General features: G+C 71.1%; 51 protein-coding genes and 1 riboswitch (1 of these 52 running past the window's edge). Of the genes, 27 read left to right on the top strand and 24 right to left on the bottom strand.

Annotated elements, in window-relative coordinates; all coding sequences use genetic code 11:
• On the top strand, nucleotides 1–223 hold the 3' portion of the coding sequence (locus IM767_RS10955) for a nuclear transport factor 2-like protein (RefSeq protein WP_109209853.1). It extends 137 nt beyond the left edge of the window; 223 of the gene's 360 nt are visible here — the last part of the coding sequence; the start codon falls outside the window, past its left edge; its stop codon occupies nucleotides 221–223.
• Between the two features lie 132 nt (nucleotides 224–355).
• Nucleotides 356–571, top strand: coding sequence for a hypothetical protein (locus tag IM767_RS10950; RefSeq protein ID WP_109209852.1), 216 nt, complete (start codon nucleotides 356–358; stop codon nucleotides 569–571).
• 172 nt (nucleotides 572–743) lie between these two features.
• Here the strand turns inward: IM767_RS10950 and IM767_RS10945 are convergent, their stop codons facing one another.
• The gene (locus tag IM767_RS10945) at nucleotides 744–2,213 is read right to left on the bottom strand and encodes an NAD-dependent succinate-semialdehyde dehydrogenase (protein ID WP_109210066.1); all 1,470 of its coding nucleotides are present in this window, start codon (nucleotides 2,211–2,213) and stop codon (nucleotides 744–746) included.
• Nucleotides 2,214–2,457: 244 nt separating this feature from the next.
• Nucleotides 2,458–4,389: an FAD-dependent monooxygenase gene (locus IM767_RS10940; RefSeq protein WP_109209851.1), complete on the bottom strand. Its 1,932-nt coding sequence runs from the start codon at nucleotides 4,387–4,389 to the stop codon at nucleotides 2,458–2,460.
• Nucleotides 4,390–4,551: 162 nt separating this feature from the next.
• Here IM767_RS10940 and IM767_RS10935 point away from each other — a divergent pair, with 162 nt between their 5' ends.
• The gene (locus IM767_RS10935) at nucleotides 4,552–5,262 is read left to right on the top strand and encodes an IclR family transcriptional regulator (protein ID WP_109209850.1); all 711 of its coding nucleotides are present in this window, start codon (nucleotides 4,552–4,554) and stop codon (nucleotides 5,260–5,262) included.
• A gap of 76 nt (nucleotides 5,263–5,338) precedes the next feature.
• Here the strand turns inward: IM767_RS10935 and IM767_RS10930 are convergent, their stop codons facing one another.
• Together IM767_RS10930 and IM767_RS10925 are read right to left on the bottom strand one after the other, a co-directional pair.
• Complete coding sequence (locus IM767_RS10930; RefSeq protein WP_109209849.1) at nucleotides 5,339–6,172, bottom strand: alpha/beta fold hydrolase; 834 nt, start codon at nucleotides 6,170–6,172, stop codon at nucleotides 5,339–5,341.
• A gap of 1 nt (nucleotide 6,173) precedes the next feature.
• A complete protein-coding gene (locus tag IM767_RS10925) occupies nucleotides 6,174–6,482 on the bottom strand; it encodes a hypothetical protein (RefSeq protein ID WP_109210065.1) in 309 nt (102 codons plus the stop codon).
• Between the two features lie 140 nt (nucleotides 6,483–6,622).
• On the opposite strand from IM767_RS10925, the gene IM767_RS10920 reads away from it, so the two are divergent.
• Entirely contained in the window at nucleotides 6,623–8,293 is a 1,671-nt protein-coding gene (locus tag IM767_RS10920; RefSeq protein ID WP_109209848.1) for a thiamine pyrophosphate-binding protein, read from the top strand.
• A gap of 85 nt (nucleotides 8,294–8,378) precedes the next feature.
• On the opposite strand, the gene IM767_RS10915 is transcribed toward IM767_RS10920, so the two are convergent.
• From IM767_RS10915 to IM767_RS10870, 10 genes are all read right to left on the bottom strand, one after another.
• On the bottom strand, nucleotides 8,379–9,140 hold the full coding sequence (locus IM767_RS10915; RefSeq protein ID WP_109209847.1) for an enoyl-CoA hydratase/isomerase family protein: 762 nt from the start codon (nucleotides 9,138–9,140) through the stop codon (nucleotides 8,379–8,381).
• Nucleotides 9,141–9,150: 10 nt separating this feature from the next.
• Nucleotides 9,151–10,371 carry a 1,2-phenylacetyl-CoA epoxidase subunit PaaE gene (gene paaE, locus IM767_RS10910; RefSeq protein WP_109209846.1) on the bottom strand — a complete coding sequence of 407 codons (1,221 nt, stop codon included), beginning with the start codon at nucleotides 10,369–10,371 and terminating at the stop codon, nucleotides 9,151–9,153.
• Nucleotides 10,371–10,811, bottom strand: a complete 441-nt coding sequence (gene paaD / locus IM767_RS10905; RefSeq protein ID WP_239453262.1) for a 1,2-phenylacetyl-CoA epoxidase subunit PaaD — start codon at nucleotides 10,809–10,811, stop codon at nucleotides 10,371–10,373. The genes paaE and paaD overlap by 1 nt, the downstream gene beginning before the upstream one ends.
• Before the next feature lie 221 nt (nucleotides 10,812–11,032).
• Nucleotides 11,033–11,890 (bottom strand): 1,2-phenylacetyl-CoA epoxidase subunit PaaC, encoded by an 858-nt coding sequence (paaC, locus tag IM767_RS10900; RefSeq protein ID WP_109209844.1) that lies wholly within the window; start codon nucleotides 11,888–11,890, stop codon nucleotides 11,033–11,035.
• Nucleotides 11,891–11,958: 68 nt separating this feature from the next.
• A complete protein-coding gene (gene paaB / locus IM767_RS10895; RefSeq protein ID WP_109209843.1) occupies nucleotides 11,959–12,264 on the bottom strand; it encodes a 1,2-phenylacetyl-CoA epoxidase subunit PaaB in 306 nt (101 codons plus the stop codon).
• Nucleotides 12,264–13,238, bottom strand: coding sequence for a 1,2-phenylacetyl-CoA epoxidase subunit PaaA (gene paaA, locus IM767_RS10890; protein ID WP_109209842.1), 975 nt, complete (start codon nucleotides 13,236–13,238; stop codon nucleotides 12,264–12,266). Before paaA ends, paaB begins: the two co-directional genes overlap by 1 nt.
• A 351-nt stretch (nucleotides 13,239–13,589) precedes the next feature.
• A complete protein-coding gene (gene paaI / locus IM767_RS10885) occupies nucleotides 13,590–13,982 on the bottom strand; it encodes a hydroxyphenylacetyl-CoA thioesterase PaaI (protein WP_109210064.1) in 393 nt (130 codons plus the stop codon).
• A 35-nt stretch (nucleotides 13,983–14,017) separates the two neighbouring features.
• Nucleotides 14,018–16,141, bottom strand: a complete 2,124-nt coding sequence (gene paaZ / locus IM767_RS10880; protein ID WP_109209841.1) for a phenylacetic acid degradation bifunctional protein PaaZ — start codon at nucleotides 16,139–16,141, stop codon at nucleotides 14,018–14,020.
• The gene (locus tag IM767_RS10875) at nucleotides 16,138–16,992 is read right to left on the bottom strand and encodes a 3-hydroxyacyl-CoA dehydrogenase family protein (RefSeq protein WP_109209840.1); all 855 of its coding nucleotides are present in this window, start codon (nucleotides 16,990–16,992) and stop codon (nucleotides 16,138–16,140) included. Before IM767_RS10875 ends, paaZ begins: the two co-directional genes overlap by 4 nt.
• Nucleotides 16,989–17,729 (bottom strand): enoyl-CoA hydratase/isomerase family protein, encoded by a 741-nt coding sequence (locus tag IM767_RS10870; protein WP_109210063.1) that lies wholly within the window; start codon nucleotides 17,727–17,729, stop codon nucleotides 16,989–16,991. Before IM767_RS10870 ends, IM767_RS10875 begins: the two co-directional genes overlap by 4 nt.
• 123 nt (nucleotides 17,730–17,852) lie before the next feature.
• Here IM767_RS10870 and IM767_RS10865 point away from each other — a divergent pair, with 123 nt between their 5' ends.
• Nucleotides 17,853–18,461 carry a TetR/AcrR family transcriptional regulator gene (locus tag IM767_RS10865; protein ID WP_109209839.1) on the top strand — a complete coding sequence of 203 codons (609 nt, stop codon included), beginning with the start codon at nucleotides 17,853–17,855 and terminating at the stop codon, nucleotides 18,459–18,461.
• A 109-nt stretch (nucleotides 18,462–18,570) separates the two neighbouring features.
• Here IM767_RS10865 and IM767_RS10860 read toward each other — a convergent pair whose 3' ends face one another.
• Nucleotides 18,571–19,953 (bottom strand): MFS transporter, encoded by a 1,383-nt coding sequence (locus IM767_RS10860; RefSeq protein WP_109209838.1) that lies wholly within the window; start codon nucleotides 19,951–19,953, stop codon nucleotides 18,571–18,573.
• Nucleotides 19,954–20,079: 126 nt separating this feature from the next.
• Here IM767_RS10860 and IM767_RS10855 point away from each other — a divergent pair, with 126 nt between their 5' ends.
• The 12 genes from IM767_RS10855 to IM767_RS10800 all read left to right on the top strand — a co-directional run bounded on the left by IM767_RS10855 (nucleotide 20,080) and on the right by IM767_RS10800 (nucleotide 31,394).
• The gene (locus IM767_RS10855; protein ID WP_422613775.1) at nucleotides 20,080–21,615 is read left to right on the top strand and encodes a fumarylacetoacetate hydrolase family protein; all 1,536 of its coding nucleotides are present in this window, start codon (nucleotides 20,080–20,082) and stop codon (nucleotides 21,613–21,615) included.
• Nucleotides 21,612–22,295 (top strand): GntR family transcriptional regulator, encoded by a 684-nt coding sequence (locus IM767_RS10850; RefSeq protein WP_109209837.1) that lies wholly within the window; start codon nucleotides 21,612–21,614, stop codon nucleotides 22,293–22,295. The genes IM767_RS10855 and IM767_RS10850 overlap by 4 nt, the downstream gene beginning before the upstream one ends.
• 58 nt (nucleotides 22,296–22,353) lie before the next feature.
• Complete coding sequence (gene hpaE, locus IM767_RS10845) at nucleotides 22,354–23,916, top strand: 5-carboxymethyl-2-hydroxymuconate semialdehyde dehydrogenase (protein WP_109209836.1); 1,563 nt, start codon at nucleotides 22,354–22,356, stop codon at nucleotides 23,914–23,916.
• A gap of 110 nt (nucleotides 23,917–24,026) precedes the next feature.
• Entirely contained in the window at nucleotides 24,027–25,193 is a 1,167-nt protein-coding gene (gene hpaD / locus IM767_RS10840) for a 3,4-dihydroxyphenylacetate 2,3-dioxygenase (RefSeq protein ID WP_109209835.1), read from the top strand.
• 114 nt (nucleotides 25,194–25,307) lie between these two features.
• Nucleotides 25,308–26,093 carry a 2-keto-4-pentenoate hydratase gene (locus IM767_RS10835; protein ID WP_109209834.1) on the top strand — a complete coding sequence of 262 codons (786 nt, stop codon included), beginning with the start codon at nucleotides 25,308–25,310 and terminating at the stop codon, nucleotides 26,091–26,093.
• Nucleotides 26,078–26,881, top strand: a complete 804-nt coding sequence (locus IM767_RS10830) for an aldolase/citrate lyase family protein (protein ID WP_109209833.1) — start codon at nucleotides 26,078–26,080, stop codon at nucleotides 26,879–26,881. The genes IM767_RS10835 and IM767_RS10830 overlap by 16 nt, the downstream gene beginning before the upstream one ends.
• Before the next feature lie 216 nt (nucleotides 26,882–27,097).
• Nucleotides 27,098–27,892, top strand: coding sequence for a transglutaminase-like domain-containing protein (locus IM767_RS10825; protein ID WP_109209832.1), 795 nt, complete (start codon nucleotides 27,098–27,100; stop codon nucleotides 27,890–27,892).
• 56 nt (nucleotides 27,893–27,948) lie between these two features.
• Nucleotides 27,949–28,545: a hypothetical protein gene (locus IM767_RS10820; protein WP_109209831.1), complete on the top strand. Its 597-nt coding sequence runs from the start codon at nucleotides 27,949–27,951 to the stop codon at nucleotides 28,543–28,545.
• A 74-nt stretch (nucleotides 28,546–28,619) separates the two neighbouring features.
• The gene (locus IM767_RS10815) at nucleotides 28,620–29,000 is read left to right on the top strand and encodes a YciI family protein (RefSeq protein WP_109209830.1); all 381 of its coding nucleotides are present in this window, start codon (nucleotides 28,620–28,622) and stop codon (nucleotides 28,998–29,000) included.
• On the top strand, nucleotides 29,000–30,187 hold the full coding sequence (locus tag IM767_RS10810) for an RNA polymerase sigma factor (protein ID WP_109209829.1): 1,188 nt from the start codon (nucleotides 29,000–29,002) through the stop codon (nucleotides 30,185–30,187). The genes IM767_RS10815 and IM767_RS10810 overlap by 1 nt, the downstream gene beginning before the upstream one ends.
• A gap of 89 nt (nucleotides 30,188–30,276) precedes the next feature.
• Nucleotides 30,277–30,750, top strand: coding sequence for a MarR family winged helix-turn-helix transcriptional regulator (locus IM767_RS10805; RefSeq protein ID WP_109209828.1), 474 nt, complete (start codon nucleotides 30,277–30,279; stop codon nucleotides 30,748–30,750).
• Nucleotides 30,747–31,394: an NAD(P)H-dependent oxidoreductase gene (locus tag IM767_RS10800; protein WP_109209827.1), complete on the top strand. Its 648-nt coding sequence runs from the start codon at nucleotides 30,747–30,749 to the stop codon at nucleotides 31,392–31,394. The genes IM767_RS10805 and IM767_RS10800 overlap by 4 nt, the downstream gene beginning before the upstream one ends.
• 7 nt (nucleotides 31,395–31,401) lie before the next feature.
• On the opposite strand, the gene IM767_RS10795 is transcribed toward IM767_RS10800, so the two are convergent.
• Together IM767_RS10795 and glyA are read right to left on the bottom strand one after the other, a co-directional pair.
• Nucleotides 31,402–32,283, bottom strand: a complete 882-nt coding sequence (locus tag IM767_RS10795) for a bifunctional methylenetetrahydrofolate dehydrogenase/methenyltetrahydrofolate cyclohydrolase (RefSeq protein WP_109209826.1) — start codon at nucleotides 32,281–32,283, stop codon at nucleotides 31,402–31,404.
• Between the two features lie 282 nt (nucleotides 32,284–32,565).
• Complete coding sequence (gene glyA, locus IM767_RS10790; RefSeq protein WP_109209825.1) at nucleotides 32,566–33,840, bottom strand: serine hydroxymethyltransferase; 1,275 nt, start codon at nucleotides 33,838–33,840, stop codon at nucleotides 32,566–32,568.
• A gap of 38 nt (nucleotides 33,841–33,878) precedes the next feature.
• A riboswitch (ZMP/ZTP riboswitch) is annotated at nucleotides 33,879–33,963 on the bottom strand.
• Nucleotides 33,964–34,098: 135 nt separating this feature from the next.
• Between glyA and IM767_RS10785 the strand changes: the two genes are divergently transcribed.
• The 6 genes from IM767_RS10785 (at nucleotide 34,099) to IM767_RS10760 (ending at nucleotide 42,291) form a co-directional block, all read left to right on the top strand.
• Nucleotides 34,099–35,223, top strand: coding sequence for a ScyD/ScyE family protein (locus IM767_RS10785; protein WP_162564248.1), 1,125 nt, complete (start codon nucleotides 34,099–34,101; stop codon nucleotides 35,221–35,223).
• A 190-nt stretch (nucleotides 35,224–35,413) separates the two neighbouring features.
• The gene (locus tag IM767_RS10780; protein ID WP_194398865.1) at nucleotides 35,414–36,946 is read left to right on the top strand and encodes a beta-N-acetylhexosaminidase; all 1,533 of its coding nucleotides are present in this window, start codon (nucleotides 35,414–35,416) and stop codon (nucleotides 36,944–36,946) included.
• 27 nt (nucleotides 36,947–36,973) lie between these two features.
• Nucleotides 36,974–38,110, top strand: coding sequence for an N-acetylglucosamine-6-phosphate deacetylase (gene nagA / locus IM767_RS10775; RefSeq protein ID WP_109209822.1), 1,137 nt, complete (start codon nucleotides 36,974–36,976; stop codon nucleotides 38,108–38,110).
• Between the two features lie 357 nt (nucleotides 38,111–38,467).
• On the top strand, nucleotides 38,468–40,459 hold the full coding sequence (locus IM767_RS10770; protein ID WP_109209821.1) for a sigma-70 family RNA polymerase sigma factor: 1,992 nt from the start codon (nucleotides 38,468–38,470) through the stop codon (nucleotides 40,457–40,459).
• A gap of 22 nt (nucleotides 40,460–40,481) precedes the next feature.
• Entirely contained in the window at nucleotides 40,482–40,874 is a 393-nt protein-coding gene (locus tag IM767_RS10765) for a YrdB family protein (protein ID WP_109209820.1), read from the top strand.
• A 10-nt stretch (nucleotides 40,875–40,884) separates the two neighbouring features.
• On the top strand, nucleotides 40,885–42,291 hold the full coding sequence (locus IM767_RS10760) for an FAD-binding oxidoreductase (protein ID WP_422613774.1): 1,407 nt from the start codon (nucleotides 40,885–40,887) through the stop codon (nucleotides 42,289–42,291).
• Nucleotides 42,292–42,397: 106 nt separating this feature from the next.
• On the opposite strand, the gene IM767_RS10755 is transcribed toward IM767_RS10760, so the two are convergent.
• The 6 genes from IM767_RS10755 to IM767_RS10730 all read right to left on the bottom strand — a co-directional run bounded on the left by IM767_RS10755 (nucleotide 42,398) and on the right by IM767_RS10730 (nucleotide 48,768).
• On the bottom strand, nucleotides 42,398–43,177 hold the full coding sequence (locus IM767_RS10755) for a glucosamine-6-phosphate deaminase (protein WP_109209818.1): 780 nt from the start codon (nucleotides 43,175–43,177) through the stop codon (nucleotides 42,398–42,400).
• On the bottom strand, nucleotides 43,170–44,123 hold the full coding sequence (locus IM767_RS10750; RefSeq protein WP_109209817.1) for an ROK family protein: 954 nt from the start codon (nucleotides 44,121–44,123) through the stop codon (nucleotides 43,170–43,172). The genes IM767_RS10755 and IM767_RS10750 overlap by 8 nt, the downstream gene beginning before the upstream one ends.
• Before the next feature lie 43 nt (nucleotides 44,124–44,166).
• Entirely contained in the window at nucleotides 44,167–45,081 is a 915-nt protein-coding gene (locus IM767_RS10745; protein ID WP_109209816.1) for a carbohydrate ABC transporter permease, read from the bottom strand.
• A complete protein-coding gene (locus IM767_RS10740) occupies nucleotides 45,081–46,061 on the bottom strand; it encodes a carbohydrate ABC transporter permease (protein WP_109209815.1) in 981 nt (326 codons plus the stop codon). Before IM767_RS10740 ends, IM767_RS10745 begins: the two co-directional genes overlap by 1 nt.
• A 76-nt stretch (nucleotides 46,062–46,137) precedes the next feature.
• Complete coding sequence (locus IM767_RS10735) at nucleotides 46,138–47,472, bottom strand: extracellular solute-binding protein (RefSeq protein ID WP_109209814.1); 1,335 nt, start codon at nucleotides 47,470–47,472, stop codon at nucleotides 46,138–46,140.
• 96 nt (nucleotides 47,473–47,568) lie between these two features.
• Nucleotides 47,569–48,768: an ROK family transcriptional regulator gene (locus IM767_RS10730; RefSeq protein WP_109209813.1), complete on the bottom strand. Its 1,200-nt coding sequence runs from the start codon at nucleotides 48,766–48,768 to the stop codon at nucleotides 47,569–47,571.
• Nucleotides 48,769–48,997: 229 nt separating this feature from the next.
• Between IM767_RS10730 and IM767_RS10725 the strand changes: the two genes are divergently transcribed.
• Entirely contained in the window at nucleotides 48,998–51,229 is a 2,232-nt protein-coding gene (locus IM767_RS10725) for a L,D-transpeptidase family protein (RefSeq protein ID WP_198425871.1), read from the top strand.
• Between the two features lie 89 nt (nucleotides 51,230–51,318).
• Here the strand turns inward: IM767_RS10725 and IM767_RS10720 are convergent, their stop codons facing one another.
• Nucleotides 51,319–53,532, bottom strand: a complete 2,214-nt coding sequence (locus tag IM767_RS10720; protein ID WP_109209812.1) for an NADP-dependent isocitrate dehydrogenase — start codon at nucleotides 53,530–53,532, stop codon at nucleotides 51,319–51,321.
• 148 nt (nucleotides 53,533–53,680) lie between these two features.
• Here IM767_RS10720 and IM767_RS10715 point away from each other — a divergent pair, with 148 nt between their 5' ends.
• The 3 genes from IM767_RS10715 to IM767_RS10705 all read left to right on the top strand — a co-directional run bounded on the left by IM767_RS10715 (nucleotide 53,681) and on the right by IM767_RS10705 (nucleotide 56,568).
• Entirely contained in the window at nucleotides 53,681–54,133 is a 453-nt protein-coding gene (locus tag IM767_RS10715) for a GNAT family N-acetyltransferase (protein WP_109209811.1), read from the top strand.
• 161 nt (nucleotides 54,134–54,294) lie between these two features.
• Nucleotides 54,295–55,263, top strand: a complete 969-nt coding sequence (locus IM767_RS10710) for an acetylxylan esterase (RefSeq protein WP_109209810.1) — start codon at nucleotides 54,295–54,297, stop codon at nucleotides 55,261–55,263.
• 198 nt (nucleotides 55,264–55,461) lie between these two features.
• Entirely contained in the window at nucleotides 55,462–56,568 is a 1,107-nt protein-coding gene (locus IM767_RS10705) for a hypothetical protein (protein WP_162564247.1), read from the top strand.
• Nucleotides 56,569–56,765 lie beyond the last annotated feature (197 nt).

Genomic DNA, 56,765 nt, shown 5'->3' with positions numbered 1-56,765 from the left:
CGACGCGATCGTCGAGATGTGGGGTGAACCGGAGGCCAGTGACCCCATCCACGATCTCGCGGTGCTCATCGAGAACGACGAGGTGGGGATCATCAAGGGCACCGTGGTCTACCCCGGCCACGCGAGCTACTCGAACCTGTGGGAGGTCTGGTTCGCGCCCGACGGTCGCGCCTCGAAGTTCGTCGAGTGGTTCATGACGCCGCGCAAGCCCGACGACGAGTGAGCCAACCGGGGGCGGTCGCGCGCCACCAAGGTCGCAGGAAACCGGCAGCAGAGTGCATCCGGATGGACGAGTCTGCGAGAAGTACTCCGTAGCGGGTGAACACGCACCCGCCACAGAGGAGGGGAAAGTCCAATGAAGCGCATTCTCGCCACCGGAGCCCTCGTGGCTCTCGCCGTGTTCGGTGTCGCCGGCACGGCCAACGCCGCGCCCGCCGACGCCGCCTGTTTCGGTCAGATCCACAAGACGATCAACACCGAAGGCGCCCTCGGGTTCACCAACGTGGGTGACGTCGTCAAGGCACTCGGCGGTCAGGCCAAGAACGAGACCGCCCGGGGACTCTGCGACTGACACCGCGAACCCGCCGCGCCGCTCCGGCGGTTTCGGGCGGTTCGGGCGGTTAGGGCGCCGGCCGGTGCGGCCGGTTCGGGCGCCGCGGCTCGGCGCCGCCCACACCAAGAGATGAGCGGATGCCCCCTCCCCGGGGCATCCGCTCATCTCATGTCATCGATTCAGGCGTGGATCAGAACGGGTTCGGCGTGAGCGTGTACTTCGTCTGCAGGTACTCGTGGATGCCCTCGGCGCCGCCCTCGCGGCCGAGCCCCGACATCTTCCAGCCGCCGAACGGGGCCGCGGCGTTGGAGACGACACCCATGTTGAGGCCCATCATCCCGGTCTCGAGGCGCTCGATCATGCGCTGGCCGCGCGAGAGGCTCTCGGTGAACACGTACGACACGAGCCCGTACTCGGTGTCGTTGGCGATGCGGACGGCGTCGTCCTCGGTGTCGAACGGGATGATCGCCAGCACCGGCCCGAAGATCTCCTCGCGCAGGATCTCCGAGCCCGGCTGCACGTCGGTGACGACGGTGGGCTCGTAGAAGGTGCCGGGACCGTCGACCGCGTTGCCGCCGGTGGCGACCTTGGCACCCCGCTCCACCGCGTCCTGCACCAGCTGCGACGCCTTCGCGACGGCGCGGTCGTCGATGAGCGGGCCGATGGTGACGCCCTCCTCGGTGCCGCGGCCGATCGTGAAGCCGTTCACGCGCTCGGTGACGCGGCGGGCGAACTCTTCGGCGACCGACCGGTGCACGATGAACCGGTTGGCGGCAGTGCAGGCCTGGCCGATGTTGCGGAACTTCGCGAGCATCGCGCCGTCCACGGCCTTGTCGAGGTCGGCGTCGTCGAACACCACGAACGGGGCGTTGCCGCCGAGCTCCATCGACGTGCGCAGCACACCCTGCGCCGCCTGCTCGAGCAGCTTCTGGCCGACCTGGGTGGAGCCGGTGAACGACAGCTTGCGCAGGCGCGGGTCGCGGATGATCGGCTCGGAGACGGCGCCCGACGTCGACGTCGTGAAGACGTTGACGACACCGGCGGGCACGCCGGCGTCCTCGAGGAGCTTCGCAAAGGCGAGGGTCGTCAGCGGCGTCAGCTCGGCGGGCTTGATGACCACGGTGCAGCCGGCGGAGAGCGCCGGCGCGATCTTGCGGGTCGCCATCGCGAGCGGGAAGTTCCACGGGGTGATGAGGAAGCACGGGCCCACCGGGTGCTGCGACACGATCATGCGGCCGGTGCCCTCGGGGTTCGCCCCGTAGCGGCCCTGCACGCGGGCGGTCTCCTCGCTGAACCAGCGCAGGAACTCCCCGCCGTAGGCGACCTCGCCGCGTGCCTCGGCCAGCGGCTTGCCCATCTCGATGGTCATGAGGAGGGCGAAGTCCTCCTTGCGCTCCTGCAGCAGATCGAACGCGCGCCGCAGGATCTCGGCGCGCTGGCGCGCCGGCGTCGCCGCCCACGCCGGGAACGCCTCGACCGCGGCGTCGAGCGCGGCGATGCCGTCCTCGGGGGACGCGTTCGCGATCTCCTTGACGACGTCGCCGTTGGACGGGTCGTAGACCTTCAGCGTCTCGTCGCCGGTTGCCGGGCGCCACTGCCCGCCGATGAACAGCCCGTCGGGCACGGACGCCAGCAGCTCGGACTCACGGGTTTCGGTGATCGTCGTGGTCACGGGGACTCCCTTGTCGGTTCCGGGTGCCGCGGTGGCGGCATCCGTTCAATCGATGTCTACCGGGCCAATTCTGCCCGTCGCCGCCGCAGCGGCCGATATACGTGATGTACAGGTGGAGGTGCATGTTCGCCCGCACGGAGTGGTGTGACCCCTTCACCGCGTCCTCAGTTGAGGACCAGGGCCGAGATGAGGATCGCGTCAGCCGTGTTGCCCCTCATTCCGGCTCGGATCCTCAATTGAGGACCGGCGCGAACGCGGTCTCATGCTGGTCGACGAACACCCCGGCGAAGAACGCCGCGAGCTCGTCGGTCGCCGCGAGCGGAAGCACCGCCGCGACGTACTGGTCGGGGCGCACGACCACGACGACGCCGTCGCGCGACAGGCCGCGCTCCTCGAAGATGTCGTCGGTCGTCCAGGCGCTGGGCGCTGCCGCGTAGACCTTCTCCCAGTCGATCAGGCCCAGGGGGCCGGTCTTCGGCAGGAAGAGCTCCGCCACGCACATGATGTCGACCTCCTCGTGCGCCTGCTGGTACACGACCTTCACGTCGAACACCGCGTCGACGTCGGCGCCGGCGGGGGTGAAGCGGCGCACGGGCGACTCGGGCGAGGCCATGAACGCCGCCCAGTCGGAGAGGGCGGATGCCGCGCCCGCGGCGGGCGCGTCGGCGAAGGCGTAGATCCGCCAGCGGCCGTCGGCCTTCGCGTGATGGCCCAGGTGCACCGGGTTGCCGTCGCACACCCGCACGACCTCCACCGACTTGAAGCGCTTGCCCACCGGGAAGCCCTCGGCCAGCGACTGGTGCGAGGCTGGGCCGGCGGCATCCGTCACGATCATCGACGGGCCGTACTGCGTCATGAAGCCCGACGGGAACTCGGCGGTGCCGAGGTAGAACGTGGCGAGCTCCTGCGGGTCGGAGATCTCCTCGGGCTTGCGCGCCATCAGCGCCGACCACTCGCGGTCGAAGTCGATGAGCTGCTGGGCGACCGGCTGCCGCTCCGCCGAGTAGGTCGACAGCAGCGACGCGGGGCTCAGGCCGGTCAGCACGTGGCCGAGCTTCCAGCCGAGATTGAAGCCGTCCTGCATCGAGACGTTCATGCCCTGCCCGGCCTTGGCGCTGTGCGTGTGGCAGGCGTCGCCGGTGAGGAAGACGCGGGGGTCGTGGCCCTGGTCGACGTCGACGTCGTCGAACTTGTCGGTGACGCGGTGGCCGACCTCGTAGACGCTGTGCCAGGCGACCTGCTTCACGTCGATCGAGTACGGGTGCAGGATCTCGTTCGCGCGGCGGATGACCTCCTCGATGGGCGTCTGGCGCACGCGGTGGTCGTCGTCGGCGGCGACCTCACCGAGGTCGATGTACATGCGGCTGAGGTAGCCGCCCTCGCGAGGGATGTGCAGGATGTTGCCCGCCTCCGAGTTGATCGCGCACTTGGTGCGCCAGTCCGGGAAATCGGTGTTCACGAGCACGTCCATGACGCCCCAGGCGTGGGCGGCGAACTGCCCGACGTGCTTGCGGCCGATCGCCTCGCGCACGCCGCTGCGGGCGCCGTCGCAGCCGACCACGTACTTGGCGCGCACGGTGCGCTCCTGGCCGGCACGCTCGCCCGCGGTGTACCGCACGCGCACCTCGACCGGGTGATCCCCCTCCTCGTGCACCGTGAGTCCGACGAACTCGATGCCGTAGTCCGGGGTGATCCGGCCAGGACCGAGCGCCGCCGCCTCGGCGAAGTAATCGAGCACGCGCGCCTGATTGACGATGAGGTGGGGGAACTCGCTGATCTTGAACGCGTAGTCCTCGGTGCGCGCGGTGCGGATGATGTTGCGCGGGTTCTCGGGGTCGGGTCCCCAGAAGTTCATCCAGGCGATGTTGTAGGCCTCGGCGATGATCCGCTCGGCGAAGCCGAACGCCTGGAACGTCTCGACGCTGCGCGGCTGGATGCCGTCGGCCTGGCCGAGCACGAGCCGGCCCTCGCGCCGCTCGATGAGGCGGGTGGTCACACCCGGGAACTGCGACATCTGCGCCGCCAGCAGCATGCCGGCCGGTCCCGAGCCGACGATGAGCACGTCGGTCTGGTGAGGCAGCTCGGCTGGGCGGTCGATGCCCGTGCCGACGGCGTCCTGCACGCGCGGGTCGGCCGAGACGTAGCCGTGGTGGTGGAACTGCATCGGTGTCCTCCTCGGACGACGGTGTCGAGGGCTCAGGGCCTGGGTGCTTGAGGGCGAGCATCGCATGTTCTATATTCGAACGCGACGTTCTACTATTGAACAGATCGTATACGACCCGTGCTGGGGCGGCAAGACCTCGGCGCGACGAGACAGTGAGCCCTCATGACGCCCGCCGCGACCACACCGCCCGCCTCGCAGACGCTGAGCCGCGGCATCCGGATCCTCGAAGTGCTCGCCGACGCACGCCGGGCGCTCTCGATCGACGAGATCGCCGACCGGCTCGATGTGCACCGCTCCGTCGCCTATCGGCTGCTGCGCACCCTCGAAGACCACGGACTCGTCGAGCGCGACGCGGCCGGACGCATCGAGCTCGGCGCGCGCCTGGCCGCCCTGGCGGCAGGCGTCGCGCACGACCTGCAGGCCGAGGCGGTGCCCGAGCTCACCGCGGTCGCGGGCGACCTCGGCATGACCTGCTTCCTCGCCGTGCTCGACCACGACGAGTGCGTCACGCTCTCGAGCATCGAACCGCGGCACGCCGTGAACCCGGTCGCGCAGCGCCCCGGGACGCGGCACCCGATCACACGCGGTGCTCCGGGCAAGGCGATCCTGTCGCTGCTGCCCCGGCCGTCCTGGCCCGCCGGCGTGTCGGCCGAGCTGGCGCAGGAGGTGACGGATGCCGCGGCCCGCGGCTACGCCACCAGCCACGACGAGGTCATCCCGAGCCTGCGCGCGGTCGCCGTGCCGTTCACGGTGCGCGGGCGCGGCCCAGCGGCGATCGCCGTCGTCTTCGTCGCGAGCAGCCACAGCGATCAGGAGATCGCCGCGCGCCTGGCGGTGTCGGCCGCGGCGATCCGCGAGGCGCTCGGCGGCTGACCCACGGGCGCGGGAGACCCCGGTCACGCCGCGAGACCCCGGCTGTGCACGCGGGTCTCGGTGCGAGGGTCGCGTTTCAGCGCGAGAGGAACTCGTCCACCGCGGCCCGGAACGCCTCGGGCTGCTCGACCCAGGGGTAGTGCCCGCAGTCCGCGAGGACGACGGACTCGCCGTGGCGGAACAGTCCCGCCGCGGCCACCACCGGCGCGCAGCCGGTGAGGGCGTCCTCGGCACCGGCGATCACGAGCACCGGGGCGTCGGTCCGGCCCACCAGCGCGGGCAGTTCCGCAGGAGCCTGTGACGAGAAGTAGGCGAGCGCCGCCGGGATCGCACGTGCGCCCACCTTCGCGTGCGCGCGCTCGGCCTCGCCCCAGTGCGCGTAGCCGGCCGCGGCGGTGTCGGCATCCCAGACCGCGAACGCCGCCTCGTCGTCGATCGGAAGGTCCACCGAGAGGTGACGGAAGGCGCTCTCGAACTCGGCGTCGCCGGTGCGGCGGGCGGCGATCGCCGGCACGTCGCTCGGCTCATCCACCAGGTGCCCGACCGGCGGGGTCACGAGCACGGTGCGACCGGCGCGGTCGGGGTGCCTGGCGACGAACGCCGTGGTCAGCCGGGTGCCGGCGGAGTGCGCGACGATGTCGAGGCGGTCGACGCCCAGGTGCGCGCGCAGCGCATCGAGGTCGTCGCCCTGCGCCCACCACGATGCGGCGGTCTCGTCGGCCGGCAGCGGGGAGCGCCCCACGCCGCGCAGGTGCAGCGTGATGCGCCGCCGATCCGTGCCGATGCCGGCGAGGTCGCCGAGATACGAGGGGTGGCGGGCGGCGCCTCCGGAGATGAAGACGACGGGTGTCCCCTCGCCCTCCTCGTCGTAGAAGAGCTCCGCACCGTCGGCGGCGCGATACGTCGGCACGTCAGACCGTCGTGGGGAACTCGGTCACGAACCGGATGTTGTACTCGGCGACCCGCTGCGGAAGCCCCGCGAACGCCTCGGCGCGCGTGTCCGACGCCATGTACTCCTTCTCGAGTGCGAGGAACGCCTCCTCGTCGCCGGGTGCGCTCACCGCCCACACGAACTCGTCGGTCTCGGGCAGGCCGTAGGCGAATTCGATCTCGAAGCCGGCGGCGGGCCTGACCTTCGGCATCCATTCGGTCCACCACGCGACGAACGCGTCGTATTCCCCTTCGACGAGCGTGTACCGGCGCAGCTGGATCGTCTTCATGTCCTCCATCTTGGCCGAAGTCCTATACTCGACTCGTCCGGCGGCATCGTCGCCCGCCGGTGCTCGAAAAATGGGCACGCAGCGCGCACGCGCGAGACACATACGGCTCTTGCACCCGTTCCGTCTCGAAAGGCTCCGCCATGCCCGCGGTCTCTCCGGTCACGTCCGTCTCCGCCCACGTCGCCCTCACCCTCGCCCGCCACATCGACCACGTCTTCGGCGTGATGGGCAACGGCAACGCGTACTTCCTCGACGCCCTCGAGCGCTCCACCGACGTGCACTTCACCGCGGTGCGGCACGAAGCCGGTGGCGTGGTCGCCGCGGACGCCTACCACCGCGCCTCCGGCCGGCTCGCCGCTGCGACCGCGACCTACGGCGCCGGATTCACCAACACCCTCACCGCGCTGGCCGAAGCGGTGCAAGCGCACGTGCCGCTGGTGCTCGTCGTCGGCGACGAGCCGACCTCGGGCCCGCGCCCGTGGGACGTCGACCAGATCGCCCTCGCGTCGGCCGTCGGCGCGCGCACCTATACCGTCGGGCGAGCGGATGCCGCGGCCACGACAGTCATCGCCATCGAGCACGCGCTGACCTACCGGGTGCCCACCGTGCTCGCGATCCCGTACGACGTCGCCGCGCGCGACGCCGGTCCGGTGCCCGAACCGCCGGCGCCGCGGCTCCCCGCACCGCTGGCCCCGGCCGGCCCGTTCGCCGCCGCAGCGGTCGACGGGATCGTCGAAGCGCTGGCGACGGCGGAGCGTCCGTTCCTGCTGGCCGGGCGCGGCGCATGGATCTCCGGGGCCGGCGAGGCCCTCGGCGACCTCGCCGACGCCGTGGGCGCGGTGACCGCGTCGACGGCCCTCGGGCGCGGCGTGTTCCCCCGCACCGAGTTCGACCTCGGCGTCACCGGCGGCTTCGGTGCCGAGGGCGCCATGGAGCTCGTACGCGAAGCCGACGTCGCGATGGTGTTCGGGGCATCCCTCAACCAGTTCACGATGCGCTTCGGCGACCTCTTCGCCCCCGGCACACGCGTGTTCCAGGTCGACGTGGCCGCCGCGGCGACGCACCCGCATGTCGGCGGATACGTACGAGGCGACGCCGCGGTCGTCGCCCGGGCGCTCACCGACGGCCTGCGTGCCCGCGCAGCGCGGCCGAGCGGTTGGCGCGAGTCGGTCGACCTCGCGCCCCTGCGCGCTTACGAGCCCGGCGACGGCGCCGCGCCTGACGGACGGCTCGACCCGCGCAGCGTCGCCGCCCGCATCGGCGAGCTGCTGCCCGAAGACCGCGTCGTCGTCTCGGACGGCGGCCACTTCATCGGCTGGGCGAACATGTACTGGCCCGTCGCCTCACCCGACCGCATGTCGATGGTCGGCACGGCGTTCCAGTCCATCGGCCTCGGCTGGCCGTCGGTCCCCGGCGCAGCGCTGGCCAAGCCCTCGGCCACCGTCGTGCTCACCACCGGCGACGGCGGCGGCCTCATGGCGCTCGCCGACCTCGAGACCGCGGTGCGCGTCGCGGGCGGACGCGGCATCGCGGTGGTCTGGAACGACGCCGCCTACGGCGCCGAGGTGAACCTGTACGGGCTCAAGGGGCTCGCCAAGGAGCCGATGCTCATCCCCCAGGTCGACTTCGCCGCGCTCGCGTCGGGCGTGGCCGCGGAAGGCGTCGTCGTGCGGACCCTGGCCGACCTCGACCGGCTGGCGTCATGGGTCGCCGAGCCCGAGGCATCCCGTCGCTTCCTCGTGCTCGATTGCCGCATCTCGGGCGAGGTCATCGCGCCGTACCAGCAGGAGATCATCCGCGTGAACTCCTGACGATTCCTACACTTGCCGAGAGCGCAGGAAGTGCTCCCTGTCGTGCCCCGTTCGAACACTTCCTACTCTTTCGACCGGCACGGAGTCACTCGCCGGTGAAGTCGGGCTTGCGCTTCTGCTGGAACGCGGCGAAACCCTCGCGGTAGTCGGCGGTGGTGCGCAGCGCCTCCTGGCCGCGCGCCTCTTCGGCCACGGCATCCCACAGTCGCTCGCCGCGCAGCCGCGCGATGAGGCGCTTCGACGCGAGGAACGCGGCTGTCGGTCCGGACGCCGCGAGCGTCGCCCGCTGCAGGGCGAAGTCGAACACCTCCTCCACCGGCATCGCCCGGCTGAACAGTCCCGCCGCCACCGCTTCAGCGCCCGACATCATCGCACCGGTGTAAATCAGGTCCAGGGCGCGGTGGGCGCCGAGGCGCTCGTAGAGGAGCGCGTGGCCGCCCGAGTCGAGCATCGCGCCGAGGCTGGCGAACGGCGATCCGATCTTGGCGTCGTCGGCGACGTAGACGACGTCGGTGGCGATCGCGAGCCCGAGGCCCACCCCCAGGCACGCGCCGTGCACGGCCGCGAAAGTGGGTGCCGGGAAGCCGGCGATCCGCCGCATCAGCGTCTCGACGCCGGCGAGATACTGCGGCACGTCGTCGGTCACCGGGTCCACTCCGGCGATGTCGCGTCCCGCGCAGAACGCCCGTCCTTCACCGCGCAGCACCAGCGCACGCACTCCCGCTTCTTCGGCGCTGCGGTAGGCGGCATCCATCTCGCCCAGCTCACGCAGCGACAGGGCGTTGAGCTTCTCCGGGGCGTTGAGCACGACTTCGGCCACATCGCCGGTGATGGACAGTTCGATCATCTCTTCCTCCCTAGACGTCGTAGTCGACGATGACGGTATCGGTGGTGGGGTGCGATTGGCAGGTGAGCACGTACCCGCGCTCCAGTTCGTCGGGTTCGAGGGCGTAGTTCTCGGTCATCGTGACCGAGCCCTCGAGGAGCCGCGCGCGGCACGTGCCGCACACCCCGCCCGCGCACGCGAAGGGCACGTCGGGGCGCACGCGCAGCGCCGCGTTCAGGATCGACTCGTGTGCGGCGACAGGACTCTCGACCGCCTGCGACTGCCCGTCGAGAGTGAACTCGATCCGGCGCACCGGCTCGTCGGCGGCGACCACGACCGGCCGTCCGGCGGCGGGCTCGGCGCCCGGCCCCTCGCCCGTGGTGAAGAGCTCGTAGCGCACGTGCGCGGGATCGACCCCGATGTCGGTGAGGGTGTCACGGCACAGCTGCACCAGCTCGAACGGGCCGCACAGGAACCACTCGTCGACGGTGTCGGCGAGCACCAGCTCGTCGAGGATGCGCCGCAGGCGCGGCTCGTCGATGCGGCCGGAGAGCAGTGGGGCGGTCCGCTGCTCTCGCGAGAGCACGTGGTGCAGCGCGAGCCGCGTCGGGTAGCGGTCCTTGAGGTCGGAGAGCTCGTCGAGGAACATGACGTCGAGGCTTGAGCGGTTCGTGTACACCAACGTGAACCGCGAGGTGTGCGACCGCGCGAGCACCGTGGCGGCGAGCGCCATCAGGGGCGTGATGCCCGAACCCGCCGCGATGCCCGCGACGTGCGCGTCGTCGAGGTCGGCCAGCTTCGACGTGAACGTGCCCTGCGGACTCATCACGTCGATCTGGTCGCCGACTTGGAGCTCGGTCTGCGCCCACGTCGAGAATCTGCCGCCGAGGTCCCGCTTGATGGCGACGCTGATGGTGCGCGGGCCATCCCCTCCCCCGCCCGCGTCCTCGGCGCGGCACAGCGAGTACGAGCGGCGCACCTCGTGGCCGTCGAGCATCGTCCGCAGCGCCACGTGCTGACCCGCGAGGTAATCGAACTCGTCGCGGGACTGCTCGGGGATCGCGAACGTCACCTCGACCGAGGCATCCGTCAGCGGCCGCACCGCGGCGACCCGGAGCGTGTGGAACCGCGCCCGGTGCGCCTTGCCGCGCGGACCGCCCACGGCCGTCGTGAGCAGGGTCTCGGCGATGTGCTCCTGCTGCGGATCCGGCGTTCGCGGTCCTCGAGCCTGTCGAGGGTCGTCCGGCCGCATCAGTGCACCTTGAAGTGGTCGAACGGCTCGAGGCACGTGCGGCACTCGTACAGCGCCTTGCACGAGGTCGAGCCGAAGCGCGCGATCTCCCTCGTGTCGAGCGAACCGCAGCGCGGGCATCTCACCGACAGCTGCAGCCGGATCGGGCCGGAGGCCGCCGCACGGCCGGTGGGCGGGGCGATGCCGTACTCGACCAGCTTGCGATTGCCGGCATCCGTCATCCAGTCCGTCGTCCACGCGGGCGCCAGTACGAGACGGACGTCCACCTGGTCGAAGCCCGCCGAGGTCAGCGCGAGCACGACGTCGTCGCGGATCGCGTCCATCGCCGGGCAGCCCGAGTAGGTCGGCGTGATGGTCACGCTCACGCGCCCATGGTCGACGACCACGTCGCGCAGGACGCCGAGATCCTCGATCGTGAGGACCGGGACCTCCGGATCCAGGACGGATGCCGCGACCTCCCGCGCGCGCCGGCTCGCGGCGTCGACCGTCCGCGGTCGTGGATGGGCGTTGACGGGCGGCTCGGGGCGTCGTTTCGTCTCGCTTCGCTCGCTCAACGACCGGGGCAGGGGCTCGCTCAACGACCGGGGCAGGGGCCCCCTCGACGACCGGGGCAGGGGCTCGCTCAACGACCGGGGCAGGGGCTCGTCCGAAACGCGCGGGATCACCATGTCGCCCCCGGATGCTGCCTGGCGAGCACCTGCATCTCGGCGAGCAGGTAGCCGAGCGTCGGGAAGTGCGACCCCCGACGACCGCCGGCCGACGACACCGGGCCCGCGGGAACCTCCAGCTCCGCCTCGGCGAACACGGCCGCGATCACCGCGGCGAATGCCGGCCGCAGCGAGGACGGGCGCACGGCGACGCCCTCGAGGCGGTCGATCAGCGCCTCGTCGCGGAACAGCTCGCCGACGTAGGGCCAGACGTCCGTCACGGCGCGGACCATCCGGCTGCGGGACTCGTCGGTGCCGCCCGCGAGCCGCAGCGTCCACTGGACGGCGTGGTCGCGGTGGTAATCCACTTCCTTTACCGCCTTCGCGGCGATCGCGGCGAGGGTCGGGTCCGACGACTCCTGCAGTGCGGAGTACAGCTCGAACAGATAGACGGATGCCGCGAGCTGGCGTGCAATGGTCTGCGCGAAGTCGCCGTTCGGCTGCTCGAAGAGCCAGGCGCTGCGGAAGTCCGGTTCGTCGCGCCAGTAGGCGAGGTCGTCCTCGGAGCGGCCGTCCCACGTGCCGGCGTAGCGGAGGAACGACCGGGCGTGCCCGAGCAGATCGAGCGCGATGTTGGCGAGCGCCACGTCCTCCTCGAGCTCGGGGGCGCGCGCGATCCAGGTGCCGAGCTGCTGCGAGAGGATGAGCGCGTCGTCGCCGAGCCAGAGGGCGTACTCGGCGACGTCCGCCGATCCGGCGCGGCCTTCAGCGCCGGCGAGTTCGGCGGAGAGCTCGATGCGTTCGACGGTGACGTCGCCGTGCGTGTCGGTGTGCGACGTTTCGTCTCGCTTCGCTCGCTCAACGACCGGCACTCCGGTCGTGGAACGAGGGAGCGCCGGCGACTGAGACCGAACGCCTCCAGCCGGTGCGGATGCCTCTGTCACAGGTGCGGCACCCCCTCCGACGCCGTGTAGTACGTCGCGTGGCGGTAGTTCTTGCCCGCGGGGCTCTCGAAGAACGCGCCCTTGGAATCAGGGTCGCTCGTGGTGATCGCGTCGGCGGGCACCACCCAGATCGATGTGCCCTCGCCCCGGCGGGTGTAGAGGTCGCGCGCGTTGCGCAGCGCGAGCTCGGCGTCAGGAGCGTGGAGCGACCCGGCGTGCACGTGGCTCAGGCCACGGCCGGCGCGCACGAACACCTCCCACAGCGGCCACGACTCGCGCGGTGAGGCGCCTGGGGTGGTCATCACGCGGCTCCCTTCGTCGTCTCGGCTTCGCGCAGCTGCTGCTTGCGGGCGTACTCGGCCGCGGCTTCGCGCACCCAGGCACCTTCCTCGTGGGCGTTGCGGCGGTTGCGGATGCGCTCGGCGTTCATCGCGCCGCGGCCAGCGATGACCTCCTGCAGCTCGCTCCAGTCGATCTCGCTCGTGTGCCAGCGCGCGGCGGCCTCGTCCCACCGCAGCTCGGGGTCGGGCAGCGTCACGCCGAGGACCTCGGCCTGCGGCACGAGCATCCCGATGAAGCGCTGCCGCAGCTCGTCGTTGGAGAACCGCTTGATCTTCCACGCCATCGACTGCGCCGAATTCGGCGACGCGTCGTCAGGTGGTCCGAACATCATGAGCGATGGCCAGTACCAGCGGTCGACGGCATCCTGCGCCATCTTCCTCTGCGCGGGGCTGCCCTGCATGAGCGTCAGCAGGATCTCGAACCCCTGCCGCTGGTGGAACGACTCCTCCTTGCAGATGCGCACCATCGCACGCCCGTACGGTCCGTACGACGCGCGGCACAGCGGCACCTGATTGCAGATCGCGGCGCCATCCACGAGCCAGCCGATCGCACCCATGTCGGCCCACGTCGGCGTCGGGTAGTTGAAGATCGACGAGTACTTCGCGCGCCCCTCGATGAGCTGCTCGGTCATCTCGTCGCGCGTGATGCCGAGCGTCTGCGCGGCGGAGTACAGGTACAGCCCGTGCCCCGCCTCGTCCTGCACCTTCGCCATCAGGATGGCCTTGCGCTTGAGGCTCGGCGCCCGCGTGATCCAGTTGCCCTCGGGCTGCATCCCGATGATCTCGGAGTGCGCGTGCTGCGAGATCTGCCGGATGAGGGTCTTGCGGTACGCCTCGGGCATCCAGTCGCGCGGCTCGATGCGCGAGTCGGCCTCGATGATCGCGTCGAAGGCAGCCTGCTCGGCTGCCTCGTCGATCAGCAGCTCGGTCGTCATCGTCGACTCCGTTCCGGTTCCACGGCCTTCTCCTCCCGGCTCCTGAGCCGGTGTTGTCCAGCTCCCGAGCCTGCCTCCTCGAGCTCCTGGAGCCCGCCGGAGGATTACAGACCGTTCGTTCAGTAAAGTCTAACCGATCCTCCCGCGCACCCGTACCCCGTCCGTCCCGACGCTCCCGGTGCCGAAAACCTGGCCGCTCGCCCCGACACGCCGATGACGGATGCCGCGACGCGGCGTGTCGCGTCACCGACCAGGTTTTCGGCATCTAAGGGGCGGGGATGCTGCCGCCGCCGTGGGCGAGAACCGCGAGCCGGAGCCAGGAGCCAGGCGTCAGGAGTCAGGAGTCAGGAGTCAGGACGGATCGTCGGGGTGGGCGCGCCGCGTGGTGAACGACCGCCCGCGGAACTCCGCGACGACGTCGCCCGTCTCGTCGGTCACCGTCACGTCGTAGAGGCCGCTCCGGCCGGCGAGCGCGCGGCGCCGCGCGTGCGCGGTGAGTGTCTGCCCCGCGTGCGTCGCCTTGAGGAACGAGATGTCGGCCCCCGCCGCGACGGTGACGTCGGAGTCCTCGTTGCAGGCCATCGCGAAGGCGGTGTCGGCGAGCGCGAACACCATCCCCCCGTGCGTGATCGAGAACCCGTTGGTCATGTCGTCGCGCACCGTCATCGACACGATGGCCTCGCCCGGCTCGTCGCGCTCGACCACCATGCCGAGGGCCGCCGACGCGCGATCGCGCTGCAGCATGCGGCGCTGCCCGGCGAAGTGGTCGGCGGGATCGGTCACACGCGCACCTCCGCGGTCGCCGAAGCGGCGGCCGCGGCATCCGTCTCCCCCACCGGCTCCTTCGCGACCAGCGTCAGCACGTCGTAGGTGGCGACGATCTCGTCGCGCTGGTTGAGGATGACGGCGTCCCAGCGCACCTCGCCGTACTCGTCGGTCTCGCGGGGGGTGATCTGCTTGGCGGTGAGCACCACGCGGATCTCGTCGCCCGGCGAGACCGGCGTCATGAAGCGCAGGTTCTCGAGGCCGTAGTTGGCGAGCACCGGACCCGGCTCGGGGTCGACGAAGAGCCCCGCCGCCCACGAGACGAGCAGGTACCCGTGCGCGACGCGCCCCGGGAAGAACGGGTTGGCGGCCGCGGCCTCCTCGTCCATGTGGGCGTAGAACAGGTCGCCGGTGAAGTTGGCGAACGTCTCGATGTCATCGAGCGTGACCGGGCGCGAGGGCGACGCGATCTGATCGCCGATCGCGAGCTCGGCGAGCGACTTGCGGAAGGGGTGACGGTCGGAACGGGATGCCGCGCCCTGATGCCATACGCCGGTCAGGGCGGTCAGCATCGCGGGCGAGCCCTGCACCGCGGTGCGCTGCATGTGGTGCAGCACCGCCCGGATGCCGCCGAGCTCTTCGCCGCCGCCCGCGCGCCCCGGACCGCCGTGCACGAGGTGCGGCACGGGCGCGCCGTGGCCCGTGGAGCTGCGCGCGTCGTCACGGTCGAGGAAGAGCAGGCGCCCGTTGTACGCGGCCGTTCGTGCGAGCAGGGTGGCGGCGACAGCGGGGTCGGCGGTCGCGACGCTCGTCACGAGCGACCCGCCGCCGCGACCCACGAGGTCCGCCGCCTCGTCGACGCTCCGGTAGGCGAGGATGCTGGCCACCGGCCCGAATGCCTCGACCTCGTGGACGGCGCCCGGCAGGGCGTCGCCGTCCTCGAAGCCGACCAGGATGGGCGCAACGAACGCGCCGTCGGGGGCGGCACCGGTCGTGCCGTCGGCGAGGGTCACGTGCGGGGCATCCGTCGTCCCCAGCACGATCCGGCCGCCCGCCGCTTGAAGCGCGCCGACCGCGCGCAGCACCTCGTCGCGCTGCGCCAGTGAAACCAGCGGACCCATCGTGACGCCGTCGGCGCGCGGGTCGCCGACGACGACGCGTTCGGCGATCTTCTCGCGCAGCGCTGCCACCAGCGGATCGACGGCATCGGCCGGCACGATGGCACGACGGATCGCGGTGCACTTCTGGCCCGCCTTGGTAGTGAGCTCGACCAACAGCTGCTTCACGTAGGCGTCGAACTCGGGCGTGCCCGGCACGGCGTCGGGGCCGAGAACCGAGGCGTTGATCGAGTCGGTCTCGCTCGTGAACCGCACGCCGGGCGCGGCCTGTTCCCGAAGACGGGAAGCCGTCGAGGCGCTGCCGGTGAACCCGACGAGGTCACCGAGCCGCAGGTGCTCGAAGAGTCCGGGCACGGCGCCGCTCACGAGCTGCAGCGAGCCGGCGGGCAGGAGGCCGGTCTCGACGAGGATCCGCACCCACGCCTCGGCGACGTAGGCGGTCGGCGACGCCGGCTTCACCAGCGTCGGCACGCCCGCGAGGAAGGCCGGCGCGAACTTCTCGAGCGCGCCCCACATCGGGAAGTTGAAGGCGTTGATCTGCACGGCGACGCCCGGCAGCCGTGTGTAGACGTGGCGGCCGAGGAACGATCCGTCCTTCGAGAGCGGCTCGACCGGACCGTCGAGGTACACCTGTCCGTTCGGCAGCTCACGGCGCCCCTTCGACGAGTACGTGAACAGCACGCCGATGCCGCCGTCGACATCGCTCAGCGAATCGCGCACCGTCGCCCCGGCCCGCTTGGAGAGCTCGTAGAGCTCCTCCTTGCGCGCGGTGAGGGCCACGCCGAACTGCTTCAGCAGCAGTGCGCGCTGGTGGAACGTCAGCGCCCCGAGGCTCTCCTGGCCGACCGTGCGCGCGTACTCCAGCGCCCCTGCGAGATCGATCCCCTGGGTGTCGAGAGCGGTCACGACCTCGCCCGTGGAGGCATCGCGCACCTGGGCCGGTCCCTGGTCCTGTCGCAGGGCGCCGACCTCAGGCACCCACCACTGATCGCGCAGGTAGCTCGGGAGGATGTTCGTCACTTCTCACTCCATTCGTAGAAGCCGCGGCCGCTCTTGCGGCCGAGATGTCCGTCGGCGACGAGGCGCCGCAGCAGCTCCGGCGGCGCGAACCGCTCCCCCAGCGTCCGGTGCAGCTCCTCGGCGATGGCGAGCCGCACGTCGAGCCCGACGAGGTCGGTGGTCCGCAGCGGCCCGACCGGATGCCGGTACCCGAGCTCCATCGCCGCGTCGATGTCGGCGGCGCTCGCGACGCGCTCCTCGAGCATGCGGATCGCCTCGAGCCCCAGCGCGACGCCGAGACGGCTGGAGGCGAACCCCGGGCTGTTCCGCACGACGATCGCCGTCTTGCCGAGCGCCTCGATCCAGCCACGGGCGTCGTCGACGAGCGCGGGAGCTGTCGCCGTGCCCGTCACGACCTCGACGAGCTGGGACGTCGGCACCGGAATGAAGAAGTGCAGGCCGACGAAGCGGTCAGGCCGCGCCAGGTGCGAGGCGAGGTCGTCGATCGAGATCGACGACGTGTTCGTCGCCAGCGCGGCGTCGCCCTGGACGACCCGCTCCGCGCGGCCGAGCGCCTGGATCTTCAGCTCCCGGTCCTCCGGCACCGCCTCGACGACGAGCGCGCATCCGGCGAGCGCCGCCGCATCGGTGTCGGCGCGGACCGCGGCAGCGAGCCCGTCGAACCCGCGGTCGGTCGCGCCCCGCTCGACGCTGCGGCGCACGCTCTCCCGAAGACGAGCGGATGCCGCGGCCGCCGCCTCGGCGTCGCGCTCCACGACGACCACCTCTGCGCCGGCGAGCACGAAGGCGTGGGCGATGCCGGCGCCCATGCGCCCGCCCCCGATCACTCCGACCCGCTCCGGCACGCTCATCGCCCCTTCTTCCTCTCCAGGAAGGCGGTCATGCGCCTGTCCTTCTCGGGGCTCTCGAAGAGCTGGGCCTGCAGCTCGAGCTCCAGCTCGGGGTGCGCTGCAGCGGGGGCCAGCAGCGCCGTTTTGGTGTGGCGGGTCGCGAGCGCGTCGTTGCGGGCGATGCGGTCGGCGATCGTGTTCGCCGCGGCCAGCAGGTCGCCGGGCTCGAAGAGCGATGACACGAGCCCCCACGCGACGGCGGTCTCGGCATCCAGGATCCGCCCCGTCAGCAGCATCTCGGCCGCCCGGGCTTCGCCGACGATCTCGCGCAGGCGCCAGGTCGCCCCGGCGGCGGCGATGATGCCGAGCCCGGTCTCGGGGTTGCCGATCTGCAGCCGCGGCGTGCCGATGCGGATGTCGGCGGCATAGGCCAGCTCCGCGCCGCCGCCGAGCGCGTGGCCGTCGATCGCGGCGATGACCGGCATCGGGAGGTTGCGCACGCGCTGGAAGGCCCGGGTGTTGATCCCTCGGCGCGCATCGGCGGCGCGGCGCTCGCGCAGCTGCGCGATGTCGGCGCCCGACGCGAAAACGCCGTCGCCCCCGATGAGGATGAGCGTGCGCGGCTCGCGCTCGAGTTCGCGGCAGAGCTCATGGAGGCGGTCGACCGTGTCCTGGTCGATCGCGTTGCGCACCTCGGGCCGCGACAGCGTGGCGACGATCCGGTCGTCGCGGCGCTGGATGAGCAGCGGCTCAGGCATCGGCATCCTCTCGATCCGCTCCGTCGCGGTCCCGCTCATATTATCTGATCGTTCGTTCAGTAATGCGAGCCGCGACCGGCATGGAAGCGCGGATGCCGCGGGCGCAGGTGCGAGACTGGGCGCATGTCTGCGAGCACCGACGCCTCTCCCGCGCGGCGGGGGCGTCCGGGATACGACCGCGAGCAGGTGCTGAGCGTGGCGGTGACACTGTTCAACGAGCAGGGCTACGACGCCACCTCGGTCGCCGATCTCGCATCGCGCCTCGGCCTCACCAAGTCGGCGCTCTACCACCACTTCGATTCCAAGGAGCAGCTGCTCGCGCTCGCCCTCGACGAAGCGCTCGACGGACTCGAGGGCGTCCTCGTCGCCCCTGAAGCCGCGTCGGGATCAGCCGTGGAGCGACTGGGGGCCGTCCTGCGCGGAGCGGTGCGAGTCCTGGTCGACAAGCTCCCCTATGTGACGCTGCTGCTGCGCGTGCGCGGCAACAGCGACGTGGAGCGTGCCGCGCTCGAGCGCCGGCGCGCGTTCGACCACCGCGTGGCCGCCCTCGTCGCCGAGGCGCAGCGCGCCGGAGAGATGCGCGCCGACGTGGACGGCGCCGTCGCCACCCGGCTGGTGTTCGGCATGGTCAACTCGATCGTCGAGTGGTACCGGCCCGGCGGCCCGGTCGATCGCGAACGCCTCGCGCACGACGTGGTCGCTGTCGCCCTCGACGGCATGCGCACCCGCTGACGCGACGGATGCTGCGTCGCTGAGCCTCCGCAGAGCCTCAGAACGCGACGGATGCTGCGTCGCTGAGCCTCCGCAGAGCCTCAGAACGCAGCATCCGTCTGCCGGCAGGTCAGGCCTTCGACAGGCCGTAGATCGGGCTGACGGACTGCTCGGCCTCATGGTCGGGGCCGAGCGGGATGCCGGAGCGGTCACGCAGCAGCAGCGTCGCGATGAGGCCGAGCAGGGTCATGCCGGCGAGGTACCAGGTCACCGAGACGGTGGAGCCCGTCGCCTGCACCAGCGCCTGTGCGATGGTCGGAGCGAACGCGCCGCCCAGGATCGCGCCGATGGCGTACGAGATCGAGACGCCCGAGAACCGGATCGAGGCCGGGAACAGCTCGCTGTAGAGCGCTGCCTGCGGGCCGTAGGTGAACCCGAGGCCGATCGTCAGCACTGCAAGGCCCAGGAACAGCAGCCCGACGTTCGCGGTGTTCACGAGCGGGAAGAGCAGGAAGACACCGACCAGCTGCAGGATCCAGCCGATGATGTACGTCGTGCGGCGTCCGATCTTGTCGCTGATCCACCCCGCGAAGAACGTCGCGAGCAGCCACGTCACGGCCGATCCGGTGACGGCCCACAGGACCGGAGCGGTGGAGAGGCCGACGGGGCCTTCGGGGTCGGTGGCGTAGCGCTGGATGTAGCCGCCGGTGGTCATGTAGCCCACCGCGTTGTTCCCGGCGAAGACGAAGGCAGCGATGATCACGAGGAGCGTGTGCTTCTTGAACAGCTGCACGATCGGCATCCGGGCCGCCTCCTTGCGCTCGGCGAGCTCGGCGAAGACGGGGCTCTCCTCCACGCGACGGCGGACGTACCAGCCGACGAGGATCAGCACGACGCTGAGCAGGAACGGGATGCGCCAGCCCCATTCCTTGAACCATGCGTCCCCGGGGATCGCGACCAGCGCCGTGATGCCCGATGCCAGCAGCAGGCCGATCGGCACGCCGACCTGGGGGGATGCGCCGAAGACGCCGCGGCGCGCCTTGGGCGCGTGCTCGACGGCCATGAGGACCGCGCCACCCCACTCGCCGCCGGCCGAGATCCCCTGCAGGACGCGCAGGAGGATGAGCAGGATCGGGGCCGCGATCCCGATCGCGGCGTACGGGGGCAGGAGGCCGACGAGCGTCGTCGCCGCACCCATCAGGACGAGCGTCCACATGAGCACGACCTTGCGGCCGTACTTGTCGCCGAAGTGACCGGCCAGGAACGCACCGAGCGGACGGAACAGGAAGCTGATGCCCACCGTGATGAACGAGAGGATCTGCGCGAAGCCCTCGCCCGCAGGAGCGAAGAACAGCTCGGCGAACACGAGGCCGGCGGCGAACGCGTAGATGAAGAAGTCGTACCACTCGACGGTCGTTCCGACGACCGTGGCGAAGACGACGCGGCGGCGATCGGCCGCTGTGGCGATCGTGCCTGTGGGGGTGAATCCCTGTGCGGGACGTGCTGTGCTCATCAGTGACTCCTGTGTCGGGGGTGACATCTTCGTCACCGGCGTACCGAGAACGGGACGGTTGCCGGATGTCCGATGATCATATACGATTTCGGATACGACGCAACAGGTCGACGAGTGAGGGAGCTCATGGACGAGATGACGCACGACGCGGACCCGCGATTCGCGGCCCTCCCCGGGCGCCCCGGCAAGATCGTCGCGATCCACCTCAGCTACGCGTCGCGTGCGGATCAGCGCGGACGCCGGCCGCAGCATCCGTCGTACTTCTTCAAGCCGTCCAGCTCCGTCGCCGCCTCCGGCACAGCCATCGAGCGCCCCGCGGGGACCGAGCTGCTCGCCTTCGAGGGAGAGATCGCGCTCGTGATCGGCGCGCCCGCCCGTCGCGTCTCGCTAGAGGACGCGTGGTCGCACGTGGCATGGATCACCGCCGCCGACGACTTCGGCCTGTACGACCTGCGTGCGAACGACAAGGGCTCGAACGTGCGCTCGAAGGGCGGTGACGGGTACACGCCGATCGGCCCGTCGCTCATCGACGCGCGCACCGTCGACCCGGACGCGTTGCGGGTGCGCACCTGGCTGAACGGCGAGCTCGCGCAGGACGACACCGCAGCCGGCATGATCTTCCCCCTCCCCCAGCTCGTCGCCGATCTTTCACAGCACTTCACCCTGGAGCCCGGCGACGTGATCCTCACCGGCACTCCGGCCGGCTCGTCGGTCGCTCAGCCCGGCGACGTCGTCGAGGTCGAGGTCGACGTGCCGGGTGGCCCGACGTCGGGGCGGCTCGTGACCAGGGTCGTCCAGGGCGACGCGCCGTTCGACCCCGCGCTCGGCTCGCTGCCCGCGGCCGACGACCTGCAGCGCACCGAGGCGTGGGGCTCGCGCGAGGCCGCCGGCCTGCCGCCGGTCGCTGAGCCTGTCGACGCGGTCACCAGCCCTTCGACGAGCTCAGGGACCGAAGCCGGGTCTTCTCTCTCGCTCGAGCTGCGCGCGAAGCTGGAGGCGGCCCCGGTCGCCGGGCTCTCGGCGCAGTTGCGCAAGCGCGGGCTGAACAACGTGCACATCGACGGCGTCCGTCCGCTGCATCCGGAGGCCAAGCTCGTCGGCACCGCCCGGACGCTTCGGTTCGTGCCCAACCGCGAAGACCTCTTCGCCGCGCACGGCGGCGGCTACAACGCCCAGAAGCGCGTCTTCGACGCCGTCGGCGAGGGCGAGGTCGTCGTGATCGAGGCCCGCGGCGACGCCGGTTCGGGCACGCTCGGCGACATCCTCGCCATCCGCGCGCACGCTCGCGGGGCTGCCGGCATCGTTACCGACGGCGGAGTGCGGGATGCCGCGGCCGTCGCCGCAGTCGGCATCCCGGTGTACTCGTCGGGCGCCCACCCCGCCGTCCTCGGGCGCAAGCACGTCCCGTGGGAGGGCGACGTCACGATCGCGTGCGGCGGCACGACCGTCCAGCCCGGAGACATCCTCGTCGGCGACGGCGACGGCGTCGTCGTCATCCCGCCCGGCATCGTCGAGGAGATCGTCGACGCGGCACTCGCCCAGGAGGACGAGGACGCCTGGATCGCCGGCCGCGTCGCCGAGGGGCACCCCGTGGACGGTCTCTTCCCGATGAACGCGGAGTGGCGCGCGCGCTACGACGCCCGGAACGGAGGCGAGCGATGACCGACACCGAGACGCTGAGCAAGTCGCAGCAGGCGTACCGCTGGATCAAGGAGCGGATCGCGAACCAGGAGTTCACGCCGGGCTACCGGCTCGTGCTCGGAAGCATCGCCGGCGAGCTCGACATGAGCGTCGTGCCGGTGCGCGAGGCGATCCGCCAGCTCGAGGCCGAGGGGCTCGTGACTTTCGAGCGCAATGTCGGTGCGCGGGTGTCGATGGTCGACGACTCGCAGTACCGGTACAGCATGCAGGCGCTGTCGATCCTCGAGGGCACCGCCACCGCGCTGGCCGCCCGCCGGCTCACGGCCGACGACATCCGAGGCGCCCGCCGCATCAACGAGCTCATGATCGAGACGCTCGAGCACTTCGACCCGCGCGCGTTCACGGCGCTCAACCAGGAGTTCCACGCCGCGCTGTTCGAGAAGTGCGCCAACCCCCGGATGCTCGACCTCGTGCACGCCGAGTGGGCGCGACTCGGCCACCTGCGCGACTCGACCTTCAGCTTCGTCCCCGGCCGCGCCCAGGAGTCGGTGCGCGAGCACGAGAACATCCTCGTGCTGATCGAGACCGGCGCCCCTCTCGGTGAGATCGAGAAGGCCGCGCGCCGCCACCGCTCGGCGACCCTCGACGCCTACATGATCCACGAGCACCCCGACGAGGCCCTCGGCCTCCCGGCGTTCTGATTCACGGATGCCGCGGGCCGCGGCATCCGTCCCCACGACCTCCGACGAAGGAGCAGCAATGACCGACACCCAGACCGCCAGTGCTACCGGCGAAGCGCAGAGCGCCGGGGCGACCCGGCACGTGCCCGAGGGCCTGCCGAGCCGCATCCAGCACTACATCGACGGCGAGTTCGTCGACTCGCAGGGCGGCGACACGTTCGACGTGCTCGACCCGGTGACGAACGAGACGTACGTGCAGGCCGCGGCCGGCAAGAAGGCCGACATCGACCGCGCCGTCGCTGCCGCGCGGCGGGCGTTCACCGAGGGACCGTGGCCGCGGATGCTGCCGCGCGAGCGCTCGCGCGTGCTGCACCGGATCGCCGACATCGTCGAGTCGCGTGACGCCCGTCTCGCCGAGCTCGAATCGTTCGACTCCGGACTGCCGATCACGCAGGCGCTCGGCCAGGCGCGCCGCGCGGCCGAGAACTTCCGGTTCTTCGCCGACCTGATCGTGGCTCAGGCCGATGACGCCTACAAGGTGCCCGGCCGCCAGATGAACTACGTCAACCGCAAGCCGATCGGCGTCGCCGGCCTCATCACGCCGTGGAACACGCCGTTCATGCTCGAATCGTGGAAGCTCGGGCCGGCGCTCGCGACCGGCAACACGGTGGTGCTCAAGCCCGCCGAGTTCACCCCGCTCTCGGCGTCGCTGTGGGCGGGGATCTTCGAGGAGGCGGGCCTCCCGCAGGGCGTGTTCAACCTCGTGAACGGACTGGGTGAGGACGCCGGCGACGCACTGGTGAAGCATCCCGACGTGCCGCTCATCTCCTTCACCGGAGAGTCCCGCACCGGGCAGATCATCTTCGGCAACGCCGCGCCGTTCCTGAAGGGCCTGTCGATGGAGCTCGGCGGCAAGAGCCCGGCCGTCGTGTTCGCCGATGCCGACCTCGAGGCCGCGATCGACGCCACGATCTTCGGCGTCTTCTCGCTCAACGGCGAGCGCTGCACCGCGGGATCGCGCATCCTCGTGGAGCGCCCGGTGTACGACGAGTTCGTCGAGCGCTACGCGGCGCAGGCCGACCGCGTCGTGGTCGGCTACCCGCACGACCCTGCCACCGAGGTCGGGGCTCTGGTGCACCCGGAGCACTACGACAAGGTCGTCTCGTACATCGAGATCGGCAAGTCCGAGGCGCGCCTCGTCGCCGGCGGCGGCCGTCCCGAGGGCTTCGAGGGCGGCAACTTCGTGCGCCCCACGGTGTTCGCCGACGTCGCGCCCGATGCCCGCATCTTCCAGGAGGAGATCTTCGGCCCGGTGGTCGCGATCACCCCGTTCGACACCGACGAGGAGGCGCTCGAGCTCGCCAACGGCGTGCGCTACGGCCTCGCCGCGTACGTCTGGACCAACGACCTCAAGCGCGCCCACAACTTCTCGCAGGCGATCGAGGCCGGCATGGTGTGGCTCAACTCGAACAACGTGCGCGACCTCCGCACCCCGTTCGGCGGCGTCAAGGCCTCCGGCCTCGGACACGAGGGCGGCTACCGCTCGATCGACTTCTACACCGACCAGCAGGCCGTGCACATCACGCTCGGCCCCGCCCACAACCCCACCTTCGGCAAAGCCGGAGCCCCGGCATCCCACTGATCCGTTTCGTGTCGTCTCTGCGCTTCTCGCTCATCGACCGCGACCCCGGTCGTTGAGCGAGCGAAGCGAGATGAAACGCCCCGAACCCGCACACCACGCAAGGACGCGAAATGACCCACCGTGACCAGATGACCCGCACCTCGTCCGGCTTCTATGTGAGCCAGGAGGCGCCGATCCTCTCCGACAACCCGATCCCGACCCCGAGCGCGCCGGCGCCCGACATCCTGCGCTGCGCCTACATGGAGCTCGTCGTCACCGACCTGCTCGCGTCGCGCGAGTTCTACGTCGACGTGCTCGGCCTGTACGTGACCGAAGAGGACGATCGGGCGATCTACCTCCGGTCGACGGAGGAGTTCATCCACCACAACCTGGTGCTCCGCCAGGGTCCGGTGGCCGCTGTTGCGGCGTTCTCGTACCGTGTGCGCACGCCCGAGGACCTCGATAAGGCCGTCGCCTTCTACGACGAGCTCGGGTGCCGCATCGAGCGCCGCCCGGACGGGTTCACCAAGGGCATCGGCGACTCGGTGCGCGTCACCGACCCGCTCGGCTTCCCCTACGAGTTCTTCTACGCCACCGAGCACGTCGAGCGCCTGTCGTGGCGGTACGACCTGCACACGCCCGGCGAGCTCGTGCGCCTCGACCACTTCAACCAGGTCACCCCCGACGTGCCGCGCGCGGTGAACTTCATGCAGTCGCTCGGGTTCCGCGTGACCGAGGACATCCAGGACGAGGAGGGCACGGTCTACGCCGCGTGGATGCGCCGCAAGCCCACAGTGCACGACACCGCCATGACCGGCGGCGACGGACCCCGCATGCACCATGTCGCCTTCGCCACGCACGAGAAGCACAACATCCTCGCGATCTGCGACAAGCTCGGGGCGCTGCGCCGTTCCGACGCCATCGAGCGCGGCCCCGGCCGCCACGGCGTCTCGAACGCCTTCTACCTGTACCTGCGCGACCCCGACGGCCACCGCGTCGAGATCTACACGCAGGACTACTACACCGGCGACCCCGACAATCCCGTCGTCACGTGGGACGTGCACGACAACCAGCGCCGTGACTGGTGGGGCAACCCGGTCGTGCCGTCCTGGTACACCGAGGCCTCGCTCGTGCTCGACCTCGACGGCAACCCGCAGCCCGTCGTCGCCCGCACCGACTCGTCCGAGATGGCGGTGACCATCGGCGCCGACGGCTTCTCGTACACCCGTCCCGACGACAAGGCCGAGGAGATGCCCAGCTGGAAGCAGGGCGAGTACAAGCTCGGCCACCAACTCTGAGACGTTTCGCCTCGCTCCGCTCGCTCAACGGCCGATACCCCGGTCGTTGAGAGAGCGAGGAGGAACGAGCGAGACGAAACGCCTCGGACCAACGAAAGACTCAGGGAGAAACGGATGCTGCACCCCGACGACATCGCCCAGGTCGCGGCCGAGCTGGCCGAGGCCGACCGCACGCACGGCGTGATTCCGCGCATCACCGCGCGGTACCCGCACGCGACGGTCGAGGACTCGTACGCGATCCAGGGCGTCTGGCGCGACCAGAACATCGCCGCCGGGCGGCGGCTGGTCGGCCGCAAGATCGGGCTCACGTCGAAGGCGATGCAGCAGGCGACGGGCATCACCGAGCCGGACTACGGCGTGATGTTCGACGACACCGTCTACGAGTCGGGGGCCGAGATCCCCGTGGACCGGTTCTCGAACGTGCGCATCGAGGTCGAGCTCGCCTTCGTGCTCAAGACCGCGCTCGAAGGGCCGAACTGCACGCTCGACGACGCCCTCGCGGCCATCGACTACGCGGTGCCGGCGCTCGAGGTGCTGAACTCCCACATCGAGCTCGAGGGGCGCACCATCGTCGACACCATCGCCGACAACGCCGCCTACGGCGCCATGGTGCTGGGCGACATGCGCAAGCGCCCCGACGAGATCGACCTCCGGTGGGTGCCGGGTGTGCTGAGCCGCAACGGCGAGATCGAAGAGACCGGGGTCGCCGCGGGCGTGCTGGGCCACCCCGCGACCGGCGTGGCATGGCTCGCGAACAAGTTCCACCAGCACGGCGCGCGACTCGAGCCGGGCGAGATCATCCTCGCCGGCTCGTTCACCCGACCCATGTGGGTGTCGCGGGGCGATAGCGTCAGGTGCGACTACGGACCCATGGGAGTCATCGAATGCCGCTTCGTCTGAGCCCGACCTTCCGCGACGCCCTCGCGAACGCCGACCGCCCGCTCGCGGGCATCTGGGTGTGCTCGGGCTCGCCGCTCGTCGCCGAGATCTGCGCCGGTTCCGGCATGGACTGGGTGCTCGTCGACATGGAGCACTCCCCCAACGGCCTCGAGTCGGTGCTCACCCAGCTGCAGGCCGTCGCCGCCTACCCCGTCACGCCGGTCGTCCGCGTGCCGATCGGCGACGTCGTGACGATCAAGCAGGTGCTCGATCTCGGAGCGCAGAACCTGCTCGTGCCGATGGTGTCGTCGAAGACGGATGCCGAAGCCGCCGTCGCCGCCGTGCGCTATCCCCCGCGGGGCAGCCGCGGAGTGGGCTCGGCGCTCGCGCGGTCGGCACGGTGGAACCGCGTCGACGGCTACCTCCCGGACGCCGACGACCACGTGTCGCTGTTCGTCCAGATCGAGACCGCCGCGGGCGTCGAGGCGGCGGCGGAGATCGCCGCGGTCGACGGCGTCGACGGCGTGTTCGTCGGCCCCGCTGACCTCGCCGCCTCGATGGGCGTCCTGGGCCAGCAGACCCACCCGGATGTCGTCGCCGCCGCTCTGCGGACGTTCGACGCGGTCCGCGCCGCGGGCAAGCCCGTCGGCGTCAACGCGTTCGATCCGGCTGCCGCCGACGCGTACCTCGAGGCCGGGGCATCCTTCATCCTCGTCGGCGCCGACGTCGCACTGCTCGCGCGCGGCTCGGAAGCGCTGGCCGCCCGCTTCATCCCCGCGGACCCCGCCGCGGAGCGCGCCTCGTACTGAGCCGTTCCTCCCGCTGAACCCACCCTCTCGCGTCGAGCCCACCCGTTCGGGAGATCCCAAGCGTGTGGGTCGGTCGCGTACGGGTGGGTTCGGCGACGCGCTCGAACTCGAGCGCGGACCCGGCGGCGCACCTCGGCCACAGCGCAAGCCCGGACCCAGCCGCACCGCGCGTGTCAACCCCGCACACGGCAGCGCGCGGCATGACACGCTGGGCCCATGAAGCGCGACGTCTCCAGCCGCATCGCCCTGAACGTCACCGAGCCCGCCGAGCTGATCTTCGCGATCACGGCCTCTGGCCACTACTCCCCCGAATCCGAGTCTCTCGCGGCGACCGTCGACGGCGAGCCCCTCCAGCTGGAGGAGCTCCTCGACGCCCACCAGACGCGCCTGCACCGCGTGACCGCCCCGGTCGGCGAGTTCGTGATCGAGTACAGCGCGACGCTGACAGAGGGCGAGCCCGCCGAGGGTGACGACGTCGAGCGGCTCGTCTACCTGCGCCAGAGCCGCTACGCCGAGTCCGACGCCATGGCGCCGACCGCCGAGGCGGAGTTCCGGGGCATCCAGGGCGCCGACGAGCTTCTCGCCGCCGTCTCGTCCTGGGTCGGCACGCGGCTGTCGTACGTGCCCGGCTCTTCGCTCCCGACCGACGGCGCGACCCGTACCCTGCTGGCCCGGCAGGGCGTGTGCCGTGATTACGCGCACCTGTGCATCGCGCTGCTGCGCGGGCTCGGCATCCCCGCCCGCATGGTGGCCGTCTATGCACCAGGGCTCGACCCGATGGACTTCCACGCGGTCGCCGAGGCGTGGATCGACGACGCGTGGCGCGCGGTCGATGCGACCACTCTCGCGCCGCGCTCGAGCCTCGTCCGGATCGCGACGGGAAGGGATGCCGCCGACACGGCCTTCCTCACCGTGGTCTCCGGCCGAGCCGACCTCGTCGACCTCCAGGTCACCGCGACGGCCGACGTCCTCCCCGACGACGATGTGACGCAGCTGGTCTCCATCGCCTGAGGGCGCGGCATCCGTCCCGTTCCCGTGATCCGATGCGACGTGGCACAGTGAATGACATGAAGAAGTGGGTCGTGCGGTTCGCGTCGCTGCTCGTGTTCAACATCGTCGTGCTGCTGGTCGTCGGCTGGCTCACCCCGGCCCGCGTCGGCTGGGCGGCGCTGTGGGCCGGCATCGTGATGACGGCGCTGGTCATCTGGATCAAGCCGCTCGTCGAGAAGTGGTTCCGCGGGATGGCGGCCAAGTCGGCGCATCAGCGCACCAAGGCCGGAGAGAAGGTCGTGGAGTTCCTCCTCGCCTTCGCCGTCGCCTTCATCGTGTGGATCGCGACCGTGCTGTTCACCGGGGTGTCGATCGGCGGCGGCATCTTCGGCGCGTTCTGGGGCTACGTGCTGCCGCCCGTCATCCTGCTCATCGGCTGGGCGATCTACGCCGCCATCGACGACCGGGTCGAGCACCACGCCGGCGCACTCTACGACCGCGCGACCGGCTCGAAGACGCCGACGGATGCCGCGGCCCCGGCGGTTCCGCCCGCCGCAGGCCCCCGCGACACCTACCCTGGCGGCAGCGCGGCGAGCGCGGCGGGCCGGCGCGAGCTGAACGACGGGCTCACCGACGAACAGCGTCGCATGCTCGACGAGCTCGGCAAGGGCTGATTCCGCGGACCTGTCGATCCGGGCGGGCGACGTTCGTCATACGGGTGTCACGATCCCTCAGAAAGGACGACGCCATGCGATACGCACTCCTCCTCCACTATCCCGAGATGACCTCCGACGACATGGGCCCCGACGCCTGGGCGGAGGGCATGCGCGAGTTCGACGAGTACGCGGCCGCGCTCGACGCCGCCGGCGTGCTGGTCTCGGCAGAGGTCCTGCAGCAGTCCACGGTGACCACCACCGTCACCGCGGGTGAAGACGGCCTCCGTGTGCAGGACGGGCCGTTCGCCGACACGAAGGAGCAGCTCGGCGGCACCTTCGTGATCGACGTCGCCGACCTCGACGCCGCCATCGCCTGGGCCGGCAGGGCGCCCTCCGTCGGCTGGGGCGCCGTCGAGGTGCGCCCGAGCGCAACCCGGTACGAGCACGGCGCCTGGACCCCGTTCGAAAGCTGATGCCGAACGACCCCGCGCCCCTTCCGCACGCCGACGCGCGGCACGAAGACCACGGAGACGCGCGGCACGGAGACTCCGGGCGCGGGGGCTCGGACGACGCCCGCGCGGTCGCCGAGCGCACCGCGCGGGCCTCGTACGGCCGCATCCTGTCCGTCATCGCCGCCTCGACGCTGCCCGCACCGGCCCGACCGGCAGGGTCGGGCGGATCGGCCGGGCGCGTCGGCCCCGACGTCACGCTGGCCGAGGACGCCCTCGCCGATGCGTTCGAGGCGGCGCTGCGCACGTGGCCGGATGCCGGAATCCCCGCCAACCCCGAAGGATGGCTGGTCACCGTGGCCCGCAATCGACTGCGCGATGCACTGCGCTCGGCGGCGCATCGCACCGGTGTGCCGCTGGACGAAGAGCTCGCGACTGCGCGCGCCGACGACCGCGCCCTCGACGCGCTGACGGCGCTCGAGCACGCCGAGATGATCCCCGACCGGCGCCTCGAGCTGCTGTTCGCCTGTGCGCATCCGGCGATCGACCCCGGCATCCGCACCCCGCTCATGCTGCAGACGGTGCTCGGGTTCGACGCGGCCGCGATCGCCCGCGCCTTCGGCGTCGAGGCCGCCGCGATGGCCCAGCGTCTGGTGCGGGCCAAGCGCCGCATCCGCGATGCCGGCATCCCGTTCCGCATCCCCATGCGCTCCGACATGCCCGCGCGCCTCCCGGCTGTGCTCGAGGCGATCTACGGCGCGTACGCGATCGGCTGGCTCGACCAGGGCGATGAGCCCCGGGAATCTCTCGCCGACGAGGCGCGGTGGCTCGCCGTGCTGACGGCGACGCTGCTCGACGACGAGCCCGAGGCGTGGGGCCTGGCCGCCCTCCTCACCTACGCCCAGTCGCGCGCGCCGGCCCGAACCTCGCAGCCATGGCCGCCCCTGGACGAACAGGACACGCGGCTGTGGGACCGGGCGCTGATCGCCGAGGGCGCCGCGCTGCTGCGCCGGGCATCCGACCTCGGGCGACCGCTCGGGCGGTTCCAGCTCGAGGCGGCGATCCAGGCCGTGCACTGCGACCGAGCTCGCACCGGCGAGATCGATGTGGAGGCGCTCGTGAAGCTCCACCGCGGCCTCGTCGCCATCGCCCCGACGGACGGGGCGCGGGCCGCCCTCGCGGCCGCCGAAGCACGCCAGGCATCTCGCTGACGCCGGGCGCCGGCATCCGTCCTCCATCGCCACACGTCGGACCGAGTCAACTTGTTGACACACTCTGAGTCAACTGGTTTACTCAGAGTGTGTCCGACCGGCTGACCTTCACCCTCCACGAGCTCGTCGCCGAGCTCGACGCCTACGCCGACGCCGCCTTGCGTGCGCAGTACGGCGTGAGCTTCAACCACTTCCAGTTCCTCGCGGTGCTCGCCGACGCCGCACCGGCCGACATGACGACGCTCGCCCACTGCCTGGGCGTCACCAAGGCGGCCGTGAGCAAGCGCGTGCCCGCCCTCGTCGCCGACGGCTGGATCGCCGCGGACTCGCCCCCGGGCGCCGGACGCAGCATCCTGCTGACCCTCAGCCCGAAGGGGGCGGCGCTCGTCCGGGACGCGGGCGCGGTGCTCGAGGGCGCGTTCGCCGCCATGCTCGCCCACCCCTCGCTGGCCGACGACCCCATCGACGCGCCGCGCCTGAACGCTCAGCTCGTCGCGCTCACCGCCCTCATCCCCCGCCTGGCCGCTCCGGGCGGCGCACCGCTTCAGGAGATCCCCGCATGAACGCTCCCCGCATCCTCGTCGTCATCGGCACCCCGCTCGGCGGCAGCCTCAACCATGCCCTCGCCCGCGCCTACGCCGAAGCCGCCCGTGCCGGCGGCGCCGAGGTGCGGGTCATCGACCTCGCGGCCGACCCTGTGCCGGGGCATCCGTCCCGGCGCGACGAGGTCCGTCTGCCGCGCACGGATTCGGACGCGCCGCTCACGCCCGAGGTGGCGGCCTCCATCGCCGACGTCGACTGGGCCGATCACCTGGCGTTCTTCTTCCCGCAGTGGTGGGGGTCGTACCCCGCGGTCCTGAAGGCCTGGATCGACCGCGTGTTCGTCTCGGGCTTCGCCTTCCGCTACCGCCCGACCGGCCGGCTGTGGGACAGGCTGCTCACGGGTCGCAGCGCCCGCATCGTCATGACGATGGACTCGCCCGCGTTCTGGAACGCGTGGGTCTACCGCGACGCCCCCATCCGGTCGCTGCGCCGGGCGACACTCGAATACTGCGGGATCAGGGTCCGCGGCGTCACGCGGCTGGCCGAGGTGCGGCACCGCAGCGAAGCCGACCGCGAGCGCTGGGTCGGCGGCATGGCCTCCTTCGGAGCGACGGATGCCGCGGCCGTCGTGCCGCGTACGCGCGACGCGCTCGTCCCCGCGTGAGGCCGGGTCAGTCCAGCGACCGCTCGGCGGCCTCGACCACGTTCGTCATGAGCAGAGCGACCGTCATCGGACCCACTCCGCCCGGGTTGGGCGAGAGGTAGCCGGCGACCTCGGCGACGTCGGGGTGGACGTCGCCGAACACCTTCGACTTGCCGGAGTCGGGGTCCTCCTCGCGCGTGACGCCGACATCGAGCACGGCGGCGCCGGGCTTGACGTCCTCGGCGCGCACGATGTGCTTGACGCCGGCCGCCGCGACGATCACGTCGGCCTGCCGCAGGTGGTGCGAGAGGTCGGTCGTGCCGGTGTGGGTGAGCGTGACCGTCGCGTTGATCTCGCGGCGCGTGAGGATCAGGCCGATCGAGCGGCCGATCGTCACGCCGCGGCCGACGACCACGACGTCCTTGCCCTTCAGGTCGAAGTCGTTGCGCAGGAGCAGCTCGATGACCCCGCGCGGCGTGCACGGCAGCGGCGTCGTGATGGGGGCGTTGACGTTGAGCACGAGGCGCCCGAGGTTGGTCGGGTGCAGGCCGTCCGCGTCCTTCGCGGGATCGATCCGCTCCAGGATCGCGTCGGTGTCGAGGTGCTTGGGCAGCGGCAGCTGCACGATGTACCCGTGGCACTCCGGGTCGGCGTTGAGCTCGTCGATCAGCGCCTCGACGTCTTCTTGGGTCGCGTCGGCGGGCAGCTCCCGCTGGATCGAGTTCATCCCGATCGACTGGGACTCACGATGCTTCATCCCCACGTACAGCTGCGACGCGGGGTCGGCGCCGACGAGCACGGTGGCGATGCCCGGCGTGACCCCCTTCTCCTTGAGCGCGGCGACGCGCTCACGCAGCTCGTCCTTGATCTCGGCGGCCGCGGCGCGTCCGTCCAGCTTCTGTGCGGTCATCCTGCGTCTCCTCGTATCATCGTGCGCTCGTGTGGCGTCCACCCGCCGGGACCGCCGGCCCCTCGACCGTCGGGCCGCCGGGCCGGTTCGTCCCTCGGCCCGCCCGGCGAGAGTACAGCTGGTGGACGAAAGGGAGGGAACCACCCACCCTCTCGTCCGTCAGCTGTACTCTCGGCGATCCAGCTGGAGGGGGGGACGGATGCCGCGGCCCGACGCGCGGGCGCGGCATCCGGTCTCGACAGTGGTATCAGAGGGCGCCGCCCAGAGGGGCGGCGCTTCCGCTCAGTGGCGGAAGTCCGGGTACAGCGGGAACGCGGCGGTGAGGGCCGCGACCCGCGCGCGCAGCGCCTCGACGTCGGCGTTCGGCAGCAGCGCGAGCGCGATGACGTCGGCGACCTCGGTGAACTCGGCGTCGCCGAAGCCGCGCGTCGCGAGCGCCGGCGTGCCGATGCGCAGACCCGAGGTCACCATCGGCGGGCGCGGGTCGTTGGGCACCGCGTTGCGGTTCACGGTGATGTGGATCTCGTGCAGCAGGTCCTCGGCCTGCTTGCCGTCGATCTCGGCGTTGCGAAGATCCACGAGCACGAGGTGCACGTCGGTGCCCCCCGAGCGCACCGCGATGCCGGCGTCCTTGACGTCCTGCTGCGACAGCCGCTCGGCGATGATGTGCGCGCCGCGCAGGACGCGCTCCTGGCGCTCCTTGAACTCCGGCGTCTTGGCGAGCTTGAACGCGGTGGCCTTCGCCGCGATCACGTGCATGAGCGGACCGCCCTGCTGACCCGGGAAGACGGCGGTGTTGATCTTCTTGGCGATGTCGGCGTCGTTGGTGAGGATGAAGCCCGAGCGGGGGCCGCCGATGGTCTTGTGCACGGTCGATGAGACGACGTGGGCGTGCGGCACCGGGTTCGGGTGCAGGCCCGCCGCCACGAGGCCGGCGAAGTGGGCCATGTCGACCCAGAGGGTGGCGCCGACCTCGTCGGCGATCGCGCGGAAGGCCGCGAAGTCGAGCTGGCGGGGGTAGGCCGACCAGCCGGCGATAATCACCTTGGGCTGGTGCTCGACGGCGAGGCGGCGCACCTCGTCCATGTCGATCGTCGAGGTCTCGGGGTCGACGCCGTACGCGACGATGTTGTAGAGCCGGCCCGAGAAGTTGATCTTCATCCCGTGCGTGAGGTGGCCGCCCTGGTCGAGCGAGAGGCCGAGCAGCGTGTCGCCCGGGCGCGCGATGGCGTGCAGCACGGCAGCGTTGGCCGTCGCGCCGGAGTGCGGCTGCACGTTGGCGAACTCGGCGCCGAACAGCGCCTTCGCGCGCTCGATGGCGAGCTCCTCGGCGACGTCCACCTCTTCGCAGCCGCCGTAGTAGCGGCGGCCCGGGTAGCCCTCGGCATACTTGTTGGTCAGCACAGACCCCTGCGACTGCAGCACCGAGACGGGGACGAAGTTCTCGGAGGCGATCATCTCGAGGTAGCCGCGCTGGCGGTCGAGCTCGCGGTCGAGCACCTGGGCGATCTCGGGGTCGACCTCGGCGAGAGGGGCGTTGAAGAACTGATCGGTCATGCGATCTCCTGACTCACGGCTTCCAGATAGGGGTGTCCCACATCGGCCCAGGCGTGCGGTCGAATGCCGTAGTCGGTCGCTCCCCGGTGGTTCCCCACCTCAACGCCAGTCGCGACATCCCGAGCATAGCGGACGAACATTTCGGTGCTGCCCCCGATGTATCCCGAGGCAGATGGGGGCACTCTGCCGTCAGGACGGCACACGCCGCCCCTCAGCGCGTCCGCGCCCGACAGAAGGAAGTTCATGAAGCGTCCACTCATGTCACCCAGCCGATCGATTCCGAGATCGATCATCCTGCTCCCAGCCGCCGTCCTCGCGGCATCCCTCTCTCTTTCCGGCACGGCAGCATCCGCTGCGGCCCCGCCGGACCCCGAAGTGCTCCACGAGGATCTGTTCAGCCCACTGAAGCTCGGACTTGAGATCGACGGCAGCGTCTACGTCACCGACAACTTCAGCGGCACCCTCAACCGCATCGCTCGCGACGGCAGCTTCACGACGCCCTACACGACGGCGACTCCGGGCAACGAGGTGGGGGCGGTGTCGAACTTCCTCGGCAGTGTGTACTTCGCCGAGACGACCGCCGACGGCTCGCTGCTGAAGAAGATCGATCGACGGGGGAACGTCAGCGACCTCGCCGACCTCGGACGTCATGAGGCGACGAGCAACCCGGACGGCGCTCAGCAGTACGGCTTCAGCGATCTGCCCGCCGACTGCGCGGCGCAGCTGCCGCCGTTCTTGCCGGGTGCCGACAACGGCGGCGCGTACACGGGCGAGGTGTACTCGCACCCCTACGCCACCATCGGCACCCCGGTGGGAACGGTCGTGGCCGATGCCGGTGCGAACGCGATCCTCACCGTCGACTTCCGAGGAAAGGTGCGCACACTCGCGACCCTGCCCCCGCAGCCGTCGGTGGTGGGCGACTGGGCCGTCGAGCTCGGTCTTCCGGCGTGCGTGGTCGGTCACACCTACGCGTGGGAGGCCGTGCCGACGGATGTCGAACTCGGGGCCGACGGTTGGATCTACGCCTCCCTCCTGCCGGGTGGACCAGAGACGCCGGCCGCCGGCGCACGCGGCTCGGTGATCAAGGTCAACCTGCTCACCGGCAGGGTGGTGACGGTCGCGACCGGCCTTGCTTCGCCGACGGACATCGCACTGTCGCCGCGTGGCGACATATACGTCGCCGAGCTCATGGGCGACCGCATCTCGCTCATCAAGAAGGGACAGTCGTCGGCGACGCTGTTCCGTGAGGCTGTGGCGCCCGCCGCCGTCGAATGGTCGCCGGTCGGCATCTACGCGACGGTCGACGCCGTGCCGGCGTTCAGCCCGAATCCTGAGGATCCGCCGCCGCCGCCCACAGGCGACGTCGTGCTGTTCCGGTTCTGACCCGTCGAGGGGGCGGGCGCCGAGGGCGCCCGCCCCCTCGGTGCGCCGGTCGCATGCGGCTGATATCCTGCAGTAACCTTTTGTTAGGACTCTTTACATGAATCGTCGACGAGGACGGGCTGTCGTCGCAGCGGTCCTCGCCGCTGCAGTGCTGGCCGGCTGCACCCCGGTCGCACAGAATGGAGAAACCGTGTCGCTTCCCGCCGTCGTGCCCGCCCCCGCCTCGATCGAGGCCGGGTCCGGTGCGCCGTTCCGGCTCTCGTCCGCCACGGGCCTCGCAGGGGACACGGATGCGGCGGCCGCCCTCGCCGGGATCATCGAGGCCCGCACCGGGCTGACGCCGGCGACCGGCGCGAGCGGCGACATCGAGCTGCGGGTCGATGCCGCGACCGGCGAGCCGGAGTCGTACCGGATCACGGTAGACGAGGCATCCGTCGTCATCACCGGCGCGGACGCGGCAGGACTGTTCTACGGGGTCCAGACCCTCGGCCAGCTCCTCACCCGCGACGGCGACGCGTGGTCGGTGCCCGCGGTGACCATCGACGACAGCCCCCGCTTCGCGTACCGAGGCGTCATGCTCGACGTCGCGCGGCACTTCCACCCGGTCGAGACCGTCAAGGGGTACATCGACCGCGCGGCATCGCTCAAGCTCAATGCGCTGCACCTGCACCTCACCGACGACCAGGGGTGGCGCATCCAGCTCGATTCCCGCCCGGAGCTCACCGCCCGCGCATCGGCGACCGCGGTCGGCGGCGACCCGGGCGGCTTCTACACGAAGGACCAGTACCGCGAGATCGTCGCGTACGCGGCATCGCGCCACATGATCGTCGTGCCCGAGGTGGACATGCCCGGCCACACGCACGCCGTGGGGCTGGCGTATCCGGAGCTGGCGGAGGATCCCACGATCAGCGACCACATGCGCGACATCATCCGCGACTACGGCGGTGAGGAGCCCCGCCCCGGCGTGCCGTACGACGGGATGGCCGTGGGCTTCTCGTCGCTGAAGGTGCACGAGGAGGCGACCTACGACTTCGTGGCCGACGTGTTCGGCGAGCTCGCAGCGATGACGCCCGGACCGTACCTCCACTTCGGCGGCGACGAGTCGCTGTCGACGAGCGACGAGGACTTCGCGCTCTTCGTCGCCCGTGTCAGCGAGATCGTCGCCGACCTCGGCAAGACGCCGGTCGCGTGGCACGAGGCCGGTGCCGCTCCTGGCATCGCCGACACCACGATCGGACAGTACTGGGGCTACCGCACCCCGCAGGAGGGGATGGCCGAGAAGGCACGCGCGTTCGTCGACAACGGCGGGCAGCTGATCCTCTCCCCCGCCGACGCCATCTACCTCGACATGAAGTACCCCGAACCGAGCAGCGGCCCGGCGGCCCCCGAGCCGGGTCTCACGTGGGCGAACGGACCCACGAGCGTCGAGCGCGCGTACTCGTGGGAGCCCGCCGCCGTGATCCCGGGCGTCAACGACGCCGGCATCCTCGGCATCGAGGCGCCGCTGTGGACCGAGACGATCCGCACCGCCGCCGACATCGAAACCATGGCCTTCCCCCGCGCCGCCGCGGCCGCCGAGGCGGCCTGGTCGCCGGCGACGGGCGCGAGCGACCTGCGCACGTGGGCCTCCTTCCGCGAGCGCGTCGGCGCCCTCGGCCCGCTCTGGACGAGCATGGGCATCGGGTTCCATGCCACCGACGAGATCCCCTGGGTCGCCGAGTGACCCTCACCCACTGATCGGGAGCACCGCATGAGCACCCTCGTCCACTCCGTGCGCCTGTTCGGATCCTCCGCCGCCGACTCCGGCCGCTCCGATGCGTGGGCGCTGTTCGACGGCGAACGGGTCGCCGCCGCGGGCGTCGGCGCCGAGCGCCCGCGCGCGGACGAGACGGTGGACGGCGGGGGCGGATGCCTCGTCCCGGGGTTCATCGACATCCACGGGCACGGCGGGGGCGGCGCCTCGTTCGACGACGGCCTCGACGCCGTCCGCGTGGCACGCGCCGTGCACCGCGCGCACGGCACCACGCGCGCCGTGCTCTCGCTCATCACGGCGCCGATCGAAGACCTCGCCGCCCGCGTGGCGATGGTCGCCGACCTGTGCGACGTGGATCCCACGATCCTGGGCTCGCACCTCGAGGGCCCCTTCCTCGATCCCGGCCACAAGGGCGCGCACACCGAGTCGCTGCTGCGGGCGCCGGACGCGGCATCCGTCGACCGACTGCTCGAGGCGGGACGCGGCACGATCCGCCAGGTGACACTGGCCCCGGAGCGGCCGGGCGCGATGGAGGCGATCCGGCGGTTCGCCGGGGCCGGGGTCGCGGTCGCCGTGGGGCACACCGACGCGGACGCCGCGACCACGCGCCGCGCCTTCGACGCCGGTGCGACGCTGCTGACGCACGCGTTCAACGCGATGGCCGGCATCCACCACCGCGCACCCGGCCCCGTCATCTCGGCGCTGCGCGACGACCGTGTGACCCTCGAGGTGATCGCCGACGGCGTGCACGTCGACCTCGAGCTCATCGCCACGCTGTTCGCCGTGGCCGGCGACCGGATCGCGCTGATCACCGACGCGATGGCGGCCGCCGGCGCCTCCGACGGGCGCTACGTGCTCGGCGGACTGGCGGTGCAGGTCACCGACGGGGTCGCACGCCTCGCGGAGGGCGGCGCGATCGCGGGTTCGACGCTCACTCAGGACGCGGCGCTGCGTCACGTGGTGGGCGCCGGTGTGGACCTCGGCGTCGCCGTGCACGCGCTCTCGACCAGGCCCGCGCACGCGATCGGCCGCGACGACCTGGGCCGCCTCGACGTGGGCGGACTCGCCGATGGAGTGCTGCTCGACGACGCGCTCGCGGTGCGCCGGGTATGGGTGGGCGGCCGCGAGGTCTGACGCCACCGGGGCGAAAAGAGGGGCGGGGCCGAAGGTCCCTCCCCCGAGATACCTTCGAGCCCCGCCACATCCGCGGACGAACCGCGGGGGCGACCGCCGTCGTGCCCCACACAAGGGCGGCCAGCCACTCTGACCAAAGAGACGGCGAGGGGTGGGGTCTATTACGCGAGTTCCGGAAAATCTCTCTCGACGGCGATCAGGCCGACTGCCCGCGCATCAGCCCCCGCAACGAGGGGGCGAGCGAGCACTGGTGGAAACTCCTGCTTGCAACGACAATGGAACGAGCCGCGTCGCGAGGATCGCGTCGCACACCCGGGGCTATGCGCCGTCGGGTGCGCCCGCGGAGCTGGGGGACTCATGGATCACGACGAAGTGCGCGAGTCGCAGACGAGCGTCGTCGCCGACTCCGATCTCGTGGTGCGGACGCGCTCGGGCGACTCGAGTGCCTTCGCCGAGCTGTGGCGGCGCCACTATCGCGCCGGCGTGACGGTTGCCCGCAACATGACCCCGAGCCTCGACGCCGACGACCTGGTGCAGGAGGCGTACACCCGGATCTACCACTCCATCGTCAACGGCGGTGGACCCACCGGCTCCTTCCGCGCCTATCTGTTCACGAGCATCCGCAACACCGCCGCGGCCTGGGGCCGCGCGAGGCGCGAGACCGCGTACGACGAGCTCGACGGCGTCGAGGACCCGTCGGCCGCCGAGCACGAGAGCGAAGCGGCTCTCGATCGCAGCCTCACCCACCAGGCGTTCCGCAGTCTGCCGACCCGGTGGCAGGAAGTGCTCTGGTACTCCGAGATCGAGCGGATGAAGCCCGCCGAGATCGCCCCCCTGCTCGGCATGAAGCCCACCGCGGTCGCCCAGCTGACGTTCCGTGCACGCGAGGGTCTACGCGAGGCCTGGATCCAGGCTCACCTGCGGTCCCTCGAGGACGGCTCGGAGTGCGAGTGGACCGTCGAGCGGCTGGGCGCATACTCCCGCCACAACCTCGGGCGCCGCGATCACGCCAAGGTGGAGCGCCACCTGGCGGAGTGCGCGCGCTGCTCGATCGTGGCCAGCGAGGCCCGCGAGGTGTCGAGCCGGCTCGCGCTCGTGCTGCTGCCGCTGGCCGTCGGCGCCGTCGGCACGGCGGGCTACCTCGCGACCGTCCAGGGCGGCGGCGCCACGCTCGTCGCCCTGGCCTCGATGCCGTCGAGCGTCACGCCCGGCGTCGTGGTGGCCGGCCCCGTGAGCTTGGCGGGCGGGGCGGCCGGATCCACCGGCGCGGCGGCCGGCACCACCGGCGCCGGCGCGACGGCGGCGGCCGGAACCGGATTCGGGGCGGGCGCGACGGCGTTCGGCTCGACCGCCGGCGCCGCGGGCGCCGCGGGTGCCGCAGGGGCCGGAGCCGCGACCGCGGTCGGCGCGACGACGGCCGTCGCGGCAGGAACGGCGGGGGTGTCGGCGTTCGCCGGCATCGGTGCCGCGGGCGGGCTCGCCGCTGCGAGCCTCGTCGTCGTGGGCGGCGTCGTCGCCGCTGCGGTGGCGCTCCCGGCGGGAGAGCCCGCGCCTGAACCGACCAAGACCACCACCGTCACCACCCTCGACCCCGGCGGGGTCGCGGGGATCACCGATCCGGCCGATCCGGCACTGGTCCTGTCGGAGGAACCCGGCCCCGGGCCGGCCGACATCCCCGTCATCCCCGAGACCGTACCGGGCGGCGTCGCCGAAACCGGCGCCGGCGGGGCCTCGCAGGGCGCTGCACCCGCGGCAGGTCAGAGCGCGGGCGGCAACGGCGCGGAGAACGGCGTCGCCAACGGCGGCGGCAGCGGCAACGGCAACGGCGCCGACCCCGCCGGCGGAGGCAGCCCCGTCGACGGCGGCAACCACGGGGTCGGCACGGGCAACGCCGAGTTCCCCGGCAACGGCGAGCCCACCAACGGCACCGGCAACGGCAACGGCGGAAAGACCGGCAACGGCGGCAGCACCGGCAGGGGCAGCCCGACGAACGGCACCGGGAACGGCAACGATCCGGCCGCAAGCCGGAAGTCTGCGACGGGCGGCGCAGGCGGCGCCACTGGGACCGCGGACGGCGCCCTCACCTCAGTAGCCGATGTTCCGGTCGTCGAGGACCAGGTCGCAGGTTCCAGCGCACCCGGCAAGTCCGAGGTTGCGCGCACCACGCCCCGCGGGCGGTCGACCTCGGCAGCGCCGGGCGCGTCGGGAACGCACGGCCGTTCCGGCGCCGCGCCGATGCCAGGCCGGCCGGCCGGCTCGCCGCCCACGCCCACGCCCACACCCGAGGCCGCGGGCGCAGCCGCCAACCCAACCTCTTCACCCGAGCCCGCTGCGACAGACGCGCCCTGAGGCCCGCCGTAGACTGGAGGTCATGTCCGACACGCCCCCCGTCACGCCCGCGCAGCCCGCCGAACCCGCACCCGGAACGCGCGCACCGATGACCGCGGTCGACATCATCGCCTTCGTGTGCCAGATCTTCGCGTTCGGCACGCTCGCGCTGTGGGGCTTCACGATGTGGCCGTTCCCGTGGAACATCGTGGCCGGCATCGCCGCGCCGGCGTTCGCCATCCTCGCGTGGGCGCTGTTCGTGTCGCCCCGCGCGGTGTTCGCCGTCCACCCCTTCGTGCGCGCGATCGTCGAGCTGCTCGTCTACGCGTCGGCGACGATCGCCTGGTGGTCGATGGGCAACGCCTGGATCGGACTCGCCTTCGGCGTCGTGGCCGTCACCGCGGGCGTGATCGCCGGTCGCCGTCGCCTGGTGTGACGAACGCATCGTGACCGGCACCGACGCCCTCTCGCTGCTGCGCGCTGCTCTCGGCGACCGCGTCGACACCGCCCCGGCCGCACTCGCGGCCGCGCGCGCCGACAAGTCGGGGCACGCGGCATCGGGTCAGCCCCTCGCCGTCGTGCACGCGCGCAGCGTCGACGACGTGCAGGAGACTCTGCGCATCGCGTCCCGCACCGGCACACCCGTCGTGACCCGCGGTGCGGGCACCGGCCTCGCCGGCGGCGCCAACGCCGGCACCGGTGAGATCGCACTCTCGGTGCGCGCCATGGATCGCATCCTCGAGGTGAGCCCCGACGACCTGCTCGCGGTGGTCGAGCCCGGTATCCTCAACGCCGACTTGAACACCGCCCTGGCTGCGCACGGCCTGTGGTGGGCGCCGGATCCCGCGAGCCGGGCGATCTCGACCGTGGGCGGCAACATCGCCACCGGCGCCGGCGGGCTGCTGTGCGCCAAGTACGGCGTCGTCCGCGACGCGGTGCTGGGCGTCGACCTCGTGCTCGCCGACGGCCGCCTGCTGCGGCTCGGCCACCGCACCGTGAAGGGCGTGACCGGTCTGGACCTCACCTCCCTCGTGATCGGGTCCGAGGGCACGCTCGGCGTCATCGTCGGCGCGACGCTGAAGCTGCGTCGCCTCGTGCCCGGCGAGGTGTGCACGATCGCCGCGACCTTCGCGGACGTACGCACGGCGGCCGAGGCATCCGCTGCGGTCACCGCCTCCGGCGCCCAGCCCGCGATCATGGAGCTGATGGATGCCGCGTCCCTCGCGGCGGTGCACGCGCTCCTGTCGCTGGACCCGCCGACGCCCGGCGCAGCGCAGCTCACGATCCAGACCGACGGTCCGGCGGCGGCCGTCGAGGCCGACGCGATCGCCGCCGTCCTGCGCACCGCCGGTGGGACCGTCGCCCTGTCCCACGACCGCGAGGAGGGCGAGCGACTGCTCGCGATCCGCCGGTCGATGCATCCGGCGATGGAGACGCTCGGCACCGCTCTGATCGAAGACGTCTCGGTGCCCCGCAGCGCCCTGCCGGCGATGTTCGACGAGATCGCCCGCGTCGAGCGCGAGCACGGCGTCGTCATCCCGACCGTCGCGCACGCGGGCGACGGCAACCTGCACCCGAACTTCATCTTCGACCCTTCGTCGGGCTCGGGGGGCGGGGTGGACGAGTTCGGCGTGGCCGAAGCGCCGGATCACATCTGGGCGGCGGCGGACGACCTGTTCCGCGCCGCGCTGCGCCTGGGCGGCACCCTCACCGGCGAGCACGGCGTGGGAGTCCTCAAGCGCCGCTGGCTCGCCGACGAGCTCGGCGACGACCAGTGGCAGCTGCAGCGCGACATCACCCGCGTCTTCGACCCGCAGGGCATCCTCAACCCCGGCAAGGTCTTCGCCCACTGAGCCGCAGCATCCGTTCTCCAAGGCAGGAGATTCGACGCACGCAGGACGATCCGAGACGAAAAGTCCTGCTTCCGCCGGATCTCCTGATCTCGCCGACGGGTCGAAGTCAGATGCCCTGCCAGTCGGGCTTGTTGTCGTACGCGTAGCGGTAGTAGCCGGCGCGCTTGAGCTGCGAGGCCGCGGCCTCGTCGACGACGACCGTCGCGCGGGCGTGAAGCTGGATCGCCGACCCGGGCAGGGAGGCCGACAAGGGTCCTTCGACAGCGCCCGCGACAGCGGCCGCCTTGCCCTCGCCGAACGCGAGCAGCACGAGGTGGCGCGCACGCAGGATCGTTCCGAGTCCCTGCGTGATGCAGTGCATCGGCACGTCGTCGATCGAGTCGAAGAACCGCGCGTTGTCGCGACGCGTCTGCTCGGTGAGCGTCTTGACGCGGGTCTGCGAGGCGAACGACGACCCGGGCTCGTTGAAGCCGATGTGGCCGTCGGTGCCGATGCCGAGGATCTGCAGGTCGATGCCGCCTGCTTCGAGGATCGCCTCCTCGTAGTCCTGGCCGTGGTGCTCGATGCCTTCGGGCGTACCGTCCGGCGTGCGGATCAGCGACGGGTTGAGACCCAGCGGCTCCACGACCTCGCGCGTGATCACCGATCGGTAGCTCTCGGGGTGCGCGGGATCGATGCCGACGTATTCGTCCAGCGCGAAGCCCCGCACGGCCGACACGTCCACTCCCTCCAGCCGCGGGCGCAGCGCCTCGTAGACCGGCAGCGGGGTCGAGCCCGTCGCGAGACCGAGGACCGTCTCGGGGTTCTCGCGGATGAGCGCCGCGATGTGATCGGCGACGAGCGCGCCGGCCGCCTGCTTGTCTCGGACGATGACGATCTCAGCCATGGACCAGGGCCTCCTCGGTGTCGTGTGTGGCATCGCCCTCGGCACCCACCAGCGCGGCACCGAGCGCGGCGGCCGGCGAACCCGGCGGCAGCAGCTCGACCCGCTCGGCGAGGTGCAGCGAACGCATGAAGGGTGACGCCTCGGCGCTGGCCGACAGCTCGGCTGCGACATCCGTCATCAGTCGATCGCCCAACGCCGTCACACCCCCTCCGAGGACCACGATATCGACGTCGGCCGTCAGCACCAGCACCCTGATCGCCGCCGCCACGCCGCGGGCGAGTCCCGCCCGCAGTTCTCGAGCCTCGGGATCGCCCGCGTCGGCGGCGTCGAACACGTCGCGCACCGGCAGAGCCGATCGGCGTCCCCACCTCTCGGCGATCGCTCCCCCGCCCGCGAAGGCCTCGATGCATCCGCGCTGACCGCAGCGGCACAGCGGGCCGCGCGGATCGACCGAGATGTGGCCGACCTCGCCGGCCGTGCCGCGGGCGCCGCGCCACAGCTCGCCGTCCGACACGATGCCCGCGGCGATGCCTGTGCCGAGGTTCAGGTACGCCATGGAGCCCGGTGCCGGCGCTCCGCCGTTCGTGTGCAGCGCGTGGGCGCCCAGAGCGGCGGCCTTGACGTCGTTCTCCACCTGCACCGGCACGCCGAGCCGCGGGGCCACCGCCGACGCCAGGTCGAGCTCTTCGACGCCGAGGTTCACCGCGTGCACGACGCGGCCGCTTCCCGGCTCGATCTGGCCGGGGATGCCGACGCCGACCGATCGCACACGTGAGAGGTCGACGCCGGCCTCGGCGCCGAGCGCACGCACGGCGTCGACGACCGTCTGTGCCACGGCATCCGGTCCCCATCCGGTGGCCATGCGGATGCGGCCTGCGATCCCGCCCGCGGAGTCGACCGCGACGGCGTCGGTCTTGGTCCCGCCGATGTCGAGCCCGACCTTCATCGGCCGACCTCCCCGCGGGAGGTCGTGTCGTGGTGAACCCGCATCAGCCCTTGACCGCCCCCGCGACGAGTCCGCTGGTCATGCGGCCCTGCACGATCACGAAGAAGACGATGACGGGAATCGCCACGATGGTCGACGCGGCCATCACCTCGCCCCAGTCGATCGCCCGGCTCGCGCTCTGCTGCACGAACCCGCGCAGCCACAGCGGCAGCGTCTGGTTCTCGGCGTTCATGATCACCAGGGCGACGGTGAACTCGTTCCAGCACTGCAGGAAGGCGAACACGCCGGATGCCACGAGCCCGGGTGCCAGCAGCGGCAGGGTGATCCGCATGAAGGCTTGGGTGCGGCTGAGGCCGTCGACCATCGCCGCCTCTTCGAGCTCGGCCGGCACGCCGGTGACGAAGCCGCGGAGCATCCACACCGTGAACGGGACCACGGCCGCGATGTACAGGAGGCTCAGGCCCAGGACGTTCGAGAGCAGACCGAGCTCGCTCATCATCTTGTACTGCGCGATGAAGAGGCCCTCGGCGGGAAGCATCTGGATGATGAGGATGGCCAGCACGAACGAGGTGCGACCCCGGAAGCGGAACCGGCTGATCGCGACCGACGCGAGGAACGCGAACAGCAGGCAGAAGAAGACCGCGATGATCGTCACCGACAGGCTGATCCCGAGGGCGCTGAGGAAGCTGCCGTCGATCACACCGCGGTAGTTGGCCAGCGATCCGCCGAACGGCAGGAACGTGGGGGTGAAGGACTCGAGCGTCGCCGACGAGAGCATCGACGAGTTGACCATCCAGTAGACGGGGAACACCCAGATCACCGAGACGAGGATCGCGAGGATGCTCCAGCCCCAGGTCGCCCCGCGGCCGCGGCGACGACGCTTCGGCGTGACGACGGCGCGGGAGGCTTCCGGCCGGGACGGCGCCGGAGTGGGCGCGAGCTGTGCGGACGCGGACATCAGACCTGGTCCTCCTTCAGAAGACTGCGGATGTAGAACCAGCTGAGGACGATGGTGAGGGCGAGCACGAAGATCGCCATCGCTGCGCCCTGCCCGAAGTTCAGGCCCGCGACGCCCATCTTGTAGATGTACGTGCCCAGCAGGTCGTAGTCGCTCGAGTTCGAACCGGCGTCCTGCAGCATCGTGATCTGCGTGAAAACGCGGAGGTCCCAGATGAGGTTGAGCAGCAGCACGATCATGATGACCGGCCGGATGATCGGGAGCACGATGAACCGCAGGCGCTGCCAGCCGGTGGCACCGTCGAGCTGGCTCGCCTCGACCATCTCCGTGGACACCTGGGTGAGACCCGCGTAGGCCGAGAACGCGACGAAGGGCACCGACATCCAGGTCACGATCACAGAGGCGACGATGAAGAACACGAACGGGTCGCCGCCGATCCAGTTGAACTGGTTCATCTCGACGCCGGGGATGAGGTCGAGGAGGTAGTTCACGACGCCGCGGCGGCGGTCGAACAGCCAGATCCAGACCGTCATGGCCGCCACGACGGGCATCGCCCACGCCAGCAGCAGCGAGATCTGGAGGGTGATGCGCACGCCCGAGGGGACGCGCGTCATGAGCAGCGCCAGGGCCATGCCGATCACCACGGTGACGAACGCGGTGACGATGCAGAAGATCACCGACCGCACCGCGACCTCCCAGAACGTGGGGCTCGTCGCGACGGCGATGTAGTTCTCGAGGCCGACGAAGTCGGGGGCCTTGCCGCCCAACTGCTGCATCGCACCGTACTTCTGGAACGACGTGATGACCTGCCACACGACCGGGTAGCCCATGCCGAACAGCAGGATGGCGATCGCGGGGATCAGCAGGAAGTAGGGGACGGGCGAGCGACGCCGGGCGCCGACGGATCCGTCGGCCGGGGCCTCGCGCCCGGCGCGGGGCTTGCCGCTCGTCTTGAGCGTGGTGGGGGCGGCGACCGCCATGCCCGCCTCCTTAGGGGGTCTCGCAGGGGACCGGGGTCGCGGACGCGTGTCCGCGACCCCGGAGGGCTGAACGGTGTCAGCCGTTGATGATGGCGTCGATCTTCTCGTCGTACTCCTCGGCGAGCGCGGGGATGTCGCCGCCCGACGCGACCTTGCCGAAGAACTCCTCGAGGATCTTCTGGCCCTCCACCGCCGCCCAGCCCGGCGCGGCCGGGGTGAGCTTGGAGTTCAGCGCCGATTCGATGAGCGCCGAGGCGAAGATGTCATCGCCGAGGGAGTCGACGAACTCGGTGTTCGCCGGGCCGAGGCCGTTCTGGCCGAGCATCTGCTGGTACTCGTCGGAGAAGATGATGCGCAGCAGCTCCTTGGCGCCCGCCTGGTTCTCGCTCTTGGCCGAGATGCCGATGTTCGAGCCGCCGGCGAAGACCGGGGCGGCCTCGCCCTCGGTCGTGCCCGGGAGCGGGAAGACGCCGAACGTGTCGTCGTTCCACTCGCGCACCTCGGTCACGGTGCCGTCGTCGGCGGTCTTCTCCTCGACGAAGTCGCCGATCGACCAGTGCGCCCAGCCGGGTGCGATGATCGTGGCCGCCGTCGGCGGGTTGCCGGTCTTGTCGTTGTTGATGTTGACCCAGGGCGTGCTGTCGTCCTCGGTGGCCGGCGCGTTCGAGGCGTTCTGGAACAGGTCCTGGAACTGCTCGAGACCCGCGATGGTCTTCTCGTCGCTGAGCGTCGAGACCCAGTTGTCGCCGTCCTTCTCGGCGAGCTCGCCGCCGTTCGCGAAGATCCACGAGACGCCGTTGCGCCAGTCCTCGCCGCCGATGTAGAAGCCCGACTGGTCGGCCGTGCGCAGCGTCTTGACATCCTCGTTGAACTGCTCGAGGGTCGTGGGCACGTCCAGGCCCGCCGCCTCCCAGATGTCCTTGCGGTAGGTGATGTAGCGCGAGCCGAAGTAGTACGGCAGCGCGTACTGCGCGTCGTCGACCGTGCCGACGTCGACGAACGACTGGAGCAGGTCGGAGCCGCCCAGCTCGTCGTAGATGCCGCTGAGGTCGCTGAACGCGCCCGCCGTCGTGAAGGTCGGCGACCAGGTGTTGCCGATCTCGGTGACGTCGGGGGTGTTCTTCGCGTCGGGGAGCTGGTTGGCCAGCTTCGTCAGCGCGTCGCCCCAGGACTGCTCCTCGATGGTGAGGGTGCCGCCGGTGGCCGCCTTGTACTCGTCCTTCAGGTACTCGCGCAGCTCGTCGGGGGTGTCACCGCCCATGACCCAGAACGTGATGTTCTGGTCCTTGGCGCCTTCGGGGTCGAACCCCGAGGCGTCGTCCGATCCGCTGGACGAGTTCCCGCCGGCGCAGCCGGCGAGCACCAGTGCCGAGGCGCCGATGAGCGCCACGGCTCCGAGCGTCTTCTTCATGGTGTCTTCCTTCGTGTTCTCTTGGTGTCGGCTGGGCCGGGCGACCCATCCGGGGGGAATCGGGGTTCCGGGGCGACCCCGGCTGGCAGTGCTGTGTCAGGACACCCCGAGCTGGCCTGACAGGACCATGACGGCCGCGCCGCGCAGGACGATGTCCTGGCCTTGCTCCGTCATCCGCACTCGCACGCCGTCGTCGTGCGACGGGGCCAGCGTGCGTGCGCGGAGTGTCTCGACGGTCTGATCCGCGAGGGACCCGCCGAGGAGTTCGGGTGGGCCGGAGATCACGATCTCCGACAGGTCGAGCGCACCCACGACCGGGGCCAGCGCGATGCCGAGCCGCTCCCCCGCGTCGCGGAGGATGCCTTCGTGCGCGGCGGGGTCGGTGGCCGCCTGGAGCCGCGAGGTGAGCGACGGGACCGACAGCCAAGCCTCGAGGCAGCCCACCTTGCCGCATGCGCACTGCGGACCGCCGTCCGTGCCGACGGTGACGTGACCGATCTCGCCCGCGGCGAAGCGGCTGCCGCGCATGGGCTGGCCGGCCAGGAGCAGTCCGGAGCCGACGCCTCGGCCGACTTTGACCAGCAGCACATCGTCGGGCGCGCCGCCGAAGGTGTACTCGGCGAGCACGGCCGCATTGGCGTCGTTCGCGACGAGGACCGGGAGCCCGAGCGCACCGCGCAGGGCGCCCTCGAGGTCGAAGCCGGCCCAGCCGAAGTTCGGCGCGGTGAGGATCACGCCGTGGTCGTCGACCACACCGGGTGTTCCGACCCCGATGCCCAGGACAGGGGCGTGCGCCTCGTCCACGAGCCCACGTGCGAGGTCGACCACGGTGTTGACGACGTCCTCGTCGGCGGGGAGGGCGACCTCACGGCGCGCGACGATGCTGCCGTCGAGGGTGAGCACGGCGCCGATGAAGGTGTCGCTGCCCGACAGGTCGAGGCCGATGATGCGGTGACCGGCGTGGTCGAGGTCGACCAGGATCGCCGGCTTGCCGGGGCCGGACGCCTCGCGCACGCCCATTTCGGCGACGAATCCGTCGGCGATGAGCTCGGCGACGAGGTCGGAGATGGTGACGCGCGTCAGGCCGGTCTCGCGCGACAGGTCGGCCCGGCTCATCGCGCCCTGGTGGAACAGGGTCTGCAGCACGAGCGAGCGGTTGTGCCCGCGCGCATGCTCGGGCAGCACCTTCGCTCCCTGCCGCAGGGTGCGGCCGGGAGCGAATGCGCGAGGGCTCGCGGGGGAACTCGGCGGCGCGTCGATACTGGAAGGGCCGCGCTGCGCTTCCGTGTTGGGCATGTTTGTTAGTAGACCTTACGAACTAACATTTCGCAAGCCCGCGGGCGAATTTGATCGGATGCTTTACAAAACCGTGACCTGGCACGCGTGACCAGGCGACGCAAGGGATCGCGCTTTCGCGGCGTGACCGGCGATTCATCCGTGATCGGCCCGTGACCAACACCCAGGTTCTGGTCGCCTACCATAAGGGGAAGCGTTGATCACAGTCGGGGGTGAAGGCGTGACAGATTTGGCGACCACGTCAAAGGGCGCACAGGCGTCTGCTGGGGACGCCGTCGAGGCCGAACAGGTCATCGACGGCGAAGCGTCGGCGACGGCGGAAACGACCGGGCCCGGCGAGGCCCGGGCGGCGGATTCCGTCGAGGAGACGGATGCCGCGACCGCGGCGGATGCCGAGACGGAAGACTCCGTCGCGCCCGCCGACGACGCGGATGACTCCCCCGCCGACGACGCCGATGATGCGGAGGCTGAGGCCGAGGACACGCCGGAAGCCGCTGTCGAGGAGCCAGAGGCCGACGCGGAGGAGCCGGAGGCCGCCGAGGAGCCGGAGGCGGCTGCCGAGGAACCGGAGGTCACCGAGGAGCCTCAGGCCGCCGCGGGCGAAGAGCCGCAGCCCGTCGACGACGGAGAGCCGGAGGCAGAGGCCGAGGACGTGACCGACGCAGAAGCCGTCGAGCTCGAGTCGGCCAGCACCGAAGAAGCCGTCGATCTCGAGCCGGAGGCAGAAGCGCCTGCAGCCGATCGTGTCGAGCCCGAGCCGGTGGCCGCCGAAGCAGAGGCCGCCGAGGCCGAGGCCGCGGAGCCCGCGGCTGAGCCCGAGACAGCGGCGCAGCCCGAGACAGAAGCAGAGCCCGAGGCAGAGGCAGACGCCGACGCCGAGGCCGTCGCGGCGATCGACACCGAGGCTCCGGCCGATCACGAGGACCCCGACAGCATCGACGACGCCACCGTCGCCGTCCCGACCGCGGTGCTCGCCCCCGCCGCCGCGACCGCGGTCGCGCCGGTGCAGACGCCCGCCGCCGCCGACCAGACCGCCGACACCCCCGCCACTCCCGCGACCGCCCCCGCCGACGGATCCGGCGTCTTCGCGTGGGCGCCGGCTGAGCCGAAGCCCAACAAGAAGCGCACCGCGATCTGGATCGGCGCCGCCGCCGGGGTGGCCGTCGTGGGGCTCGTGGTTTCCTCTCTCATGCTCATCGCGCCGGGCACGACCGTGGCCGGCGTTCCGGTCGGCTGGCACACGCCGGGCGCGGCGGCCGAGGCGATCGAACAGCGTCTCGCTGAGACCACCGTCGTGCTGACCGGTGCGGGCGAGGACGCCGAGATCACCGGCGCCGAGCTGGGCGCCGCCGTCGACGCGCAGGCTCTCGCCGACGCCGCGTTCGAGCAGCACCCGATGTGGAACCCGACGGCGTGGTTCGCCGCGACTGACGCAGAGGTGGAGCTCGACCCCGCCGCGGCGACCGAGGCGCTCCGCAACGCCGCTCCCCAGCTCTACACGGACCCCGTGGACGCGACGCTCGCGTTCGACGCGGCGACGGCGAGCTACGTGACGACTCCGGCGGTTCCCGGAGCCGGCGTCGACGTGGCCACCGTTCAGGCTGCCATCCAGGCCGCCTTCGAGGCGGGCGAGAGCCGCGTCGAGGTGGAGCCTGTCCCGGCCGAGATCCCCGCCGACATCTCCACGGAGACGGCCGATGCCACCGTGACGCAGCTGAACGGCATGCTCGACGGCGTCGGCTTCTACGTCGGCGAAGAGCGCACCGTGCCGGTCGACCGGGCGGTCGCGGCATCCTGGCTCTCCGTCACCCCCGACGGCGACGCCTTCGCCATCACCGCCGACACCGCCGCGATCCAGGGCGCCGTCGACGGGCTGGCGGCGGCCGTCAACCGGCCGGTGGAGAACGGCCGGGTCATCACGAACTCGTCGGGCGCGGTGCTCCGCGAAGAGGCGCCGGGCGTGTCCGGGCGCGAGCTCGGCGACACCTCGACGCTGGCCGCCGACTTCAGCGCGCAGCTGGCGACGGGTGACGCGGCCATGCAGGTGCCGGTGACGGTGGTCGAGCCGGTCATCACGACCCTGGCCCGCACGATCGAGGTCGACCTGTCCGCGCAGACGGCGCACCTGTTCGAGAACGGCAACCTCGTCCGGTCCTACACGATCTCTTCGGGGCGCGACGCCACCCCGACCCCGACCGGGCGATTCACCGTGAACGCCTACACCCGCATCCAGGACATGGGCGCGCTGTGCTACAACCCGTCCGCCGTGAACAGCTACTGCACCGAGGACGTGCCGTGGATCACGTGGTTCGCGCCCGACATCGCCTTCCACGGCGCCTCGGCGTTCCGCTCGTCGCTCGGCTTCCAGCAGAGCCACGGCTGCGTCAACATGTGGGACGCCGACGCGAAGTTCGTCTACGACTGGACCGCCCGTGGCACCGAGGTGTGGGTCCACGCCTGACCGGCGGACACAGCGACGCCTCGCCGCACGACCGATGAGAAGAGCGGATGCCCCAGGCCGGGGCATCCGCTCTTCTCCGTGTCTTCGGCTTACAGGTTGTCGATGACCCCGTTGAAGGTCGCCGACGGGCGCATGACGCCCTCGACCAGCGCGGCGTCGGGGCGGTAGTAGCCGCCGATCTCGACGGGCGCACCCTGGACGGCGAGCAGCTCGTCGACGATCTGCTGCTCTTTCGCCGCGAGGCTCTCGGCCACGGGCGCGAACGCCGCCGCCAGCTGGGGGTCGGCCTGCTGCTTCGCAAGCTCCTGCGTCCAGTACAGCGCGAGGTAGAAGTGGCTGCCGCGGTTGTCGATGGTGCCGAGGGCGCGGCCCGGCGACTTGTCGTTCTCGAGGAACGTGCCGGTCGCGGCATCCAGCGTGTCGGCCAGCACCTGCGCCTTGACGTTGCCGGCGAAGTCGGCCAGGTGCTCGAGCGAGGCCGCCAGAGCGAAGAACTCGCCCAGCGAGTCCCAGCGCAGGTAGTCCTCGGCGAGGAGCTGCTGCACGTGCTTGGGGGCCGAGCCGCCGGCACCGGTCTCGAACAGGCCACCGCCCGCGAGGAGCGGCACGATCGAGAGCATCTTGGCGCTCGTGCCGACCTCGAGGATCGGGAACAGGTCGGTGAGGTAGTCGCGCAGGACGTTGCCGGTCACCGAGATGGTGTCCTCGCCCTTGCGCAGGCGGTCGAGCGAGTACTGCGTCGCCTGCGCCGGGGCCAGGATCTCGATGGTGAGGCCCTCGGTGTCGTGCTCCTCCAGGTACTCGCGCACCTTGGCGATGAGCGCCGCGTCGTGCGAGCGGTTCTCGTCGAGCCAGAACACCGCGGGGGCGCCGGTGGCGCGGGCGCGGCTGACCGCGAGCTTCACCCAGTCGCGGATGGCGACGTCCTTGGTCTGCGTCGCGCGCCACACGTCGCCCGGCTGCACGACGTGCTCGAGGAGCACGTCGCCCGCCTGGTTCAGCACCTGCACGGTGCCGGCAGCGGCGATCTCGAACGTCTTGTCGTGGCTGCCGTACTCTTCGGCGGCCTGAGCCATGAGGCCGACATTGGGGACGGTGCCGATCGCGGCGGGGTCGAGCGGGCCATGGGCCACGACGTCGTCGATCACGGTCTGGTAGACGCTCGCGTACGACGAGTCGGGGATCACGGCGAGCGTGTCGGCCTCGCCGCCGTCGGCGCCCCACAGCTTGCCGCCGTTGCGGATGAGCGCCGGCATGGAGGCGTCGACGATCACGTCGGAGGGGACGTGCAGGTTGGTGATGCCCTTGTCGGAGTTGACGTACGACAGACGCGGGCTGTCGGTCGCCTCGGCGAACGCCGCGGCGATCTCCTCGCCGCCGTCGATCTCGGCCAGGCCCGCGAGGATCGCGCCGAGGCCGTCGTTCGGGGTGAGACCGGCCTCGGCGATCTTGTCGCCGAACCGGTCGAACACGTCGGCGTAGTACGCCTTCACGACGTGGCCGAAGATGATGGGGTCGCTGACCTTCATCATCGTGGCCTTCAGGTGAACCGAGTAGAGGACGTCCTCGGCCTTCGCGGTCTCGACCGTCTCGGCGAGGAATGCGTCGAGCGCGGCGGCCGAGAGGAACGTGGCGTCCACGATCTCGCCCGGGAGCACCTTGACGCCGGTCTTCAGAGACGTGACGGTGCCGTCCTGGGCGACGTGCTGGATCGAGAGCACGTCGTCGGACGGGATGACCGTGGTCTTCTCGTTCGACTTGAAGTCGTCGTGGCCGAGCGTGGCGACCCGCGTCTTCGATCCCTCGGCGAACGCCTTGTTGCGGTGCGGGTGCTTGCGGGCGTAGTTCTTCACCGACAGCGGCGCGCGGCGGTCGCTGTTGCCCTCGCGGAGGACCGGGTTCACCGCCGAGCCCTTGATGCGGTCGTAGCGCGCGCGGACGTCCTTCTCTTCGAGGGACTCGGCCTCGTCGGGGTAGTCCGGGATGTCGTAGCCCTGCGCCTGCAGCTCGGCGATCGCGGCCTTCAGCTGCGGGATCGAGGCCGAGATGTTGGGCAGCTTGATGATGTTGGCCTCGGGGAGGGTCGCGAGACCGCCGAGCTCGGCGAGCGCGTCGCCCACCTGCTGCTCGGGCGTGAGGTTCTGCGGGAACGCCGCGAGGATGCGCCCCGCCAGCGAGATGTCGCGCGTCTCGACGTCCACCCCCGCCTGGCGGGTGACGGCCTGCACGATCGGCAGGAACGATGCGGTCGCGAGAGCCGGGGCCTCGTCGGTGTAGGTGTAGATGATGGTCGAGTCGGTCACCAGTCACGTCCTTCTTGCGGGTCAGCCGTCAGCCTATCGCAAGCCCGTCCGAGATATCTCGACGTCAAGATAGTTGGGCGTATGAACACCGTGTTAATCCGTCACCGGCACGATGCTGGATGTCGCCATACCCACTAGCCTGGGGCCCATGGCTGATCTGCGACTCGTCGAACTGTCCGCCGCGACCATCGTGGCGGTCAACAATATGTCGCTGAAGCCCGGCCAGGAGGAGTACCTCTCGCCGGTCAGCTACGGCATCGCGGCGACCGTCGTGAACCCCCAGACGACGTGGCAGCGGGTTGTGCTCGACGGCGAAGAGGTCGTCGCCTTCGTGAGCGGCAACTTCGACCCGGAAGACCCGCAGGAGCACTTCCGCTCGGTGCTGTGGCGCATCAACGTCGATGCCGACGACCAGGGCCGCGGCGTCGGCCGTTTCGCGGTGGAGGGGCTGCTCGAAGAGGCCCGCAACCGCGGCATGGACCACGTCAGCGTCATCTACGAAGCCGGCGAGGGGGGTCCGCAGGCATTCTTCGAGCGTGTGGGCTTCACACCGGTCGGCGAGACCGAGTACGGTGAGGTCATCGCAGAGTTCCGGCTCTGAGCGAGTACCCGCACCACAGACCCGCAGCATCACCCGCACCGCGCCTTCCGGCGCTCCAGAGACCGGCGGCGGGGCCTCGAATACCCCTCCCCCATCGAGGCCTCGTCGCCCTCTTCTTTGCCGCGTCGAACCGCTTGCATCCGAGACGCTAGGCTCGCCCCGTGCCGAGATTCGACCTGTCTCCCGCCGACCTCGAGACCTACGCTCCCGACGTCCGCGAACCCGCTGATTTCGACGCCTTCTGGGCCGACACCATCGCCGAGGCCCGGCGGTGGGATGCCGCACCCGAGCTCGTGCGCACGGACAGCCCGTTGACCCTCGTCGACGTCTTCGACGTCACGTTCCCGGGGTTCGGCGGCGATCCGGTCAAGGCCTGGCTCACCCTGCCGGCGGGCGCCGAGGGCCCGCTCCCCGCGGTCGTGGAGTACCAGGGCTATGGCGGCGGCCGCGGTCTCGCCGGCGAACGGCTCGGCTGGGCGGCCGCCGGCCACGCGCACCTGTTCATGGACACGCGCGGTCAGGGCTCGATGTGGGGATCGGGCGGCGACACGCTCGATCCCCACGGCACCGGTCCCTCGTCGTCCGGGTTCATGACCCGCGGCATCGAGGACCCGGCCACGTACTACTACCGCCGCGTGTTCACCGACGCCGTGCGCGCCGTCGATGCGATCCGGACGCTGCCGCAGGTCGACGCCGACCGGGTGGCGGTGTGCGGCGCGAGCCAGGGCGGCGGCATCGCGATCGCCGCGGCCGGCCTCTCGGACGGGATCGTCGCCGTCATGCCCGACGTGCCGTTCCTGTGTCACTTCGAGCGGGCGATCGGCCTCACCGGCGACGACCCCTATCAGGAGGTGGTGCGCTATCTCGCGGTGCACCGCGGCCGCGACGAGCGCGTGTTCGAGACCCTCTCCTACTTCGACGGCGTCAACATGGCCAAGCGGGCGGATGCCGCGGCGCTGTACTCCGTCGCCCTCATGGACACCATCTGCCCACCGTCGACCGTCTACGCGGCCTTCAACCGGCACTCCACCGCGACGAAGCAGATCGAGGTGTACACCCACAACGGCCACGAGGGCGGTCAGGCGTTCCAATTCCCCAAGCAGGCCCGTTTCTTCGCCTCGCTCCTCTGAGCATCACCTCGCGCCCGCGCTGCGCCGCGCGAGCCGGTGTCGCCTTCCGGCCACTCAGGTGTCACGACACGCCGACACCCCACCCGCCATCCCACCCTTCGTGACCCTCGAACCACCCGGCCGGCCGCTCAGGTGTCACGACACGCGGCGACCTCGGCGAGGACGTCGCTTTTCCTGACACATCTTGGGCCGGGTGGGATGCCTCGCCGCGAGGCTTCTCCCCATCGCGACGCTGAGTGCACCTTTCCACCGAACGGGCAGCGCCCCGTCCGGCGGGGGCGGCAGAGCGTGCAGTGTCGACCCATGCCGCGGCATCCGTCCCCACTCCCTTCGGAACTCGGCGACGTTTTCTCCGTCGCCGACGCGCTCGGGGCCGGCGTTTCGCGGAACCGCCTGCGCGCGAAGGACGTGGAGGCCCCGTTCCACGGCACGCGCGTGAAGGTCGCGCTTGTCGATTCCGCCGCGGCGCCAGCCGCCGCTGCCCCGCCGTCACGGTGGGAGCTCGCGCGCCGCGCCGAGGCGCAGAGGGCCGCGGCGTTCGGCACGGTGATGACACCCCCGATGTTCCTCGCCGGGCGGACCGCGGCAGTGCTGCAGGGCGGCGCAATAGACCCGGGGCCCGACCTCGTCGTCGGAGTGTTCGCGCCCTCGCGAGCGCCAAGGCATGCCGGCGTCCGGGGCATCAAGGTCTCCCCGACGCTCGCGCACGTCCATACGCACAACGGATTGCGGATGACGACCCCAGCAACGACCTGGGCGATGCTCGCCGGCGAACTCACGGTGCGCGAGCTGGTGGTTCTCGGCGATTCCATCGTGCGCGTGCCCCGCGATGATCGCGGAGTGCTGCAGCACCACCGGGCCCTCGCCGGCATCGAGCAGCTCCACCGCGCCACTCACGCCGGGCGGCGTGCAGGTGTGGGCAAGCTCAGAGAGGCACTCCCCCTGATCCGGGTCGGCAGCGCCTCGTCGCTTGAGACCGAGTTCCGGCTCGACACCATGGCGGCGGGCCTGCCCGATCCCGAACTCGATGTCGAGATCCGCGACCGGCGGGGAGGGCTCCTGGGCATCTCCGAGGTCGTGTATCGGGCCGCCAAGGTGGTGGTGGAGATCGAGGGTGACCACCATCGCACCGACCGCGTGCAGTGGAACCGCGATATCGACAAGTACATCGCGTACGCCGCCGCGGGTTGGGAGGTCGTGCGGCTCACCTCCGCGCACATCCGCGGGGACCGCCCCAGGGCGGCAGAGATCGTGCGAGCCGCACTCCTCCGCCGCGGCTGGGAGCCCGCGCTCTCTCTGCCCTGACCTCGCGTCGTGACGCCCGAATCGCCGTGCCCAGGGGGACGTCCCTCGGCCTGGTCGCTCAGGTGGCACGACTCGCGGGTGAGTCCCATAGCGTGGTGTCACTTCCCGCGGGGTCCTCGGCGTCGTAGACGTTGATGGGCCATCGTGGGAACCCAGCTGTTTCCGCCAAGAAGCAAGAAGAGTGATCCCACGATGAC

It is taken from the genome of Microbacterium ureisolvens, from assembly GCF_015278315.1.
GTDB classification, from domain to species: Bacteria; Actinomycetota; Actinomycetes; order Actinomycetales; family Microbacteriaceae; genus Microbacterium; species Microbacterium ureisolvens.
Note: the sequence above shows the minus strand (reverse complement) of the source record. Positions and strands in the feature narration are given on the sequence as shown.

Bases quoted from the DNA above. Each gene is read 5' to 3' on its own strand.
- IM767_RS10950 (WP_109209852.1), top strand. From the start codon at position 356: ATGAAGCGCATTCTCGCCACCGGAGCCCTCGTGGCTCTCGCCGTGTTC.
- IM767_RS10940 (WP_109209851.1), bottom strand. From the start codon at position 4,389: ATGCAGTTCCACCACCACGGCTACGTCTCGGCCGACCCGCGCGTGCAG.
- IM767_RS10935 (WP_109209850.1), top strand. From the start codon at position 4,552: ATGACGCCCGCCGCGACCACACCGCCCGCCTCGCAGACGCTGAGCCGC.
- IM767_RS10925 (WP_109210065.1), bottom strand. From the start codon at position 6,482: ATGAAGACGATCCAGCTGCGCCGGTACACGCTCGTCGAAGGGGAATAC.
- IM767_RS10920 (WP_109209848.1), top strand. From the start codon at position 6,623: ATGCCCGCGGTCTCTCCGGTCACGTCCGTCTCCGCCCACGTCGCCCTC.
- IM767_RS10915 (WP_109209847.1), bottom strand. From the start codon at position 9,140: ATGATCGAACTGTCCATCACCGGCGATGTGGCCGAAGTCGTGCTCAAC.
- paaE (WP_109209846.1), bottom strand. From the start codon at position 10,371: ATGCGGCCGGACGACCCTCGACAGGCTCGAGGACCGCGAACGCCGGAT.
- paaB (WP_109209843.1), bottom strand. From the start codon at position 12,264: ATGACCACCCCAGGCGCCTCACCGCGCGAGTCGTGGCCGCTGTGGGAG.
- paaA (WP_109209842.1), bottom strand. From the start codon at position 13,238: ATGACGACCGAGCTGCTGATCGACGAGGCAGCCGAGCAGGCTGCCTTC.
- paaI (WP_109210064.1), bottom strand. From the start codon at position 13,982: ATGCTGCAGCGCGATCGCGCGTCGGCGGCCCTCGGCATGGTGGTCGAG.
- IM767_RS10875 (WP_109209840.1), bottom strand. From the start codon at position 16,992: ATGAGCGTGCCGGAGCGGGTCGGAGTGATCGGGGGCGGGCGCATGGGC.
- IM767_RS10870 (WP_109210063.1), bottom strand. From the start codon at position 17,729: ATGCCTGAGCCGCTGCTCATCCAGCGCCGCGACGACCGGATCGTCGCC.
- IM767_RS10865 (WP_109209839.1), top strand. From the start codon at position 17,853: ATGTCTGCGAGCACCGACGCCTCTCCCGCGCGGCGGGGGCGTCCGGGA.
- IM767_RS10860 (WP_109209838.1), bottom strand. From the start codon at position 19,953: ATGAGCACAGCACGTCCCGCACAGGGATTCACCCCCACAGGCACGATC.
- IM767_RS10855 (WP_422613775.1), top strand. From the start codon at position 20,080: ATGGACGAGATGACGCACGACGCGGACCCGCGATTCGCGGCCCTCCCC.
- IM767_RS10850 (WP_109209837.1), top strand. From the start codon at position 21,612: ATGACCGACACCGAGACGCTGAGCAAGTCGCAGCAGGCGTACCGCTGG.
- hpaE (WP_109209836.1), top strand. From the start codon at position 22,354: ATGACCGACACCCAGACCGCCAGTGCTACCGGCGAAGCGCAGAGCGCC.
- hpaD (WP_109209835.1), top strand. From the start codon at position 24,027: ATGACCCACCGTGACCAGATGACCCGCACCTCGTCCGGCTTCTATGTG.
- IM767_RS10835 (WP_109209834.1), top strand. From the start codon at position 25,308: ATGCTGCACCCCGACGACATCGCCCAGGTCGCGGCCGAGCTGGCCGAG.
- IM767_RS10830 (WP_109209833.1), top strand. From the start codon at position 26,078: ATGCCGCTTCGTCTGAGCCCGACCTTCCGCGACGCCCTCGCGAACGCC.
- IM767_RS10825 (WP_109209832.1), top strand. From the start codon at position 27,098: ATGAAGCGCGACGTCTCCAGCCGCATCGCCCTGAACGTCACCGAGCCC.
- IM767_RS10820 (WP_109209831.1), top strand. From the start codon at position 27,949: ATGAAGAAGTGGGTCGTGCGGTTCGCGTCGCTGCTCGTGTTCAACATC.
- IM767_RS10815 (WP_109209830.1), top strand. From the start codon at position 28,620: ATGCGATACGCACTCCTCCTCCACTATCCCGAGATGACCTCCGACGAC.
- IM767_RS10810 (WP_109209829.1), top strand. From the start codon at position 29,000: ATGCCGAACGACCCCGCGCCCCTTCCGCACGCCGACGCGCGGCACGAA.
- IM767_RS10800 (WP_109209827.1), top strand. From the start codon at position 30,747: ATGAACGCTCCCCGCATCCTCGTCGTCATCGGCACCCCGCTCGGCGGC.
- IM767_RS10795 (WP_109209826.1), bottom strand. From the start codon at position 32,283: ATGACCGCACAGAAGCTGGACGGACGCGCCGCGGCCGCCGAGATCAAG.
- glyA (WP_109209825.1), bottom strand. From the start codon at position 33,840: ATGACCGATCAGTTCTTCAACGCCCCTCTCGCCGAGGTCGACCCCGAG.
- IM767_RS10785 (WP_162564248.1), top strand. From the start codon at position 34,099: ATGTCACCCAGCCGATCGATTCCGAGATCGATCATCCTGCTCCCAGCC.
- nagA (WP_109209822.1), top strand. From the start codon at position 36,974: ATGAGCACCCTCGTCCACTCCGTGCGCCTGTTCGGATCCTCCGCCGCC.
- IM767_RS10770 (WP_109209821.1), top strand. From the start codon at position 38,468: ATGGATCACGACGAAGTGCGCGAGTCGCAGACGAGCGTCGTCGCCGAC.
- IM767_RS10765 (WP_109209820.1), top strand. From the start codon at position 40,482: ATGTCCGACACGCCCCCCGTCACGCCCGCGCAGCCCGCCGAACCCGCA.
- IM767_RS10755 (WP_109209818.1), bottom strand. From the start codon at position 43,177: ATGGCTGAGATCGTCATCGTCCGAGACAAGCAGGCGGCCGGCGCGCTC.
- IM767_RS10750 (WP_109209817.1), bottom strand. From the start codon at position 44,123: ATGAAGGTCGGGCTCGACATCGGCGGGACCAAGACCGACGCCGTCGCG.
- IM767_RS10745 (WP_109209816.1), bottom strand. From the start codon at position 45,081: ATGTCCGCGTCCGCACAGCTCGCGCCCACTCCGGCGCCGTCCCGGCCG.
- IM767_RS10740 (WP_109209815.1), bottom strand. From the start codon at position 46,061: ATGGCGGTCGCCGCCCCCACCACGCTCAAGACGAGCGGCAAGCCCCGC.
- IM767_RS10735 (WP_109209814.1), bottom strand. From the start codon at position 47,472: ATGAAGAAGACGCTCGGAGCCGTGGCGCTCATCGGCGCCTCGGCACTG.
- IM767_RS10730 (WP_109209813.1), bottom strand. From the start codon at position 48,768: ATGCCCAACACGGAAGCGCAGCGCGGCCCTTCCAGTATCGACGCGCCG.
- IM767_RS10715 (WP_109209811.1), top strand. From the start codon at position 53,681: ATGGCTGATCTGCGACTCGTCGAACTGTCCGCCGCGACCATCGTGGCG.
- IM767_RS10705 (WP_162564247.1), top strand. From the start codon at position 55,462: ATGCCTCGCCGCGAGGCTTCTCCCCATCGCGACGCTGAGTGCACCTTT.